Genomic DNA, 51,621 nt, shown 5'->3' with positions numbered 1-51,621 from the left:
TCGGTGATTGGTAGGCCCAACAGCACCGAGTTCGCAAACAGACAGCAAAACCCGATGGCGACGCAATCCTCCCACTTGCGGCCAAAGATCAGACGTGCGCCAAAAAGTCCGGCCGTAAAGCACAAAGCGGCGGCGGTATAGAAACTGACCAACAACCGGGGATCAAAGCTGGCGCTCAGGTCAAGGTGGGCAATTGCCAGAAACAGCAGGCAGGGGATGGCAAACCCTTGGGTGAACTTCATCAACCCGTCGATGTGGATTTCCTTGAAGTAACCCAATCGGGTCGACGCATAGCCTGCACCAATCACCAGAAAGACCGGCAGAATGACGTTGATCAGGCTTTGCAGCATTCTAGCGTCCCGCCTGCGAGATCGGGGATGGCCCGAAGGGCGATATCGCAGGCGCCGGTAACAGGGTTAGAGCGCCTGCCGGATCACCATGCCGTCAAAAGCAGGCGTAATGTGATCGGGGGTTTCCGTATCAACCGTTTCATAATCCAGATCGATATGCATGTTGGTCAGAATGGCGCGCTGTGGTTGCAGCTTTTTGATCCAGCCCAGGGTCTTTTCCAGGTGGGCATGTGTCGGATGCGGCGACCGGCGCAAGGCGTCGATAACAAGGCAATCCAGACCCAGCATGTCGGTCCATGCATCGTCGTAAATCTCTGCAACATCAGGTAGATAGGCCAGTTTTCCCAATCGAAACCCCAGCGAGTCGATCGAGCCGTGATTGACCTTGAACGGATGAAACGGGATCGGGCCGCCGGGGCCGTCCACCTCGAACGGGCCATCTATTGATTTGAGGTCCAGAATAGGCGGGTAAGGAGAGCCTTCGGGCTGAATGAACGCATACCCGAACCGGCCCAGCAGGGCGTTCTGCGTGTCGCCATCCGCCCATACCGGAACCCGGGTGCGCATGTTGAACACGATCATCCGCAAATCATCGATGCCGTGCACATGATCGGCGTGTGAATGGGTATAGACCACGCCATCCAGCCGCCCGGTTCCCGAATCTAGCAGTTGGCTGCGCATATCCGGCGAAGTATCGATAAGGACCGAAGTCGTACCCTCGGGGCCGTCCCGTTCGACCAGCATGGAACAGCGGCGGCGAACATTCTTGGGGTTTTCAGGGTCGCAATCACCCCAATGCCCGCCCAGCCGGGGCACACCACCCGACGATCCGCAGCCCAGGATGGTGCAGCGCAGTTCGGTCATGCAGCCGCCTGTGATGTCGCCGCCTTGGTGAACAGACGGTCAAAATTGGCCTGTGTGCGCGCCGCGAACTCGGTGTAGCCCATGCCGAAAACCTCGGCACCTTTGCGGGCGGTGTGGGCGGTATAGGCCGGTTCATTGCGCCTGCCCCTGTACGGCGGCGGAGCGAGATAGGGCGCATCGGTTTCGACCATAATACGGTCGACCGGAGCGCTGGCGAAAATGTCACGCAACTCCTGGCTTTTGGGAAATGCCGCGATGCCGGACATCGACAGATAGAACCCCAAATCCAGCGCCGCCTTGGCCAGTTCAGCGGACGAAGAAAAGCAATGCATCACGCAGGAATAGGGCGCATTGCGGTATTCCTCGGACAAGATCCGAGCCATGTCGTCATCTGCGGCGCGCGCGTGGATGATCAGGGGCAGATTGGTGCGCTGCGCGGCTTCGATATGAATACGCAGTGACTTCTTCTGAATCTCGGCGCTTTCGGCGGTGTAATGATAATCGAGCCCGGTTTCGCCGATGCCAACGAATTTCGGATGGCGCGAGAGGGCGACAAGTTGGTCGACACTTGCCAGGGGTTCGTCCGCCGCACTCATGGGGTGCGTTCCCGCAGCGTAAAACACCGGTGCGTGTGCTTCAGCAATCGCGCGCACGATGTGCTCGTTACGCAGCCGGGTACAGATCGTAACCATGCGGGTCACGCCTGCTTCGGCAGCGCGTGAAATGATTTCGTCAAGTTGCCCGTCGAAATCGGGGAAATCCAGATGGCAATGGCTGTCGGTGATCGTAGGGTGGGTGCTCATCTGCTCTGACCGGCGGTTTCCTGTATCTTGAACACCGTATCTAGGACCAGAGCGGCAGGGTCAAGGTTCACCGCCTGTCCATGACGTGCACGTGCCGTGATCACTGCCGCGGCTTCGGACCATTGCCGCGCCTGATGCGGTGATCCTGACAATCGCGACAGTGTTTGCGCCTCATTCGGGGCAGCTTCGGGACTTGGCGGTTCGCCTTTTGCGCCGGTCAGCGCCAGTCGGGACAGGGCCAAATCAATCAGGGTCAGCAACAGATCGAACCGGTCTGCCGCACCCCGTTGTGCGGCGGCTTCGGCCAAAGCAAGGGTGCGCTGCCGGTCAAGCCGGGGCAGTGTGCCCAGAATGCCGATCAGTTCGGCATAGATCTCCAGCCCGCCCAGATTGATCAGGCGGACCGCATCCCCGACCGACCCTGCGGACAGCGCCGCCAGATGGTCGGGTTGTGCCGGCAGTTCAGCCCCGGTCTGCGTCAGCGCCGCCTGCATGTCTTCGGGTCCCAACGGAGAAAGGCGCAATGTTCGGCATCGGGACCGGATCGTCGGCAGCAGCCGCGATGGCTGATGGGAAACCAGAAGCAACGTTGTCTGCGCCGGAGGCTCTTCCAGCATTTTCAGCAACGCGTTTGCCGCGCTGACATTCATTTCATCCGCCGAATCCACAATCACCACGCGCCGACCGCCATCCGCAGAGGACAGGCCAAAGAACCGACCGAGTTTGCGGATGTCGTCGACCACGATCTCATTGCGCAGCCGACCCTGATCGTTCAGCGACCGGGTGATTGTCGCAAGGCCGGGTTCCGCTCCGGCCAGCATGCGATGCGCGACAGGATGTTCGGGGTCGATATCCAGCGTTTCCGGGGCAGGGGGGGCGCCAAACAACCCGCCATCATCTGCTGGCGGTGATGCAAGCAAAAACCGGGCGATACGCCACGCCAGTGTTGCCTTACCAACCCCATGTGGACCAGTCAGCAACCAGCCATGGTGCAAACGATCAGAAGTATAGGCAGACAGAAAGGCCTGTTCAGCCTCGTCCTGACCAAAAAGGCGGGCTGTTTCACGCGGGTGCGGTGCACCGTGCGCCTGATCCGGTAAAGTGATGTCGTCGCTCATCGTTCGTCTATGGCAAGGCTTGCATGACGATTTCTGTCACATCCTGCGCGACACTGTCCATGTTTCGGTTACCATCCACGACGCGAAAACGGGTAGCATATTCATCCGCCAGCGCAAGAAAGCCCGCGCGCATCTGTTGTTGCAGGGCAGGGCCAAAATCTTCGAACCGCTCTTCGGTGCCCTGCCGCCCTTTGGCGCGAGACAGGCCGGTGTTGGGGTCCATGTCGATCAGCAGTGTCAGATCCGGCTCGCGCCCGATCATCAAGCTGTGCAATTGGTCTACCAGGCCCCGCAGATCGCCACGGGACAGGCCCTGATACATGCGCGTGCTGTCGGCAAAACGGTCGCAGATCACCACCTTTCCCGCAGCCAAGGCGGGTTCGATGGTGCGCTCAAGATGATCGCGCCGGGCTGCTGTGAACAGCAGGATTTCAGTTTCGGCCGACCATCGGTCGGGGTCCCCTTCAAGCACCAGTTTCCGGATTTCTTCCGCCCCGGCTGAGCCGCCGGGTTCGCGGGTCAGGACAACCTCATGACCAGCTTCGCGCAGGCGTTCTGCAAGCTTGCGCGCCTGAGTCGATTTGCCTGATCCGTCAATCCCTTCAAAAGTGACAAACAATCCGCGCCGCGTCACATTGCACCCAGCGGGCCGTTGATCACGTCCTTCAGAACAATTCCGCCCACTGTCATCATGCGAACCACAAAGCCACCGAGCGGCACGTTTTCGGATGCAACCAGCGGGCGGCGGATTTCCGGCAGACCTTCAGGTTTGATCACCAGTTCCGCCAGTTGCTGCCCCTTTGCGACGGGCGCATTGATCGGGCCGTCATAAACCACTTCGGCCTGCACGTCCTGATCGCCCAGAACCGGGAACAGCAGGGTCAGATCGCCCTCGGGGACCAATCCCACCGTCTTCTGTGCGCCCATCCACAATTTGGCTTCGGCTATCGGCGTTTCCGGGTTGGCAACCGTCCTCTCGACAAAACTTCGAAACGACCAGTTAACCACGGCCTCAGCCTCCTCTGCGCGGCGGGCCGTGCTGTCGAGGCCGGACAGAACAAAGATCACACGCCGATCACCCTGCTTGGCCGAACCGACCAGACCATAGCCCGCCTCCTGGGTGTGCCCGGTTTTCAACCCGTCCGCGCCAATATCCAGTTTCAGAAGCGGGTTGCGGTTGCGTGCATTCGAAGGTGCGCGGCCGTCGAATTCAAATTCCTCTTCGGCGAACAAAGGATAGTATTCCGGAAAATCGGCAATGAGGCGGTCCGCAAGAACGGCAAGGTCATGTACGGACATCATATGCCCGGCAGCGGGCCAGCCGTTGGAATTGGCGAAGTTCGACGTGTTCATGCCCATCTGCTTGGCGCGTTGGGTCATGTAGCGGGCAAATCCGGCTTCGGTTCCATCCGGGCTGAGCGCTTCGGCGATGACGACGCAAGCATCGTTGCCAGAAAGAACGATGATACCGCGCAGCAGATCTTCGACCCGCACGCGGTCCTGCGTATTCAGGAACATGGTCGAGCCGCCATAGCTCATCGCGTGTTCCGACACCGGCAGTTTTTCATCCAGTGTCAGGCGCCCGTCCCGCAGCGCCTCAAACGCAACATAGAGCGTCATCAGCTTGGACATCGATGCCGGTGGCAGCGGCAGGTCGGCTTCCTTGGAAAGCAAAACCGTGCCTGTCGTCTGGTCGATGACATAAGCGGCACGCGCGGTCGTATCATAGGCGCTTGCAGGCAGGGCCAGCACGGCAAGCCCAAGCGTTAAGACAGATGTTCGCAGAGAGGATAGCACGTAGGGGCCCTCCTTGATTCTAGTTGCTTGTGGTGAACGCGTCGGTGAACCCCAAGTCCCGGACATCGCCAAGCAGGGCTTTGCGTTCCGACCGGGTCATGGCAGGGCCAACCAGGACGCGCCAAACCGTGTTTTCAGCGGTTTTCAGTTCCCGAACTTCGGCTGCCATTCCGTTCCGCCGGATTTTTTCTGCCGCACTGTTGGCGTTCTTTTCAACGCTGTACGTGCCGATCTGGATGTAGGGTTTGGTCAAGGACGAAACCTTCGCAGTGCCGGTTGTCGCGGCCACCGGAGTAGGTTCCGCCGCATCAATCGCTGCTTCTGCACCGGCAATCGGATCCAGAGGCGTCTGTGTTATTTCGTCAGGATCTTTCTTTTGCCACCATTTTCGTTTGGCGGGCTTTTCAGTGGGTGCCTGCACCGGAGCGTCGGACAGTCCGGGGGTCGAAGCCGCCTGAACCGCTGCATCCGCAGTGCTTTCGGTGGCTTCGGCGGTAACGTCAGACCCGGTTTCGGCTGTTGCGACAGCCGCGGCTGCTCCGGCAGTGGCGGCTGCGGCAGGGGCCTTCTTTTGCCACCACTTCCGTTTTGCCGGTTTTTCGGATTGCGTTTCCGCGGTTTCCGAAACTTCCTTGGTTTCTTCCGAAGCCTCGGTCGCATCAGCGACAGCCTGATCCTCCGAAGCGGCCTCTGCCGGTGCCTCGTCCGTTTCCGCGGGCGCTTCTTCAACTGTTTCGCGCCGTAGCGCCACTACGTAGATGCTGGTAGGCGCGCCAGCCAGAAGGCCAAGTTTTTCAGCGGCCGCCGATGAAACCTGCAGGGCTGGGCCCGGCAAATCGCGCTCGCGGCGAAACAGGGCGCCTGTCACTGACCTATTATTGGATTTGTTCTTGATTACAACGCGTTCAGGTTGTGCAGCGTCTGGATGTGCGACCCATATTCCGCCCAGTGACGGACGACCATCCCAAAGACCCGCTTCGGTCACTTCAAAGACATCCGGGGCTTCGACATCGCGTTGCGAGCCGCTTGCAACCTGCGGTAGCAATTCGACTTTCCCATCGTTATCCGATGCGCTTGTGTCCCCATCCGGCGAAGCGCCGGAATTTAACAACGCCTCGTCACAGCCGGACAGTAACCCCAAAGTCACAGCCAGAACCGCAAATCCCAGCGGTTTTGCGCGTGTCCCAGTCGCTCGATTCATCGCGTATTCCCTTGCCTGAAGGGGCTTGGTTCGCCGTGCCCCGACGCCGATCTGCCAGTTCTGTTTTGCTGGCATTATTTGGTCTTTCCAGCAGATCATAACCCGCGCGTGATGCCATGGAAAGACCACTGCTTGGGCTTCGGCAAGATTTCCCTCTTTTGACTTGCCACCGTTTCAACTTGGCCTTAGACCCTGCTTTCGACGGGGAGGTGGCAGAGTGGTCGAATGCGGCGGTCTTGAAAACCGTTGGGCGTGAGAGCGTCCCCAGGGTTCGAATCCCTGTCTCCCCGCCACTCATACCTGTCTCACTTCAGTTGTGTTTTCTGACCCGGAATTGTGCCGCAATTCCCGCGCGTTGGCGCATGCGCTTTCAATCAGAGACGGAGCAGATCGTACCCTCAGAGCGCAATTTCGACCGCAGTCTCAGTGCCGCATTTTGGCGGGATCGCTTTGGGCCAGATTTCCCTGATAAACGGCAATTTACAGGGAATTTGTGCAAACCGGGACTGATTTCCGTCATTTCAGATGTCACAACTCTATTTTTTCCAATGGCTTATGATGCAAATTCCCTAAAAGGTGGAACAGGGAATTTTTTTTGTGGGAACAGGGAATTGTTCCGCTGGATCAGGGAGGGCGAACCCTGCATCAGGGAAGCATGACTGGAGATATCAGAAGCCGAACAGGAGTTCCTGTTCGGACCAATCAAGTGGGTGGGTCACGCTGACCAGACGCTTGAGTGTGAGTTCGGGCGGCTGTGTGCCGTCGAGAATCGCAGCCTGAATCTTCGGGGAGAGAAAGGCGAGTTGGGCGCGGGTGCGGATGAAGGCGCCGGGGAGGTTTTCGCGGCGTGCGATCTCCATCAGTTGAACTCCGGCTTTCAGATCACGGGCCCAGCCATGGGCGCGGATTAACATGGACCGGAGATGCGGATCGGGTTGGGGTGCCATGTCTCCGGCAATGACCCTGGCCTCGACGCCGCGGCGGCGCAGTTCGAAGGGGGCGGTGATGTGTGTGAGATCCGGGTGCAGTTGGTCGGCAGCGATGCCAAGCGCGCTTGCCAGGGTTTTGCGGTTCAATTCGAGGTTAATTTGTCCTCGCGCAATGCTGCCGCTAGCCAGAATGTCAGCACCGACCTGACCGCCTTGGCCTTGAAGCCGGGTTACAAGATCCGCAACTGAAGTCTGAACTGCCTCGGCTGACCGGGCCTCCGGCTGCGCCAGTACCTGGTGCGCTGCGGCGGCGTCTTGCAGATGTCTGGCGATGACATCAATGACCGCGTTTTCCAGCGCAGGGCCGGGCAGTCGCCAGCCCGAGATATCCTTGCCGCCAGAGATCAGTCTGTTGGAGATATAGTAGCGCAACCGTCGGCCTGTGCGCGTGGTGTGGGTTGGCGTCAACCGATCACCTGTTTCGTCCTGCAGCAGACCAGTGAGCCAGGCGCCGGGGTCATTGGAGTGTTGGCGCGTATCGGGCGTAAGGTTTGCACGGGATCGCTGTGACGCTTCGCGCATTTTCTCCTGTACCCGGTCCCAGATGTCTTTGTCGATGATCGCCGTATGTTGTCCGTCCCAGATCTTATCTTTGTGGCGGATTTTGCCGAGATAGACCGGGTTGCGAAGCAGGTAATAGATTTGGCCGCGTGACAGCGGACAATCCCCTTTTATGCTGCCATCCGCCCGAACAGCCCGTTTTGATCGCAGGTCTTCTGCTTTTGCTCGTTCTTCTGCTTTGCGCAAGCAACCCAGCTCGTCATAAAGCCCAAAGAGATGCCGGACCGTTCTGGCTTCATCTTCATTCACCACCAGCGTTCTTGCTTTTGGATCGGGGTGGCGGTCATAGCCCAGAGGCAGGTTGCCACCCATCCAAAGCCCCTTCTTCTTCGACGCCGCGATTTTGTCGCGAATACGTTCAGCGGTGACTTCCCGTTCAAACTGAGCAAAAGACAACAGCACATTGAGAGTCAGTCGCCCCATGGAAGATGAGGTATTGAAGGCCTGCGTGACGGACACAAAGGAACAGTTTGCCTGTTCCAGCCGTTCGACCAGCTTGGAGAAGTCGGCAAGCGACCGGGTCAGCCGGTCAATCTTGTAAACCACCACCATGTCAATACGCCCGGCATCGATCTCTTCAAGAAGGCGCTGCAGGGCAGGGCGTTCGAGTGTGCCGCCGGACAGCCCGCCATCATCGTAGCGCCCGGGTAGTAGGGTCCAGCCTTCGTGTCGCTGGCTGGCGACATAGGCTGCGCAGGCCTCATATTGCGCGTCCAGCGAATTAAAGTCCTGATCCAGACCATCTTCTGAGGACTTGCGCGTGTAGATCGCGCACCGGATTCTGCTTCGCGGGCTCATATTGCCACCTTTACGTTGAGTCCGAAGAAGCGCGGTCCCGACCAATGCGCGCCGGTAATCTCCCGAGCGATGGCTGAGAGCGAACGGTAAGATCGTCCCTTCCACACAAATCCGTCCCCTGTCACATCGACCACATGGGTTACGCCATTCCACTCGCGCAGCAGGCGCCCGCCGGGTTTTAGGGCAGGGCATGTAGGCCGGGGCTTCTTCTCAGGGCCCTTTTCCAGCGTGGCTTTAACCTGCCGGGGTAGCCCGCCATGACGGCGGGACTGCATCTCAAAGGCGACTAGACGGCGCAAGAAGGGTTGGCTGAGCATGGCGGGGGCGGGCTGATCAAACAGCTGCTGCCAAAGCGTGACCAGATCCGATCGACCCATGGCGGCGAGATCGGCGACATCGCTCGTCTTGGTCATGACGCTTCTCCAGTTCCCGCCGCCAGATGATATGTGGATGCTCCATTTGGTTTGTCGGATGTCCGCCGTTCAATCGTCGCGCCTTTCTTCCGTAACCCACTCAATGCCGCTCGGACCGAATGAGGCTGCCATCCCGTTGCTTTGCAGAGCGCCTCAAGGCTGGCGCCACTCGGGCGACGCAACAAGGCTTGCACTTTGTCAATTTTGGTTTGTTTGGATTTGGACATGTATCGTCTCCTCTGATCCGGGGCTGGCGGAATGCCGAGCCCTGGTACTGAGGAGCGCCCGAATGGCTCGGGCGTGGGTTCAGTGATGCGTGGTTCACAGCAACAGTCCAGCTCTTTCTTGGGCAATCCGAAGAGGGGCGTGTTATGCCGGGCGTTGCTGCTGTACCCCCGATTATTCGTCAACAATCTTAATTGGTTACTTTTTGCTTGGGGGTTGCAATTGCAAAAGCCCGCGCATAGATTCTAGCCAGCCCTGCAAGGGACAAGGTCCCACGGGGAGGTGAATACATCTCCCAGGCAGCATTCGGCGCCGCATTTTTTGAAGCGGATAAGACCGAGAGCATTCGAAGGGGCAACGAACCGGATCGATTGGTCCGGAGAGTTGCTATTCGTGCTCTCTCCGAATTCCCAACACGATCCTTTCTTGTCGACGCTAACGAGCGTCAAACGAAAGGAGGCGGCTATGTCTGCCAAAAAAACGCACAGCGACGCCAAGGCGTCCAACACGCCGATCTGGATGGCGAACAAAGTCGTCCAATCTCAAATCAGCCAGATCAAGCCCTACGCCAACAACAACCGCGTGCACGCGGCCAAGAATATCGACAAGCTCAAAGCGTCGGTGGCCCAGTTTGGCTTTGTCACCCCGATCCTTGTGGATGCCGCGGGCTCCATCATCGCGGGTCATGGCCGCTATGAGGCCGCCAAGGCCCTGGGGTTGATGTCCGTTCCGACGGTTGTCGCGGGTCACCTGTCAGATGCAGAAGTTCGAGCTCTGCGCATTGCGGATAACAAGCTGGCGGAATTGTCCGACTGGAACGAAGCGGCGCTGCAGATCGAGTTTGCCGAGCTGATGGATCTCAGCCTTGATGGCGAGCTGGATTTTGATCTGGGTATCACCGGGTTCGAAACAGCGGAAATCGACATCATCATCGATGGCGCGGATGAGGTCGCAAAGACTGAAGCAGAATCTGTTGAGACGCCGAACCCTGCGGCACCTGTAGTCACGGAGCCGGGCGACCTTTGGGTTCTTGGAGATCACCGCATCTTCTGTGGGGATGCCCTGCAAACCCAGAGCTACGACACCTTGCTGAAAGGCGAGACCCCACAGATGGTCTTCACCGATCCGCCTTACAACGTGCCGGTCAATGGGCATGTCCGTTGCGGCACCGGCGGCGATCATCGCGAATTTGCCATGGCGTCGGGAGAAATGTCGGACAGCGAGTTCCGTGGCTTTCTTTCAGAGGTGATCAGTCGGTTGTTTGACTGTCTGCCGGATGGGGGCATCGCAATGATCTGCATGGACTGGCGTCACATTGAAGAACTGATTGCGTCCGGCAAGGCAGGTGGCTTTGATCTCATCAATCTCTGCGTCTGGAACAAGACCAATGGTGGGATGGGCAGCCTTTATCGGTCCAAGCAAGAGCTGGTTTGCATCTTCAAGAAGCCCGGTGCGCCGCACATCAACAACGTCGAGCTGGGCAAACACGGGCGCAACCGGACCAATGTCTGGGATTATGCCGGTGTGAACAGCTTTGGGGCAGGGCGTGAAGCGGATCTCGCTGATCATCCCACGGTGAAGCCAACGGCCCTGGTCGCGGATGCTATCATGGATGTGAGCCACCGCGGCGAAGTCGTGCTGGACTCCTTTGGCGGGTCCGGCGCGACCTTGCTGGCCGCTGAGAAAACCGGACGCCGGGCGCGGCTTATTGAGTTCGACCCTGTTTACGTCGACGTCGCCATCCGTCGTTGGCAGGAGATGACCGGTGAGAGCGCCGTGCATTCGGTGACAGGCCAGACGTTCGATGCGCATTCTGCGGCAACCGATGCCACCTCAGAGCTGGAGGCGGGTCATGTCTGACGATACGAAAGACTACGAAGTGGGCTACGGCAAACCGCCTAAAGCAACCCAATTCAAGAAAGGCCGATCCGGCAATCCGAAAGGGCGGCCGAAAGGTGCCAAAGGGGTGAATGCCAGCTTGAAACGTGAATTGGAAACCAAGGTTACGGTTCGCGAAGGCAGCCACGAAATCCGGATTTCCAAGGCGGAGGCAATTGCCAAGCGGCTCACGGCAGGCGCGTTGAAGGGCGACACGAAATTGTTGATGGCGCTGCTGAAGCTGGACGCAGATCTGTTCAATACAAGTGACATGGACGCGCAAGAAAGCATCCGTGCGGCTGAGCCGGACGCTGTCGACTACGACATCCTCCGGGATTTCTTTTCCAGTCACCCGGATGGTGACGGCGGTCCTGAAGATGAGGAGGCCAATGATGTCAGCTCCTGATCCCAAAATGGTCCGGCAGGTCGCTCGCGAGGTTTGCCGGGACAATTTCTTTCCCTTCGTGTGGCGCGTGTTTGACACGCTGCACCAGGGAACTGACCGCAGCTTTGATCCGGCCTGGCATGTGCGGGCCATGTGCCATGAGTTGGACAACGTTCGCGTCGGCGAGAACAAGCGATTGATCATCAACATTCCGCCCCGGTGCCTGAAATCGGTCACCGTGGCCGTTGCATATGTCGCCTATCTTCTGGGGCATAACCCCAGTGCCAAGATCATCGTTGCCAGCTATGGGCTGGATCTGGCGCGCAAGCATTCCGAAGATTGTCGTCGGATCATGTCTGCGCGCTGGTACCGGGAAATGTTCCCTGAAACGGTCTTGGCTAAAAAGGGCAACACCTCAGAAGAAATCCGCACCACAAAGGGAGGCAGCCGTAAGGCTGTCTCCATCGGAAGTTCTGTGACTGGACATGGCGCTGACTACATCATCATCGATGACCTGCTGAAAGCTGGAGATGCGGGCTCCGAAGCTGAACTGGTCAAGGCACAGGAGTTCATTGAGGGGACCTTGCTGTCGCGTTTTGACAACCCGTCCGAAGGGTGTGTGGTTATGGTTGCACAACGGTTGCACGAGATGGATCCGCCGGGTTATCTGCTTGAACGTGGGACCTATCGGCACCTGAATCTGCCTGCCATCGCCGAAGAACATGAGAAGGTGCCTCTCGGGCGTGGAAGGGTCATGTGCCGCAAACCGGGTGATCTCCTGTGCCCGTCCCGTTTGGATCAGGACACGCTGGATACCAAGCGTCGTGAAATGGGCGCAGCTGTGTTCAATTGCCAGTATCAGCAGAACCCGATTGCGCCGGACGGATCGCCGCTGCGCTGGGAGTGGTTCGGCACCTATGAGATCGTCGAAGATCGTCGCTGGTTCCAACTGGTTGTTCAAAGCTGGGATACGGGGATGTCTGCGGACCCCCGGTCCGACTTCTCGGTCTGTACGACCTGGGGGTTCCGAGAAAATGCGTGGTACCTTATCGACGTCTGGCGTGGGCAGGTGGACTACCCAGACCTGAAAGCCAAAGCACTGCAGCTTGTCGGTCGCTGGGATCCGGATCGTGTTCTGATCGAAGATGCCGCTTCTGGCAAACCGCTTCTGGACGAACTGTTTCGTGATGACCGTCGGCGCTATGAACGCATCAGACCTGACAAGGACAAGGAAACCCGGTTCCAGTCCGCGTGCGGTCCGGTCGAAGAGGGCAAGGTGCATCTGCCTGCAGATGCGCCTTGGCTGGCAGCGTTCAAACGGGAGCTTCAGTCCTTTCCACGCGGGCGCAACGACGATCAGGTCGACAGCTTTGCCCATTTTCTGAACTGGTCCAAGGGACCGGGCTTCTACCGGGCATTGGGCCGGGACCACCGGATCAACATCGAACGTCGGGAGCGCAATCGAGAGAGGGTCAGACGGCGGTAGAACCTCAGCGTCAAGCTTGAAAACTCGTTGAATATTGCTGGGAGGGCCGATGTCGGACCAATCCTGAGAGCGGCCCCAATGACCGCTCGCAACCACAAACCAGTCTCATCGCCAATGCCGTCGGATGACTGCTTCGAGCCCAAAGTTACCAGGTGCTGCAGTCCGCGCTAAGGACGGCAATGCGCAGAAAGCAGACTTTGCAAAGTCTCGCCACAGCATCAAAACGGACGCTTATCGCTGTCTCGGATGTTGCGGGATAGAGTCCCAAAAGCGGTTATTGATCTTTTGTACCGCCTACCCAAGCCGCCTTCGCGTTTGGATCGCAGAGCAACAGCGTCATCTCAACTTGTCGGATTCTAAGCTAGACAGGCTCGATTTCTCTGTTGCCCTCCACCGCATCAAGACTTGTATCGTGGGTACTCGAAGTCCATATACACAAGGCTTACGTTTTTCTTTTTCGACCTGCTGTCTCCTCAATTCGGCGTTCAGTCTTTCGATTCAGACCGACCACGCCGAGTCGCCGCAATAATGCGGGCGGCAAGTATTAGGAGACTTCCACCATGGCAAATGGCACAGTAAAATGGTTCAACTCGACCAAAGGTTTTGGCTTTATCGAACCTGAAGATGGCAAGCGCGATGTGTTCGTGCATATCTCAGCACTTGAGCGTTCCGGCATCAGCGAATTGAAGGACGGCCAGAAGGTCACTTTTGACGTCGAAGCTGGCCGTGACGGGCGCGACAGCGCCGCCAATCTGGCACTGGCCTGACCTTTTACGGGCACCCTTATGGGGTGCCCGTTTGCACAATGGGCTGCTAAAAGCCCTTGGAGAACAAGTCAGTTGCAACAGCAGGAATTGACCCGGGCGCTCGCGCAATACCGTGTGCCCGATACGAAGCGTAGCGTTATTGAACTGACAATCACTGTCATCCCCTTTTTCGCGCTATGGGGCGCAGCGTGGTTTGCGCTATCCCTTAGTATCTGGGTCACTGTTCTATTGGCCATCCTGAACGCCGCATTTCTGGTGCGTATCTTCATCATCATGCATGATTGTGGTCACGGATCCTTCTTTAGAAACCGTACCGTTTGCAATTGGACAGGCCGGGTTTTGGGTGTCCTTGCGCTGACACCTTATGACGTTTGGCGGCAAAGCCATGCGATCCACCACGCCTCAACCGGTAACCTTGATCGGCGTGGTATGGGTGACATCCCTACATTGACCACTGAAGAATACCTGAAGCGGAAGTGGTTCGGGCGTGCCGCTTATCGTCTGACCCGGAATCCCATCTTCCTGTTCGGTGTTGCGCCGGTCTATACGTTCTTCCTTCAAAACCGCTTACCTCTTGGTTTCATGCGGTCGGGCTGGCTGTATTGGGCAAGTGCGATGGGAACAAACGTCGCGATTGCAGGGTTATTGGCTCTGGTTTTTTGGGCCGGAGGCATTGAGGTTTTGGCGTATGTTTTCCTGCCAACCATGATTGTCGCATCATCGATTGGAATTTGGCTTTTCTACATTCAACACCAGTTTGAACACACGACCTGGGAGCGGGAAGAAGGGTGGAATCTTCAGAACGCCGCATTCTATGGAAGTTCTCACTATGCCCTGCCTGGCATCCTGCGTTGGTTTTCTGCCAATATCGGCGTACACCATGTTCACCACCTTGCCAGCCGCATACCTTTTTATCGGCTAGACGAAGTTTTGCGTGACCATTCTGAGTTGGAAAATTGCCAGCGTATTACTTTATTTGAGAGCCTTCATTGCGCACGATTGCATCTTTGGGACGAAAAAAGTCAGCGCCTGCTGACATTTTCCGAGGCTTTGTCAAACGCCAATCCCAACAAGAGTTTAGTGTAATCTGGCGCGCACCAAAAAGGCGTCGACAGTATCACCGCCGAGGGCGCGAATGGCCTCTAGTCGGTGAAGGCCTTCAATCAGCACGAACCTCTTGTTGTCCGAGCGTATCTGGATCGGGGTCTTCTGGCCGTTCTTCAGAATATCTTCGGCCAGCGTCAGAACTTTTTGTTGATCAAGCGTTTTCGCCCGTTTCGCAGGAACATAGATCAGGTCGAGCGGATATGGTCTTTTTTCCAACATTAGCTACGTGGGCAACCTTTCGTGCATTTGTTCCGGTTCAGAGCTCGCTTCCAAAGCGGGGGCTGGAACGTACGTCATAGAACCGAGCGAACAGCGTCGCGCAGTTCCTGATGCATAATCCAAGTTGCTGGCTCATCGTCACTTTCGATGTGAGAAAATGCCAGGACCTGAGCGGCGCCATCATTCTGTACCGATCCGGCTTCGGGTAGGTCCAGTTCCAGATATTCTGCGATCAATAGTCCGATTTTCTTGAAAACCTTGATGGAGGCCTCGCGTGATTTGTAACCGGCTGCCTGAGACAAGTGACCAATGGTCAGACCTTCCCTACCTGCGATAGTAAGTGCTTTGAGCATTGTGACCTGCGCAGGGGTGAGCCTGATCTGGCGCAATGCCTCTGCATATTCTCTTGCACTGGGAACGAGCGTGCCGGAGTTTCCTTCCAAACGTCGTTGACCGCTACGTTTCCTGTCTCGTTCTTCGAGAATTTCTTTTAAGGCTTCAATGGCCAATGCTGGTGTTTCGCCAACTGCATCGGCAATCATTGCCTGCGTTTTAGCCGGTGGCTTGGGAAATGCGCGCGCAACGCAGTTACCACTCAGAATGCCGGCCTTAATCAAGTACTTGCCAAACTGTTCCTCAATCACACCGGCTACGTCAGCGTTCCGCGACTTACGAACACTGCGTTCCTGAAATGCTCTTTGTTCTAGGTCGCGAATTGCCGATTTTGGGTGTCGGAGGCTAACCTGAGGGGTGCTTTTACGCATCAGAGAAACACCACCACAATTATGGCCGCAACAATCACCGCCGATGCGACAAACATCTTTATGCTGTAGGACCAGCGTTGCGCCTTTTCGGCTTTGAGTATTTTACCCAGGTTTTCGTCAATCGAGTTATGGTTCACGGATTCGTCCTTCCGGATATGTCAGGAGGTATTGGTTCCCACCAACCTATTGTCGCGGCACATTTTCGGTGCACTTATCGTTCTGTCGTGTAAACGGCCGATTGCATTCCCAACCGTCACCTCTCCGATTCAAGTGAGCATTTGAAGGGACAAGGATCGCAATGCATCTGTCCCGGTTTGCGCGATAACCTCGTTTGCATTTCCATCCAGAAAAGGTTTCAGGCGCAAGATATGCATGCTGTGGAATTGCCACAGGTTCACAGCTACTCTCCGCTGCCCTGTAACCTCTGAGGCACACCCAACCATCCGCGCTGTTTTTGTCAGTCAGGCGGCCGTTGCTCGGGACATTAATCGCAACACAATCCTGATCCTCCTTACGAAATCCCCAGTTGCAGTGTATTTCTTGTACGCCAAACCTAGTTTCGACGTACCCATTTTGAGGTGAAATCACCTCTTCACACTCGTCCCCGATACGCTGGAACAACCGGTTGCACTCCCACCGATCTCCGGTTGATGCAAGATAGGCATTTTCTGGAACTCTTATTTCCTCACAAAATTCTCCTACACTCTGGAAACCATGAGTGCATTCCCAGCCACTGCCGTAGGAGCTGCCCGTCAAATATGCGTTTTTTGGTACGTCTGTTATTTGGCAGGATCCGTTCTTGTTTTCGAAACCTTCGTCACAAATCGATCCGTCGGCATTGCCTGCGACTTGGGCAGGAAGCTGCGTTCCTGAGAGCAACACCAAGAGTGTCGGGATCAGGCAAAGAACGCGGTGCGAAAACACGATGAATGACTGATTGAAACGGAGCCTGAGACCTGATCTATCGGGCATCGAGCACGCAATTTATGTGCCATGTGCTGTTCATACGGCGCCTTCTTTCATGGGTCACCCGATGACCGGTGCTTGTCAGGTGACAGTTGCGAATGCTAGCGAGGAACGAGCTCATAGCGAAGACCCCAGCGAAACCCGTTCCAATGCTGGGGCACATGCTACAGTTAGTCTGAAGGCCATTGGATCATCGAAGCCGGCAGCATCGCGGCGACGAATATATCTTTCCAATACACTCTTGTGGTTCCTAGCCTGTGAAGAGTCAAGGACGCACCCTCGTCACAAAGCGTGTGCTACGGAGATGTTAATTTTTGAGAGCAGTGAATGACTAGGTGGCTTAGAGAATAACTGAGAGGAAAAATTCAGCGTGATACCACCTTTGAAACGGAGCTATTGACGAACTGGCAGAAACTGAGTTCTGTGATGCTCAGTGCAGCTGCACGCACGCATTGCGCTGAAAGTCTGCTTCAAAGGCCAATTTCGGGCACTAGGGCACAATGGTGAGACAGGAATTCTGGGCACATTGATACCGCAGTGTGATCGGCCCATTGCCAAAGTAAATTTGAGTTCTGTTCCTAGCCTGACAACGAGACCAATCGTGTCCACGGCTGGCAAGCAAAACGAAGCGAACCGCACGGGTATCGTTCAAATCTGTTGTCGAAGTCGAGTAACTGTTTCTTTCGGATGGGCATCCAGTAGCGCGAGGAGCTTAAACGCAGGTCCTCCGGGGCGGCGGGCTCCGTTCTCCCACAGTTTGTAACCGAGCTCGCTCATCCCGATAAGTTCGGCCATTTCCGCCACGGTCAATCCGGCCTTTTCGCGGACTTCAAGCGGTGTAGCCACGGGCTCGGAATTGGTGTCCGAACGGGCGCCTTGCGCCGGATCAACGGACACAAGGCTGGGATCCGGTCCTGTCATCATCTGCTCCCTGTTATTGTCGTTTGAGGCATGGCCATAGGTCATGCCTGAAGTTCGCATTTGCGCAGATGTCAAAGTCTGGCGCGCAGGCGTTTTTCAACAGTGCTCAGCCTGCGGGTGGTCTGAGTCATATCCGTCCGGAGGCTCCGAATTTCATCAAGGATGCCTTGAATATCCTCCGATCCGGAAGTGGTATCGGTTGGTTCAAGCACACCTTCCCCCTCACCGCTCAGAAGCCAAACCAGAGAGACCCCAAGAATGCCGGACATCATCTGCGCCTTGTTTGCACGTGGCTCGGCACGGTCTTCTTCCCATCCCTGTACGGTCTTCAGTTTGACGCCCAGGCGACTGGCAAGCTTCTTTTGCGAGTATCCAACGGCTTCGCGCGCGGCGACGATCCGGTCGCCCAGAGTTGCCGCTTCATCACCGTAGTATGAGGTGTCGTTTGATATAGTCGTGGCTACGTTCATTCTGCTCTCTCACTTTGGTTGAAAATGTTGTGGCGCGGTCAGGCCGCGAGTTCGCTACGATCCGCAAGACGGATCGTCACAAGATTGCTGTTTTCATGACGGCGATATGGGGTCAGCGCCTGCGTGATGAAGGGTTGGATATCCATCCGGGACCGCTGCCACCGCGCAAACCTGCGGAACAAAGCCCAGGTGCACTCGTCGCTGGACGTAATCACAGTCTGAACACGGGTGACATCGGTGCAGACGTCCCGACGCATCACCTGCCCCAGCATCAGCGACGCAAGACCCTTGTCCGCCTCACCCTCTGAAACGCCGACCCGCCAGATAAACAGGGTTTCCGGGTCATATGGCAGAACATAAGCCAGTATCGCGCCGACCAGGTCTCCATCCAGTTCTGCAATAACCGAGAATTCTTTGTAGTCATCAAACGCCGCCAGTTCACCAAGCAGATCACCAATAGCTTGCTGATCCCCGGTACTGGCCAGCAAAGACACAGCTGCACCGTCTTCCGGCAAAGGGGGACGCAAAACCGGAATAGGTTGTTCGAACAACTCCAAAGAATGCTGCATGTACTGCTCCATCAATAAACTTTGATTAGCTAAGTAACACAGCGGCATCAAAACTTCAAAAGGCGAAGCAAAATTCTACCGAAACGTCATAAATATAGCTATTTTTGCGATATTTTAATTTGCAAGGCTAATTATATTGCGCTCCGTTAACGCTTGAGCAATCAATACAATTTTGACAATCTCACTCCATTCGAATGCGGAGTAGATACATGGATCGTATCGACAGCAGCCTTGTCGCCCTGCGCCGAATCCTGCGCGCCACCGAGATGTCCGGCCGGGAACTGGCGCAATCCGCCGGGCTGACCGCGGTCCAGCTTCGTGTGCTGCAAGTGATTGGCGAGACCGGGCAAACCACGGCCAAAGCAATTTCAATGCGTATGCATGTCAGCCAGGCCACTGTCACAGCGCTGGTGGACAAGCTGGCTTCGGGCGGCATGGTTGTGCGCGAGAAATCCATGACCGACCGACGGCAGACCAATATCCTGATCACGGATCAAGGGCGGCAAACTCTTGAGGACGCCCCTGATCCCCTGCAACAGCTCTATGTGCAACGGTTCAAGCAGATGGAGGACTGGGAGCAGGCAATGCTTGTTGCCGCGCTCGAAAGGGTTGCAACGATGCTGGACGCCGAAGATCTTCAGGCCGGCGCGATCCTGACAACTGGCGATTTGAACAAGACGGAATAATGGGCCGGATTTACCGACCCCTTCGCGTACCTTTTTGTTGAGGCTTTTATCAAGAAAGGATTTGGCGGCCCGAACGGACCCGTCGTCTACTTGGTCGATCTTTCATTGCCACATATTCATTGCGCGCTAGCGGCCAATCCCTACTTTTAGAACGACAGCTCCGCTTTGGGCTGCCTCCAGTCGTAGATGTAATGGCGCGAACGGCGACACTAAGACCGATTGGCTCATGAGACAGAGCGAGGAAAAGATTGGCTTCTTAAATTCTGGACAAAAATGCGGCTCGGATAGTTTGCTTCATAGCGTCTAGGGGCAAATCCGAATTATGCATGACCGTACAAGAGCGGCGTGGGAGGATGGATATGATGACAAACAATTGACCTCGTTGGTCGAGCATATGATGGATGCCTGATGCCATCGGGCGCTTATGTCAAAATTTGTTGTTCGACTTGGACATGCAATACACAGCAAAGTTGCTTAAATGGTATTGCTAAGTTTCGTCGCCAATGTCCGCTTCGGGCTGGGACTTGCCGAATACCAGTGCAGCATGCCTTTAATTTTGAGTGGTAGGTCTGGGTCAGAGTTGCCGTTCACTGCGATAACCATGATCGGCCGTTGGTGGCTCTTAGAAGCCGTAAACCTCAATGCAGAAAAACAAATGCCAGCAAAAAGAAGATGCTATGGTGATCATTGAGATGATGGGCCCAGCAATAGAGGGTGTGAAGTTTTAAGGGAGGCGAACCGCAGCGATGAGGAAGCTATTTCTTACAGCTATTGTAGCCATCGGGTTCGGAGTTGGAATTTACTCAGCGCTGCCTACCCAGCAGCCAGAGGGTTCCTTTCCAAGTGACGTTAGGGGGCCTGATTTCGCATCACTGTTGGCAAACATCTCTGATGATGAAGGCTTCGAACGGCCATCCTCAAATTGGAAACTGGAGCTGCCCGAGGATCATGGTGCCCATGTTAAGTCACGCACTGAGACTTGGCAGCTACTTACTCATTTAAGCGATGAAGATGGCAACGAACTTGGTTTCCAGTTCTTGTTCTTACGCATTGGCATTGTACCTCCAACGTCACCGCCGCAGGATTCAATTTGGGACGTCAGACAGCTTGAACGGGTGCACATCGCACTTCTCGACGCAAACTCGGCGAAAGTCGCGAGCGAGGAACGGTTCGGACGGGGAATACCCAGGATCTCGGGTTTCGATTGGAATGCTGCGGAGCTTCGAATGGATAATTGGTTCCTCAGTTTCGCAGATGACGGATCACCGGCGACGCTTAAGCTCTATGCGACAATTAGCGACAAGGCTGTCGTGGAGTTTGATATGCGACCGGTGAAGCAGGCTGTTGCCTTGGAACCGGATGGCGCAGACGCACCTTTTGTGGGTTATTCAATCACGCGTCTGACCGTTGATGGAACCGTTGATCAAGGACAGGGAAAGAAAAGGGTCACAGGAACCGCATGGTACGATCATTTATGGGGTGAGCTTCCGGTGCCAGGTGCAGGACCGGTCGCATGGGATCGTTTGCAGCTTCAACTTGAGGATGGAGCCGAGATCTCGGCAGTGCGCTCACGGAGGATCGATGGAAGAGGCGCAGCGTCCGTTAACGGCGCTATATTTGAACCCAATGGTGAAGTCATTTCCTTGGACGAGGGGACCATTAAAATGACGGCTTTTCGAACTTGGCAATCTCCCTATACCGGGGTCGAATATCCAATCGAATGGCAACTTGAAGGCCCCGATCTGGACATAACGATTGAGCCCTTGTTTGACGCCCAGGTGCTTGATTTTTCCGTCCCGTTCTGGAGCGGTATCGTGCGGGTCAGGGGAAATCGCGCCCAGGAAGCGGTCTCCGGATTTGGGACGCTGCAACTGACAGGATATGAACAGTGATTAGAGGAGGAGTAGCAATCGGCGGCGTCGCCGTACTGTTGGGCGCTTTCGCCGCCGGAGCGTTCTGGCTCTACGCAGCTTTTGACGACCGGGAAACAGCCTCTGACACGAGCCAGTTCCGCTCTCCGACAGGACCAGTTCCGCCTTCGGTGCAGCGCCCTGGTGACGTCGATGCAGGCCGTCACGCTCTTCTAAACGCTCCCTACGTCAGCTGTGGTATTCCGTATAACGCTTATCGCCGCCTGAATCCCGAAACCGCCGAAAACGAACGTCTTCCGGGGCGTGAGGGTCGGAACGCTGAACTGTCTTATGCACTCACCTCGCATGTGAACGAAGATGGGGTCGAGGTAATCTCCAATAATTGCCTGACGTGCCATGCCGGACGCCTCAACGATGAGATCATCATCGGTCTGGGAAACGAATTTGGGGACTTCACGCGCGATCCGAGCAGGCTGGTTCTCCAAACAGGAAATTACGTTCGTGGAGCTGCCGAAACGAAAGCCTGGGAGCACTGGGCTGACCGCATCGACGGTATTGCGCCTTACGTCCAAACAAAAACGATTGGTGTAAACCCGGCGACCAACCTGACCTGGGCACTCATGTCCAGGCTCAATCCTGAAACGCTGAAGTGGTCAGAGACACCGCTTATTGACCCGCCACCGCAAGACCCGCTGCCAATCAGTGTTCCGCCTTGGTGGGGAATGAGCAAGAAGAACGCGATGTTCTATACGACAATCGGTCGGGGCGACCACGCGCGCTTCATGCTCCTGGCGTCAATGCTGTGCATTGATGGCACTGAAGATGTTGCAGACATCGTCGCCTATGCGCCTGACATTCGTGCCTTCATTGCCTCATTGGCGGCTCCAGCCTTCCCGTATCCTGTCGATGCAGAGCTGGCAGCTGACGGAGAGGGTATTTTTCTTCGTGAGTGCAGCGCTTGCCACGGTACATACGGGGCAAATGAGACCTTTCCAAATCGCGTCTATCCGGTTTCCGAAATTGGAACTGACCCCGCATATGCAACTGAGGCGACGGATGGATCGCGAGACCGGTTCTACGCCTGGGTGGCACGTTCTCCTTTCGGAGATACTGAAAGTGCCAACCCTGCACCTGGCTATATAGCACCTCCACTCGATGGGATCTGGGCCACGGCACCCTATCTACACAACGGTTCAGTGCCAAATATGGAGGCTTTACTCCTTAGCGACTTGAGGCCGAAATACTGGCGGCACCTGTTCGATCCACGAAATTACGATCCCCAAACGATGGGCTGGCGCTTTGAAGTCCTTTCAGCCGGGCAAGAAAGTGAATCAGACCCAGATAGGCGAAGGCTGATCTATGACACCACGTTGAGAGGCTACGGTAATCAGGGCCACACCTACAGTGACGAATTAAGCGATAAAGAACGGTCTGCCCTACTTGAATACCTAAAGACCATTTAGTGTAACTCATTTGTTTTTGGTGCAGCAGCTCGGAAGGTCCAAGCTGCGCGGAGTGGAAGACGGGACTTGCTCGGCTGTCCGCTTCGTCCGCGAAGCTGGTATCGCAAAGCCTTGTTTTGAATGTCTGCTTCGGGCTGACGGCAGTCATTCCGAAGCATATTCCAAATGGCAGCTTCGTCCGCAAAGCAGTCACACGAGCAAGTAGCGGCGAACGACCGCTTCGAGCCCAGAGCGGCAGTTTCGGCGAACCACGCTTTTCCGTCAAATTTGCTGACAAAAACTCAATCTCTCAGACACAATTTCTGTATGATATGTTGGATCGACCTTTTCTTACTGGAGGGCACTAGTCTGAGATGAACCCAGTCGAAACCAAATACGCCAAAAGCGGGGACACTCACATCGCTTACCAAGTGGTCGGTGAAGGCGACTTAGATGTGGTTTATGTGCCCGGTTGGGTTTCTCATGTGGAGCTTTGCTGGGAAGAACCATCACTTAACCGTTTCTTGTCCAGAATTGCGTCCTTTGCGAGATTGATCATTTTTGACAAGCGAGGAACCGGTCTTTCAGACAGGGTTTCAAACGATCAACTGCCTACTCTTGAAGAGCGCGCTGATGATCTTCTTGCGGTTATGGATGCAGCCAATTCCTCGCGCGCGGCGCTGATCGGGTTTTCAGAAGGTGGCAACTTGGCCGCATTCTTTGCCGCATCACACCCTGAACGAACAGCTGGGCTCATTATGTTTGGCGCATTCGGCAAGCGCATATGGAGCCCGGACTATCCTTGGGCACCCACTCCGGAAGAACGTCAAAAGGACTATGAGTTCGTCGAACGTGAGTGGGGTAACCTGATGGACATTGAGCACTATGCGCCCAGCAAGGCCAATGATGAGGCTTTCTTGCGACGGACATGCGCATACCTCAGGAGAAGCGCCAGTCCTGGTGCGGCTGTTACGCTGCTCAAGATGAATACCGAGATAGATTTGACCAATGTTCTCCCCGCCGTCCACGTGCCAACTCTCGTATTGCACCGCACTGGTGATCGAGACGCGAAAGTAGAAGAAGGGCGTTGGATTGCAGATCGGATTTCAGGCGCCCAGTTCAAGGAGCTGCCCGGTGAAGATCATTTTCCCTGGGTTGGAGATACCGAACCGATCATTGAAGCAATTCAGGCTTTTGTCACCGGTGAGAAACCCCTTCTTCCGAGTGAACGAGTTTTGGCGACTATTTTGTTTACCGATATTGTTGGATCTACGGATCTAGCCCATCAGATTGGCGATGCAGCATGGAAAGACCTGCTCAACCAACATGACCAACTGTGCGCTCAAGCCATTACTGAACACAACGGGCGACTGGTAAAAGGAACTGGCGACGGACTACTGGCAACCTTTGACGGCCCTGGAAGGGGCATATCATGCGGAAAAAAAATCGTTACCATCGCTCGTGGGGTGGGGCTTTCCGTCCGCTGTGGCTTGCATACGGGAGAATGTGAACTTCGCGGCGACGAAATCGCAGGTGTGGCTGTCCATCTAGCCGCCCGCGTATCAGCACTGGCTGAAGCAGATCAGTTACTCGTCTCCAGAACGGTACGGGACTTGGTTGCCGGTTCAGGCCATACTCTGAGGGATGAGGGAGAGCATCAGCTCAAGGGGTTTTCCGAGAAATGGTCGATCTATTCCGTCCATCTCTAGACACTCTTTCTTGCGAACCTTCGAAGATTTTAGTGTCGCAACGAACAGCGGCTTCGTCCGCAACGCGGTCAGTCGTCCAATTTCGATAAACGTCCGTTGTTCATGAGAGCTGCCGTCGGAGCCTAGCATCGTCAAAAGGTATAAAACCTGGGTCGGTTTGCCCGTTTAAGTTGGGACATTTTCACAGCCCTAACTCTAAAAAATACCAACATTTACTATCATCAATCTTATTAGAAGAATGCGTATCAAGGGAATCGATGGCGAGAAAATCTGGGCTCATATCCATCAACAGAAAAACAGGGGATAAATCAGGGGATACACAAGATCCCGCCATGAAAATCATTATATTACAGCATCTTATCATGTAAAGTGGTGCCCCCACACGGACTCGAACCGCGGACCTACTGATTACAAATCTTATCACCATATTTTCGATAGCATTATATCCAATTCGATTGGGCAGTATATTCTATTAAATAACAGAAGCTTTAGCGTGCAGAGGTTTCTTAAAGACCCTTCCTAATTCTCCGCACTTTGCTTACCTTGTGCTTACCCAATCCGTCCGAGACCAATATGCCCAACGTCAGATTAACAAAATCAAGTGTCGATCGCCTTTCAGCAACAAACCGGGACACGATCTATTGGGACGACGGTCTACCTGGTTTTGGACTTCGCGTGAAAACGACCGGCGTCAAAAGCTTCTTAGTTCAATATCGCAACAAACAAACCGGTCGGTCGAAACGCAAGACACTTGGGCGATATGGGCCGACCTTGTCTTTGGGCGCCGCCCGCGAAATAGCACGCGCGCTTCTTGCTGACGTGGTACGTGGCGCAGATCCTGTCGCAGATGCGCAAAGCATAAGGCATTCACCAACGGTGAGCTCACTTGCCGAGCAATACATGACCGAACATGCGGAACCGAAGAAACGTCCCGGTAGCGTTCGGAATGATCGGTCAATGCTGGACAGATACATTCTCCCCAAGCTTGGGGATCTTAAAGTCATTGAAGTGACGCATCAGCATGTTCAGAAGCTTCACAATCAAATGCGTGATACGCCCTACCAAGCCAATCGCACTCTGGCGCTCATGTCGAAAATGTTTGGACTGTCTGTGCGCTGGGGTCAGCGTTCTGACAATCCGGCGCGCGGCATAGAAAAGTTCCCCGAGGAAAAGCGGGACCGCTGGTTGTCAGATGGTGAGCTGCAAAGACTTTTGGTGGCTCTGTCAGAGCATCCAAATCAGGTTGCAGCGAACGCTATTCGCCTGCAGCTCCTGACAGGCGCACGGATCGGCGAAGTGCTGAAGGCAAAATGGGAAGACTTCGATTTGGACCGCGCGGTCTGGACAAAGCCGTCGCACCACACAAAGCAAAAGCGACGAGAGCACCTGCCGATTTCGTCAGCAACCTGTGATTTGCTTGCGGCAATGAAAGCAGGGGCATCTCCTGAAAGTCGTTGGTTGTTTCCGGGACGCTCTCCGGACCAACCGTACAAAGATCTGAAGAAATTTTGGAGCTCGGTCACCACATCAGCAGGCCTTCAAGACTACCGTATCCACGACAATCGGCATACGCATGCGTCGCATCTCGTTTCCAGCGGTCTGAGTTTGCCTATAGTTGGTCGATTGCTTGGACACACGAACCCGTCTACCACGCAACGCTACGCGCATCTCGCAGATGACCCGTTGCGGCAGGCAGCGGATGTGATGGGTAAGAAGATCAGCGGTGGCAGTTCCTGAAACCTGAGAATTTCCTGTGCTGAAGACACGCGAGTGGCAATTAGACTGCAGCTGTCGGCACAGTGTCGATGTTTGGGACGGAAGGGAATGGACGGAGATATAAGATGTCCAAATCTCTACTTCCCGTTGTCACAACGCGTCGTCCGCCTTGGAACAAAGGCAGACTAGTCGGACAGAAGCGGCCATTGCAGGCAAAGCAAGTCTGGGCCATTCGCGCTCGGCTCGAACTTGCAAACAAGCTGAGAGACCTAGCCTTGTTCAATCTTGCCATCGATAGCAAGTTGCGCGGGTGCGATCTCGTCCGCCTGAGGGTTAACGATCTCGCCGTCGGCAATTCTGTTCGCGATCGGGTATCCGTTGTTCAACGTAAAACTGCGAAGCCAGTGCAATTTGAAGTGACGGAGAATACACGTGAAGTCGTGTCGCAATGGGTCTCTTCTCAATATATGCATGGACAACGGTATCTGTTTCCAAGTCGTATGCATGCTTTGCCGCATCTTTCGACCCGGCAATACGCTAGGCTTGTCCGGGAATGGGTGTCAGCGATTGGTCTCGATCCGTCCAGCTACGGCACGCATTCGCTTAGGCGCACCAAAGCGGCTTTGATATACAGAAAGACCGGAAACCTACGTGCCATTCAACTTCTGCTCGGTCACAGCAAAGTGGACAGTACGGTGCGTTACCTTGGCGTCGAGCTTGAAGACGCGCTTAGTATTGCCGAACGCATCGATCTTTAACCTTTTAGGCGGGCGGGATCGTCCGCTCGCCGCTCCCAAGCAGACTTTCGGAATCTCCCGTTAATCTTCCGCTTCGAGCCCAATGCAGACACGTTTCTATCAAACATCATCTGTCACGAAGGGCGGAAAGCCGACATTCCCCCGGCTCTGAGTAAACGCCCTGTTTTGTCTAGTGCAGCCATATTCGGGCGGATGAAGTGACGGCTAGCATTGGGAAAACGGGGGTGGCCCACTCACCTGCCACCCCCTTCGTTCGGAACGAAAATGCACCCCGAACAGAAAAAACAGAAGTCCTTCGCTAAAGATTGACCCTTAGCCGCAATCCAAAGACCAGCGGGTCGTTCGGATTCGATCCAGGGTTGTTGAGATATTGCACGTCTGCTGTCAGAGCCAGATTGTCGGCCAGATCCAGACGATAAAACGCTTCAATGGTCGTTTGGTTGGGCAAGCCCGGAGTCGTGAGGTCGGCAACTGTGGCGGCTAAGCCGAAGAGGTCGTCATAGGTGCCCGGTCGCCACATCAGACCTGCATTGACCGCACGCTCTGCCAGCGCGCCGCCGCCATTGGACCATCCCAGTCGCCCAAAGATCATCAGCTGATTTTCGAAAGTATGGTTAGCGGAAACCGTCCCGCCATATGTCTCGGGTACGCCGGCCTTTTGGCGCTCATCCGTGTGAAACATCCCAAGATGCACGTTGGTTAGGAACCGCTTCGACCGCTGCGGTGTCCAGCCGATCTCGGCATACTTGTAGAACTCAGACCCTCCGGGGAACCATTCTACATCGGTGAGAGACCCATTGGCATCACTGACCAAACCCAGCGCATAGAACTGGTCGGTCAGATAACCCCCTGCCGCGATGCCAAAACCCGGGTCAGGGATTGGCAGAACCGGGCTGAACAAGATCGAGTAATTCGAGAACGTCGTTCTCGGGTTAACGTAGCCGAGAATGTCGGAGTAATCGCCCGGGTCGATCCGTCCCACGGCAACCCCTCCACGTCCGCCTGCGAAGGCTTGCTGCCAGTAGGCAACCGACAAGGTCGTGTCCGTGTCGCTGAATGTGACGGCAGTGGCTCCTTGATATCCAATTTGCGCAGCCATGGCGGAGGGTGCAATCGGCTGACCCAGCCGGTGTCGGTTCTCAAGGATAAAGACCAGACTACCGGGGTTTTCACCGCCCCGGTCTGCCAGTTCCCACGTCCCAATCATCCTGAGCTGACCCGACGCGGCCGCGTCCTGCCCGGTCAGGCTGTGCGAGCTGCGTTGGTAGAGGGCCTGGTAGTCAAAGCTAAGCGCCAGTCCGGTGTTCTCCCGAAAACGCCCCAATGCTGTTTCGGTTGGATCAAGACTGCGATCCAGCCCGGGCCAGCGCGAGTCCTCCAGCCTGCGCAGCCTGTCCTGCTCCTGTTGGGCACTGGCCGAGCCCGGTCCGCCCAGCGAGGTCTGAGCGGCAGCTTCAAGACCGGACTGTGCGACTGGTTCTTCGGCCACCGCGATGTTGCCTGAGATTGTGAAGACCGCTGCCACCACGATCATTAAAACCGGTGACAGGTTATTGCTCGGACCCTGAGGAAATGACATTCTCACTGACAGGTCACTTCATATCATCCTGCGCTTTGATCTCCGGCACACGGGCGAGGGCCTCGGCCATGTCGGCGCTGTTCATCAACTCGATCATCTGATAGTCGTCCAGCAGCCCGTCGCCGAGACGGCTGACATGGAAGGCCTGGATAAAGGTGGGATCGTCCGGCAGGGAAACCGTGATGTAGTTCTTCCCGTTTCCAAGCCCCCAGTAGTAGCTCAGAAGTTCGCCCCCGAGCGCCTCGATCCCGCCTTTGACCGTGGCAGCGCGGTCCCCCGGATTGGCGATCTGCATCTCCCAGGCCGCACTGTTGGACGTGCCGATGAACAAAAAGGTGCGCATGTCTTTCGTGTCTTCGGCCGCCTCCGCTGCTGCGGAATGGCAGAAGGCCACAGAGAGTAGGAACTTGTTCATTTTGCTACCTGAATTTCTTGCATATCTTTTGAAAGAGGCAGCTTCGCCGCCCCTGACCGTTCCATGGTGTTACTGCTCGGGGGCTCCGGGGATGGTCTCCTCCAATGCGGCAGGGCGATTTGGGAATTCGGAATGCTCGTCCTCGGGGGTCTCGATGTCGGCATGCCAGGAGAATTCCTTGTCTCCAAGGTCCAATTTGACGTCGTCTCCTGCGATGACAGGGTAGCGGATCGGCTGTCCGGGCCTCAGGTCGGTATTGGCGACGCCGTCATCAATGATGATCTGCCCGCTGACCAGCACGTAGGGGATGCCCTTTGTGAAGGATCCGTTCATGCCCTTCTTCATCGAAGACGTCTCGGTGATCGTATCGGGGTTGAAGATCGTGATGTCCGCGATCATGCCCTCCTGCATACGGCCGCGTTCCTGCATCGCCCCAAGGCCCACTTTGGAGAAGTATTTGGCCGGGATGTAGGAAGCGTTGTTGACCAACTCCATCAGCGGAATGCCCTGCTCGCGCGCTTCGCGGAACACGATGCCATAGGTGCCCGCGTTGCGCGGGTGACCGCCATATTCTTTGAAGTCTGCTTCGATTGGCAACGGCTCCCCGTCAACGGTAAACCCGACAATGTCGTTGGCGATGGCAATATCCTTCATGTGGATCCAACGCTTGAGGTCCGCTTCGGGACGGACCGTGATGAAGATCGGCTTGCTTGGATCCTCTTTCTGCTGGCGAAAGAATTCTTCATCCGTCTCGTAAAGCTCACCGGTGCTGGTATCGAAGATGTCGCGTGTCGGCACAATATTGTTAGCCTCGATTTTGTCCGGCAGCAGTTGCGGGGTCGCGATATTCGGGTTTCCGGTGATGGCCGGATAGTACTCGGCAAAGATGTTCATTCCCTGCTGCTGAAGGCGGCGCGCCAGCTCATAGATCTCTTCCCAGCCCTGGTTCTGGATATGAGACAGGATCAGCGCCCCGTCCAAAGCAACCGCATTGGCAATCACTTCGTTTGCGCCCAGCGAGTAATAAAGCGGCAGGCTTTCGGTTGGGCCAAACCGCGTATGAGCCCCAAAGTAACGATTGTACTTCTTCGCCAGCTTCTGAAGCGCGAAAATCTCCTTCGGGTAGGTGTTATAGCCCATATAGCCGACCGTGGTGTTCACGGTGATCGCTCCGGCGCGAAGGCCCTTGTCATACATGGCCATGACCTGAGCCAGCTGGTTCTTTGAAGGGACATCCAGCGCCCAGCTGGCATGCCCGTCCTCTTCCTCGGCTGCGCCGCGGGATTTGAGGATGTAGGTCGGGTCGGATGCCAGTTCGACAGGAACCATGTCCATGATCACACGGCGGATTTCCTCGTGCCCCATGCCGGAGCCGTAGTTCAGAAAGGAGTTCCCCTCATACTTGTCGTAGAACAGGTCGGCGTCAGCCACGCCGCTTTCGGTGTCGAGAATCGTGGTGGTCCCATCATGGGCCATCATCTTCTGGTCGAACCCACCGAATGAATGCGAGTGTGTGTTGATGAAACCCGGCGCGACGACGTGGTCTGACACGTCGATCTCTCTTTTGCCGGAGATTGCATCCTCGGTGATCGCCGTGATCCTGTCGCCTGTCACGCAGACATTGCGCACCGCATCGAAATTGGTTTCCGGGTCCATGACCCGCCCATTCAGGATGGCAACGTCGCAGTCCTGGGCGAACGCCGCAGAGCCGCAGAGCGCCAAAAGTGAAGCAAGGGTCAGATGTTTCATCTGTGGTCCTTTCAAGGTTGTGTTCTTCGAAAGAAAACGCGGGTCGGGCGAGGGAGACCGCCCCGCGCTCTCCTCAGTCGAGCGTGTTCTTGTAGATCGCGCCGTCTTTCATGATGACGCGAATGCTCGGGACATCCTGTCCGCGCGGTTCGGCATCGAACCAGGAATCGACAGCGCCGATGGCCGAGATGTCTTCGAGTGGGTTCCCGTCGACGATGAGAATATCGGCATAAGCGCCTTCCTCAATCACGCCGAGCTTGCCTTCGGGATACGGATTGCCCCGCCCGGTCAGCGCCGCCAGTTCGCCGCCGTTCGAAGTCATCATCTGCAATGCCCAGAGGTTGCCGAACTCCCGCGCGACAAAGGCCTTCGTGAAGTCCATCGACTGCCGGTAGGGAACGCCGGTTAACAAAACATAATCGGAATCAAACACCATCTTCGGCTTGTATTTTCTTACAAGATCCATCAACTGCTTGCTGTTTTCCCGCAACCAAAGGAACTTCGCCGTTGGCGGAAAGGTCGGGTCCTGGTGCATCGGATGTTCCAGCGCCTCGGGAGCCAGTGCCGTCAGGTTGGGCGAAAAGAACGCCTCTTTCTCGACCAGTTTCTGCATCGTCGGTTCGGTAATGGTCAGGCCGTGATCCACCACTTTGACGCCAAGATCGAGCGCACGCGACAGATCGCTGTCCATGAAGACATGCATGGCGACATATGAGTCCATATCCCCAGCAACCTCGACCGCAGCGGAAATCTCGTCGTTTGTGAAAGCAGACTGATAGATCGGGTCCTTAATCGATGTCACGCCACCGCTGACCATGATCTTGAGATAGTTCGCCCCTAGAGCGAAATTCCTGCGCGCGCCCTGAAGCACCTCCGCCGGCCCGTCCACCAGTCTGGTGATCTCCAGACGTTCAAGATTGCTTTCGTTCTTGCGTTGACCCGCGATACCCCAGTCGCCATGTCCGCCTGTCTGGCTAAGGCATGCGCCGGAGGAATAAATTCGTGGGCCAGGTAGTGATCCTTCATCGATTACCGCCCGCAGTCCACCATGAGCGCCGCACATATCGCGGACGGTCGTGAAGCCCATCGCCAACATTTCCTGCGCGAACGCAGCGGCGCGTGCGCCGATCTCTTCCCATGTGGTGTCCTGAAGTCCGGGGATGGTGCCGTTCTTGTACATGTTCACATGCACATGGCTGTCGATCAGACCGGGCATGAGTGTACGACCATCACCGTCAATGACGGTAACGTTCACTTCTTTGGTCTCGATGCCGCGTTCTGTCTGGACGGTGAAGGAGTAGCCATCGATTCCACCGACTGGATCGGGCAACCGCTTGGATCCCCCAGTGCGCACATCGACTTCCCACTTCCCGCCTTCAGGGATGTCAGCGTCAATCTTGTGAATTTTGTTCTTGACGACGAGCACGTCGACGTCCTTCAGCCCGTCATTCACACCATCAAACACCATGACGTTTTTGAAGAGTGTAACTGGGGGGATATCAACTGCGGCCTCCTGTGCAAAAGCCGCGCTCGTTGCGAGAGCGACTGCGCCGGCCATCATTGTGGATTTGCCAAGGTATTTCATTTGCTTCCGTTCCATCGAGAGTCAGGGATGCGCGGGATGCCGAGGTAGGAACATCCCGCGCGACACTCAGTCGAGAGTGTTCTTGTAGATCACGCCGTCTTTCATGATGACCTTCAGGTTGGTGTCTGGCTCGGCCAGCAGCAGGATGTCCTCCAGCGGGTTGCCATCGACCAGCAGGAGATCTGCATAGGCACCTTCCTCGACCACGCCGAGCGGGCCATCCTGATACGGATTGTTCAGGCCGGTCAGACGGTTCATCCGCGCGCCGTTCGATGTAGCCATGCGAAGGATGTCGAACGGCTTGAAGTTGGCCTCGTGCAGGTACTTGAACTCGTCGCTCATCTTCTTGTCCTGCTCGAGCGTCTGGTCCCAGTTGTTGATGAGATCCGTGCCCAGTGTGTAGAGATCGATCATGCCCGGAGTGGTCTGGATCACCTCGATCATATTCGCGGCGGCGTCGCGTACGCTCTTCCACTTCTTGAAGGATGCCGGCGTGTAAAAGGCTTCCGCCTGTTCGGTCGTCACTGAGTAGACCGGTGCCACCGCTGTCGCGAACATGATCTGCTTATCGACCATGATCTCGGCGGCTTCCCTAGTCAGGAACGGGATGTGCTCAACGGTCTTGGCGCCATTGTCGATGCAATTGCGGATCGCCTGTTCTGTGAACACATGACAGGTAACGTACGTTCCCCATTGCTCAGCGGTCTTGACCGCCATCTGGATTTCGTCGGCCTGGTACTGAAGCGAGTGCAGCGGGTCGAATTCGGAGGTGACCCCGCCGCTGACCATGATCTTGATCTGCGTTGCCCCCCGGCGCAGGTTCTCGCGCACGGCCATGCGGATCTGCTCCGGGCCGTCCGCGATGAAGCTCATGTCTGTGTCGACCCAATGCGATGGCCCCTGACCCGACAGGGTTGGATGACGGTCGTTCAGCTTGCGGAAATCGGCGTGGCCCGAAGTTTGGGTGATGAAGGCTTCCGAGGAATAGATCCGCGGGCCGGGCGCCATGCCGCTGTCGATGATCCGGGCGATGGACTTGGCCGGGCCACCGAGGTCTCGAACAGTGGTGAACCCATTCATCAGGATGCGCTCGGACCGGATCGCGGCAACTCCGCCAAGATGGAAGGGCGTGATGTTTTGGCGCAACCCGTCGCTGAGCGGGTTGAATACCAACAGATGCACATGCTGGTCGTGCATCCCGGGCATCAGCGTGCGTCCGCCGCCGTCGATGATCTGGGCATTGGCCACGGCCAAAGGTTCGGTCGAGACCTCGGCGATCAGGTTGTCGATCACCAGCACATTGGCGTTCTCGATCCGCGCCTCGTTCACGCCATCAAAGACATGCACGTTGGTGAAGAGGATCGGAAAACTCTCCTCCTGTGCGACGGCGTGCGTGGGTGACAGAAGACCAGCGGCAAGGATTGCAGCCGTCAGAACGTGAGCCAGTTTTGGGACCATGAAGGCGTTCCTTTTGACGAATCACAGATGTCGCTTTTTCAGCGTGATTTTAGGGAACGCTCGGATTATTGCCTGACACCTTGTCAGGCGCTGGAAATTAGTTTTGGCAAACTGCAAGGTTTGAAAAGTTTTCGGTAGGACTCTCTGGCGCCTCCGCACTAGTTTTGAGGAACAGGAGGCGCGATGACGGGCGGACGTACCAAGAAATCGGACAAAGCATTGCCGCTTGTCAGAGCGTCGGTTGCGGGTCCGGTTGTCGCCGCCCTTCGCAAGGCGAGCATCGAACCGGCGTTTGTGCTCGATCCACTGGGGCTGTACGAAGCGCAGGTGATGGACCGTCAGAATTTCGTGCCACACGACACGGTCTACCGGATTTTTCAGGCGGTGGCCGACGCCACATCTCCGGAGTTTTGCGCCCAGGTCGGCCAGTCCGTCGATCTTGTTCGGTTTCTTCCGCTTGGCGACATGCTGGCGGAGGCGCTTACACTCGGGGATTTCTTCACAAGGTTCACGCAAGCCGTTTCTAAGGAATCCAATGCGGTCACGCAGTCACTCTTCGTTGAAGAAGAGCATGCGTATTTCAGTGCCAAACGGAACTTTTCTGTCTCGGCTTCACCGGGTCAGGCCGATGCGTTTCTGGCCAGCATCTGGATATCCCTGTTGCACCGGGTTCTGGACTTCAGATGGGACCCCCACCAGATCGTTCTGCGGGTCTGCGAACCGGACGCCCTTCCCAAGCAGTTTCATGGCGTCCGGGCAATCGAGTGCGGACCACAGGGGTTTTCGATCAGGTTTCCCTCAAGCTGGCTAAGCTTTCGGCTGACACAGGAAGCTTTGGAAAACCCACCAGACTTCAGGATTAAAGACAATGACCTGGCAGCCCCGCTGGACTTTCTCGCGGGACTGGAAGGCCTGATAAAGGTTCATCTGGCTGAACCGGGATTTGGTGTCGACGAGTTGGCCGACCTCTGCGGCTTTCATCGCGAAACGCTCAACAACCGGCTTAAGCCCTATGGCCTGACGGCCTCCCGGGTGATCGCCCGTATCAAGCAGGAAGAAGCTGAAAGCCTACTTGCGGAGGACAACTCGTCCGTTGGCGATACAGCGCTGAGGCTTGGGTACGTCGACCCCACTGCTTTCTCACGGGCGTTTCGGAAATGGACCGGCATGTCCCCGGCAGCCTTCAGACGATCAAACAGGGACGCTTAGCTATGGTCCTGAACATCGTCATCGGTCTGCTATCGGCGTTCTTTCTGTTCGCGTCATCGATCAAGATTTTCGGCTGGCAACAGAAGATTTTCCAAATCCAATTGGAAATGTTCGAAAGCTACGGGCTCAACCGGCAGATCATGTTTCTGGTCGGCTGTGCTGAGCTGTTCGGGGCCATAGCCATCTGGTTTCAATCGTCCTGGGTCGGCCCGCTTGGTGCGCTCGCCCTGCTGGGCACGTCTGTCGGCGCGATCTTCTGCCATCTCGTGTTCGACACGTGGAAACAAGGAGTTCCCGCGATGATAACAGCATCGCTATCAGCCATAGTTCTGAGCAATGGGTACGCTGGACTTCTAGACGTTCTTTGAGCTCAAAGGCCCTCCCATTCGTGATGACTTGACGTACAATGAAGTCCGGAAACGGCTGGTTGCCGTCGTTGCGTTCTACCGCGTCAGTGACCGGAAAGTCCGCAAAGCAGCCTTTCAACTGACTCAAGTTAAGGTCTGCTTTGTCGTCTTGCCCCGTTTCAGTGGACGGTTTGAAAGGACACGGTTGACCGATCTTCGAAATCAGCTGGACTTACGTTGCCAAGATATCCATGGCGACGCTTTCGATTGTAGAACACTTCAATATACTCGAACAGGTCGGCACGTGCTTCATCTCTGGTGCGGTAACGTACGCGGTTTACACGTTCGCGTTTGAGAGCGCCGAAGAAGCTTTCGAGGACGGCGTTGTCAAGAGCTTTAGTCTCAGATCGAAAAACCTTTTTCGGTCCTTGGCCGTTAGATCCGGGAACAGCTCCCTCTCACTGACTTGGCAGGCGACAAACAGACGTGTTTGCCTTTCAGTGAAATCTAAATCATTGATTTTGAGACAATTGAGTTATCTCGGTCATAGCAAAGTTGCCATTGACGAAACAAAGAACTTCCTTAGCGTAGTCGCTGACCTGACCGGCGGTGACGAACAGGTTGAGCGGTCGGCCTTGGCTGTCGCAGATGGCGTGCAGCTTGGTGTTCATGCCGCCTTTGGTGCGACCAATCAGGCGTCCACGCCCCCCCTCTTTCACGCCCAAGCTGGTCGCGGTTCTGTGCGCCTTGAGGTAAGTCGCGCCAATCATCACGGTCGTCTTTTCGCCGTGCTCAGCAGCAAGACTCACCATCATCCAGGCGAAGACGCCTTTGTCGCTCCATCGCTTCCAGCGGTTGTATAGCGTCTTGTGCGGGCCGTAGGCGGAGGGGGCGTCGCGCCACCGCAACCCATTGCGATTGATGAAGATAATGCCGATCAACACGTGCCATCTGCGCATCCGTCAGCCAGAAATGATCAGGCACATTCACAGCTCGGTTTTCGAACCGTGAACCACGCCGTTCCGAGGAAATCAATGGGTCCTGACCATAACATGACATTTGTCTTGCTATAAGAATTTTAAGCAAGAAATGCGTCCCAATTGGTACCGACGGCGTTTTGTATTTGATCTATCATTTTGGGTGCTCACAAGATGATGCTCTTGGTTGAAAGACCTCAACGCCCTTCAAATTCCCTTTGAGCTTCCGATAGAAACGATCAGAGTTCTTTTGCTTGATGGATTAACTACTTTTTTGGCAACGTGATGAACTCTTGGTCATCACCAGGCGGCAAGTGGAACCGTTGGTTGCTATCCCACGCCTCGGCCCTCCAAGCCTCCTTTGCTTCTTCGATACGCTCCTTGGAGGAAGCCACGAAGTTCCACCAGATATGACGGGGCCCCTCAAGAGTCTCACCGCCCAGCAACATCACTCGTGCGCCTCTTTCACCAGCTTTCATCGAAATGGGATCACCAGGGCGGAAAACCATCATCTGACTTGCCTCGAAGGTATCCCCGGCGACCGTAACCGAACCCTCGACGACGTACACGCCGCGATCCTCGTGATCATCAGGTAGTGGAATGCTGGCACCCGGTTGCAATATCGCATCGGCGTAAAACATCTCTGAGGCCGTCTCAACGGGCGCTCGTTCTCCGTATGCATTTCCAAGTATCAGGCGTACCTCTTTGCCTTCGCCTTCCATGAACGGCAGAGCATCTGCGGGTGCATGTTGGAACATTGGATCACGGTCTTCATGATCCTTTGGGAGGGCAACCCAAGTCTGAATACCGAAGAACGGCATTGGGTCTACTTGGGTTTCGTCGTCGGTTCTTTCTGAGTGCGTGATGCCATGTCCTGCGACCATCCAGTTGACTGCGCCCGGTTCGATCCAAGAGTCCGTCCCAAGGCTATCCCGGTGGTGCATACGACCACGATAGAGGTAGCTTATTGTAGCTAAGCCGATATGAGGGTGAGGGCGTACGTCCATGCCTTTTGTCGGCAAGAACTCCGCGGGTCCCATTTGATCGAAAAAGATAAAGCTTCCAACCATTTGGCGCTTTGGAGCGGGCAGGGCGCGGCGTACCTCGAAACCTCCCAGATCGCGGGCACGTGGGATGATGATGGTATCTATGGCATCCACGGCGTCACCTGCGGGGCAATGGGGATCTAGGGCAGGGTTCCAAGACATGGCGGTGTTTTCTCCTTTGGCTCTGCCGATAATATGGCGCATGGGAGTTTGAAGTGAACCCCAAGGGGCGCTCAGGGTTCGTGCGGGGTTACACACCTTTTCACTTAAACCAAACGATTTGCATTTAGGGGTAAAAATCTGAGCGGGATATGAATACGTGATCCTTCTCACTATCCCCCGTTACCCTCTTGGATCACTCGGGAAAAACCTGCAAGGTACCCACGGGATACTCGGGAAGGCCGTGCGTCGCCTTGGCAACCGCTGATCTGAGGGCATTTGATTGGCCCTAAATAACCTTCCGAATAAAACTCTTAGTGTATCGTCGACCTGTTCAGGCGACAGTAGAGTCTCGGAGTAAAGCTTGAAGACGCATCGATCTGTACTGCAAAGGTGGTGACCTTTATTTTTCCCGGGAGAGGTCCAAATGACTGTTCGCATCCGCAAACCAGTCTATTGACTAGAGCTGTCGGATGACTGCGTCGATCCCCTTCTCACGGACGCTGCGTGGTGCACGAATGTCTGCTCTAGAGGTGGTGCATAGGTAGCCGTATTGCACCCAGTTAGATCAAAAATCCCACTGGAATCCTGCCTCTTGGTCCGTCACGTCCCAAATCTTCTGACAACGGACACATTGAATGTGACTTCAACTGGAAACACAAAAAACGCCATATTGTTAAGATCATCACACTATCCATATCCAGTTAGCCTGAAAATTAGACGCTCCTTCCAAAGGCAGCTTCCAACCAAGCCTGAATGACTTGAAAAATCTGATCTATGCGTAAAACTTAAAGCATGAGTGAGTATTTTGATGAAATGTTCAACGGCGATGGATCACTCAGAGGTCCATACCAAGAGATCGGCCGCTGGTTCAATGCTGAAGACGTATCGCGACTGAGGGCGAAACAGCGCGAAGCCGAAGAAGTCTTTAGGCTAACGGGCATCACTTTTAACGTTTATGGAAAAGCCGAGGCTGAGGAACGCCTAATCCCATTTGATATCGTACCGCGTGTAATTTCAGCACGAGAATGGCAGCGGCTGGAACGCGGTATTGAACAACGGGTTCGGGCAATCAACGCATTTCTCCACGATATCTATCACCGCCAAGAAATCGTGCGTGCCGGACGCGTGCCCGCTGTGATGATTGCCGGGAACGAAGCGTTCCTGCCGCAGATGCTTGGCGTCTCGCCCCCTGGTCAGGTCTATACACACATTGTTGGAGTCGATCTGGTGCGAACCGGACCGGACGAGTTTTTCGTTCTGGAGGACAACGCCCGTACGCCATCCGGGGTTAGCTATATGCTGGAGAACCGGGAAACGATGCTAAAGATGTTCCCCGAGCTCTTCAGCGCGACTAATGTTCGGAATGTTTCGGATTACCCTCGCAATCTGAGACGATCTCTTGCTGCCTGCGCGCCGGCTTGCGCCGACGGGGAACCAAGCGTCGCGGTATTAACCCCGGGCATCTATAATTCAGCCTATTACGAACATGCGTTTCTTGCTGATCAGATGGCTGTGGAATTGGTCGAAGGCCACGACCTACGCGTTGTCGATGGGCGCGTCTGCATGCGCACCACCAGGGGCTATAAGCCCATCGACGTACTTTACCGCCGGGTAGATGACGAATTTCTGGACCCCCTGAATTTCAACCCCGATAGCGCCTTGGGCGTTCCGGGCATCCTGGACGTTTACCGCGCAGGAGGCATCACGATCGCCAACGCGCCAGGGACCGGTATTGCCGACGATAAGGCGATCTATTCCTACATGCCTGAAATCGTTGAATTCTACACGGGTGAGAAGCCCTTGCTGCAAAACGTCCCGACCTGGCGCTGCAGTGATCCCGTCTCTCTCTCCTACGTGCTGGACAACTTGTCCGATCTTGTCGTGAAAGAAGTACACGGGTCTGGCGGCTACGGAATGTTGATCGGACCGACCGCCAGCAAGAAAGAGATTTCGGTGTTCCGCGACAAGCTCAAATCGCGGCCCGGGAACTACATTGCTCAGCCGACTCTTTCGCTTTCGACGGTTCCGATCTTTGCTCGCTCGGGACTTGCGCCCAGACATGTTGACCTAAGGCCGTTCGTCTTGGTATCGCCCGAAGGGATCAAGATCACACCCGGCGGTTTGACCCGTGTGGCGCTTAAGAAGGGATCTCTCGTCGTGAACTCAAGCCAAGGTGGCGGGACCAAAGACACCTGGGTTCTGGAGGACTGACCATGCTGGGAAAAACTGCTGGCGGGTTGTTCTGGATGTCCCGGTATCTTGAGCGAGCGGAAAATACGGCGAGGCTGCTTGAAACAGGTCAGAGAATGGCGTTGACCCGTACAAAGAATTCTGCCGAGGAATGGGGTTCGGTTCTGAAAACGGCCGGGGTTCTGGATGGATACCACGCCAAATACGATGAGATTTCAAAAGACAATGCGGTCGATTGGGTGCTACGCGACGCTGATAACCCATCCTCGATCAAGTCGGTCATCAAGCAAGCCCGAGACAACGCGCGCCTTGTTCGGACCGCGCTGACCCACGATGTTTGGAGTGCGGTGAACTCCACCTGGATGCAGATCGATGAGGCGATGAAGCGGCGCGTGAATGAGAGGGATTTGCCAGCGACGTTGGAACTCATTCGCCAACAGGCGGCTCTGGTCCGTGGTGCCACATTGGGGACTATGCTGCGCAACGACATTTTCGATTTCACCCGCATCGGGACGTTTGTCGAAAGGGCCGACAATACCGGGCGCATTTTGGACGTGAAGTACTACGTTCTTCTGCCCACAGCCTTCTCGGTCGGCTCGTCGCTAGACAACATCCAATGGGAAAGCATCCTGCGTTCTGTCGGCGCTGGTGGTGGGTATCGAATGACCCATGGTGAGAAAACCCGGCCGTCTGATATTGCCCAATTTTTGATCCTGGATCAGCGAATGCCGCGCAGCCTTCACTTTTGCTGCAGAAAAATTCAAGAGAACCTGTCTTACCTACAGAAAGACTACGGCTTTGCCGGGCCTTCGTGCGAGGCATCAAATGCTCTCTACGAGAAATACCTGAATCAGAAAATTTCCGATATCTTTGAATTCGGTCTGCATGAGTACATTCAGGATTTTCTGACCGATCTCGGCAACTTAAGCCGTCAGATCGAGATTGATTATAGGTTCTACGAGTAGCCAATGAAACTGCACATTCGGCACGAGACACGATACGATTTCGACGCGCCGGTTCCTTTCGGACTGCAACAGCTGCGAAAAACACCAAAGTCATTTCGAAATCAGAGCATTGTAAGTTGGAGTACCCAGATCACCGGCGGGCGCAAAGAGCTTACATTTGAAGACTATCACCGCAACACGGTGGAATTGATCAGTTTCGAAGCAAACACTCAAAGCATCTCGTTGATCTCCGAAGGCGTTGTTGAAGTGAAAGACACGCACGGTGTTCTGGGGCGTCACGAAGGGTCGACGCCCTTGTGGCTGTTCAAAAGAAGCACTCCGCAGACATCGCCAGGGAAAGGAGTTGCAGAGCTGATAATCGCGTTGCCCAACAGCGATCCGCTGAAGCAGATGCATGCTCTGTCCGAAAAAATTCGAGCTCAGGTCTCGTACGAAATTGGAAGTTCGCACCCGGGCTGGAGCGCAGAAGATGCCCTCAAGGCCGAGCGCGGTGTGTGTCAGGACCACGCGCACATCTTCATTACCTGCGCGCGACAGCTCGGAGTGCCAGCACGCTACGTTTCGGGCTACTTGATGATGAACGAAACAGAGCTGCAGGACGCGACCCATGCCTGGGCCGAAGTGCATTTGGACGGGCTTGGCTGGGTGGGGTTTGACGTTTCAAATGGGATTTCACCCGACGATCGATACGTACGCGTCGCAACCGGGCTGGACTATGCCCAAGCCGCACCGGTAATAGGGAATAGAATTGGGACAGCGGGCGAGCAATTGACAGTGCAGTTGCAAGTCGCACAGCAGTAACGGAGAATTTGATGACCTATGCTGTGGGCATGCGGCTGAATCGCGGGCTGGTGTTCATGTCTGATACGCGCACGAATGCAGGCGTGGACAATGTTTCGATCTTCAACAAGATGTTCAACTGGACAGTCGAAGGGGACCGGTCGATCACTATCCTAACGGCCGGAAACTTGGCCACTACGCAGGCCACGATAAGCCTTCTGGAAGAACGAACAAAAGCGCCGGCAGATCGTTCACCATCGATCTTAGAAGTACCGACAATGTTTCAAGTTGCGCAACTGGTCGCGTCTACGCTGAACGACGTCATCGAAGAGCATGCCCGGTCTGGTCAGCAAGCTGACAGCGCTTTTCACGCGACACTCATTGTTGGAGGCCAGATCAAGGGCGGCCCGTCTCGTCTGTTTTTGATCTACCCTGAAGGAAATTTTATCGAGGCCGGCGACGACACCCCGTTCTTTCAGATCGGTGAGACAAAGTATGGTCGCCCTATTCTTGTGCGAGCCTATGATCCGGTAATGAGTTTTCCGGAAACCGTAAAACTCTTGCTGGTCAGTTTTGACTCCACGATTAAGGCCAATCTGTCTGTCGGGGCTCCGCTTGACCTGCTTCTCTACGATGAAGACAGCCTTGATGGCGGTACGCGGTCAAGATTCGAATCCGACGACCAGTACTTTCGCATTGTTTCCGATGGATGGGGTGACGCGTTGAAATCGGCCTTGGCCAAACTTCCAGAATACAGATCCGGGCGAAAATCAAACGAGTGAGCGACCGCTTTGTCCGCATAGCAGTCATTCATGACAAGTGCAGCGTATGACCGCTTTGAGCCCAAAGCAGACTTTAACGCAGTTACAGCAGTTGGCATTACGGCCGTCGGACCTTCACTACGTGGGAGGAATAATCACATCGCTCACTGCCTCGACATTCACCTTGGAAAAGCACTAAATTTAGAGAGAAGTGAATGCGCATCCCACATCAGAATTTGCCGTGTCGACGATTTCCGCTTTGCTTCAACGTAATTGGCGTTTTGAATCATTGCCCGCGTCTAGAAGCGAAGTACTTAAGCGCCTTGGTTGGCGTTTCGATCTGGGCATAGTCGGTCTCAGGTATCGACACGCCTAAGCGCGCGTGCAGGGCTGTCACAAGGTTCAGAATATCCATCGAGTCGAGCTCCAGATCATCTTGCAGATGGTCATCATCAGACACATCCGCCGGTTTTATGTCCGGCGCGATTTTGTGGATTTCCTCCAGAAAGGCCTGTCTAATCTCACTGTCGTTCATAGTTCCTCCGGTCTCGAAAGCTTTTCGGCCAACACTGTAAGGAATTTTGAGGCCTGCCTGCCGTCGCAGACGCGGTGGTCTGCAGAGAGCACAAAGTTCGTGACCTCACGGGGGGCAACTTTCTCCCCATCCACCCAAGGGCGGATTTGTGGGGCGCCGACCGCCAAGAGGACAACCTGAGGAGGGAAGATCACTCCCGTCATACTGTCGGCACCACTCTCACCAAGGCTGGAAATTGTGAACGTTCCGCTGGTCAGTTCTGAACTACGCAATCGTCCAGATCGAGCACGGGTCACCAGATCACGCATCCCTTCCATGACCTCCTCAAGGGACATACGGTCTGCGTTGAAGAGCGCTGGGGCGACCAGTCCGCCGCCACGGAGGGCGATGGCGACTCCTGTATTGATCTTGTTACAGGGGACAAATGCTCCATTCACAACATGACCGTTCAGCGATTTGACGGTCTGCGCTGCGAGGGCGGCGGCCTTCACGATGGCCGCGCCGAGCAATATCCGTTCTGCCGGGGGCCGGTCCTTGTTGCGTGCGGCCAGCCATTCAGACAGGCCCTGAGTTTCAATCGTGTGTGAGACGTAGAAATGTGGAATTTCCTGCTTTGCGCGCGTCATCGCTGCGGCAACCGCCTTGCGCATTTCGGATAGGCCGTCTGTGGCTTGTTTGGAACTGGCCGCGTTTTTCGCGAAGATCTCAACATCGGCCAAAACAACTGCCCCATCCGGGCCGCTGCCTCGGAGTTCAGACAGCTTGAGGCCAGCATGCCGTGCTGCAACGCGGGCCGCCGGGCTGGCTGCCATAACCGCCGCCGGTCTGGGTGGCGTGGCCGAGACCTTTTGTGCATCAGGGCCATGAGATGGGATGCCTGGAAGCGCAGTGTCGGACGGGTCTGGCAAAACCGCTGGCGCTTCCGGCGCGTCCTCTCCTATACGGGCTAGCGGTTCTCCCACGGGAACGGTTTGACCGACTTGCGCCAGTAATTCTGAGACGCCCCCGGCTTCAAAGCTCTCGATTTCTATGGCGCCTTTCTGTGTCTCTACCACGGCGACGACATCCCCCCGGTGCACCTCGTCCCCTGGCTGAATCAGCCACTCGACCAACGTACCGGCCTCCATATCTGCACCTAGCGAGGGCATCCGAAAAATACTCATGTCAGCTTTGCCCCATCACACTCTTGGCCGCCGCGACAATCGCAGGAACCTGTGGTATCGAGGCGTCTTCCATATGTTTCGGGTAAGGGATCGGAACTTCTTCCGAACACACCCTTTCAACTGGGGCATCGAGCGTCCAAAAGACCTGTTCGGTGATCCGGGCCGAGATTTCAGCTGCCAGCGAGCCGCTGCGCCATCCTTCGTCAACAATGACGGCGCGGCGCGTCCGGGCAACCGATCCCATGATTGTTTCGTCGTCAAGCGGACGTAGCGAGCGCAGGTCGATGACTTCAGCGCCAATCCCTTCTAAGGCTAGCGAATTTGCCGCCTCTAATGTCTTGTGGAGCGACCCGCCATAGGTAATCAGCGTTAGGTCTTTGCCCGGCCTGCGAATAGCCGCGCGGGAAATGTCGACAGGGCCTGCGCCCGAGTCAATTTGACCGCTCAGATTGTAGAGCACAACATTTTCGAAGATAAGGACTGGATCGGGATCCTGCAGAGCGGTCCAAAGCATGCCGCGCGCATCTCCCAGCGTCGCAGGCGCGAGGACCTTAAGTCCCGGAATATGGGCGTACCATCCTTCAAGGCTATGGGAATGCTGGGCCGCGAGTTGCTTGCCCGCCCCGGTTGCCATACGGATGACCATCGGTACGCCGAACTGCCCTCCGGACATGTGCCGGAGGGTGGCTGCGGTGTTCAAAATCTGGTCGAGGGCCAAAAGGCTGAAGTTGACGGTCATCAGTTCAACTACGGGGCGCATCCCGGCACATGCAGCCCCGATCCCAGCCCCGGTGAAGCCTGACTCGGAGAGCGGCGTGTCACGCACCCTGTCCGCGCCGAATTTGTCCATCAGACCTTTGGAGACGGCATAGCATCCGCCATATGCACCGACGTCCTCGCCCATGAGGAAGACACGGGGGTCGCGAGCCATGGCGTCGGAAATCGCGGCCCTAATGGCTTCACGATAGGTGGTCTCGACCAGCTCACCGGTAGGGGAAGAGGCCTCAACAGTTGTCGCGGATGGCGCCATTACGTCCTTAGTTAACGACGACACAGGCTCCCAGGTGCCGGCCTCGGAAAAAGCGACGGCTTCGTCGATTTCAGCATCAGCTTGCTTTTCGAACTCCCGGATTTCTTCTTCGTGGATCAGCCCATTTTCTAAGAGCCATGACTGGAAGCGCAGAATTGGCCCCTTATTACGCCATTCCTCAACTTCGTCCTTTGGTCGGTAAAGTTGGGCATCAAACATCGAATGCGCCCGGAAACGGTAAGTTCTACATTCAAGAAATACTGGCTTTCCCGTTTCGCGGATTTCCTGCAGCGCCTGTGTTGCGGCCACTTCGACCGCGACAATGTCCATACCATCGACCACACGCGCCTCGAGCCCATAAGCGGCGGCCTTGCGGCTGACATCGGTCTCAGACTCGGAGCGCGCCAGAGCCGTCCCCATTGCGTAGCCATTGTTTTCGCAAACAAAAAGAACAGGTAGCCGCCACAGTGCCGCGAGGTTAAGAGTCTCGTGAAACTCGCCCTCGGCCACGGCGCCTTCGCCAAAGAAGCAGGCCGTCACGCCTGTGTCGCCGCGCATCCGTTCGGCTAGAGCCAGCCCCGCAGCCAAAGGGAGACCGCCACCGACAATGGCATTGCCGCCATAGAAGTTCGTGGCGGCGTCAAACAGGTGCATCGAACCTCCGCGTCCGCCCGAGCAGCCTTGGGTCTTGCCATACATCTCGGCCATGACCGAGGACATTGAGACGCCGCGCATCAGCGCATGTCCGTGCTCTCGGTACGTGGCGACGACGCGATCTTTGTCCGACAAGAGCGGGATAATCCCAGCGGCAATCGCTTCCTCTCCATCATAGAGGTGCAGGAAGCCGCGAATTTTTTCCTGAGTGTATAGCTCCGCACATTTGTCTTCGAAACGTCGGATACGGATCATGTCACTCAGCAAGCGTTTCACATGGTCGCGGTCCAGTCTTGGTTTGCTTGTGGTCATTTCTCGTCCGTCTCCAATGTAGAGATGTCACCTTCTGGCAGACCAAGTTCGCGCGCCTTCAAAAGGCGGCGCATGATCTTGCCAGAGCGGGTCTTGGGCAGGGCATTTCGGAAAACGATCTCGCGGGGGGCCACAGCCGCTCCAAGCCGTTTGCGGGCAAGGCCGCGAATGTCGCGCTCTAGCTCCTCATCCTCGGTTTGGCCGGGATTCAGGGTCACGAAGGCTTTGACGATTTCGCCCGCAGTCTCGTCTGGAATACCAATCACAGCGGCCTCGGCGATGGCTTCATGCTCAATCAGCGCACTTTCAACCTCGAAGGGGCCGACCAGATGGCCCGACGTTTTGATTAGGTCATCGGCTCGACCGACGAACCAGAAATACCCATCACTGTCCCGCATCGCGAGATCGCCTGACAAGTACCAGCCATCATTAAAGCATTTTTCGTACCGCGCCTGTTCGTGAAGATAGTCCCGCATCATCGAGGGCCAACCCGGTCGCAGAGCAAGCTCTCCGATCTCGCCATCCGGTAATTCTCGCAAGCCCCCGTTGTCTGGTTCCACAATGCCGACAACAACGCCAGGCAGGGGTCTGCCCATCGATCCAGGCTTGATGTCATGCGCTCTAGTATTGGCAATCATGATGCCGCCGGTTTCTGTCTGCCACCAATTGTCGTGGAACGGTCGACCGAATACCTCGTTGGACCAGACCACGGCTTCGGCGTTCAGAGGCTCACCGACGCTTGCAAGAAACTGCAGAGCGCTGAAGTCGTACCCGCGTGCGACCTCACTGCCAGCGCGCATCATCATGCGGATGGCTGTTGGGGCTGAATACCAGACCTCAACGCGTTCCCTTTCAACGATCCCATACCAGCGTTCGAGATTGAACTCTGCCTCGTCCACAATCATCGTCACGCGGTTCACCAGTGGTGAGATAATTCCGTAGGTCGTTCCGGTGACCCAGCCCGGGTCAGCGGTGCACCAGTAGGTCACGCCGGGCTGCAGTTCGAGTGCGTAACGACCGGAGAGCGCGTGGTGCTGAACTGCGCCATGCACGTGAACCGCACCTTTTGGCCTCCCGGTGGTACCCGAGGTAAAATGAATCAATGCCGGGTCTTCCGTCTGTGTATGGACCGCCAGAAATTCTGTCGAGGCCTCTTGCAATGCCGGGGCCAGAGCGACGCAATCATCAGGAGCTTCGTCGCCAACGATGAGGACCAGACGCAGCGACGTCATTTCCTGACGCCACGATGCGATTTTGCGTTTGTAGAGTGACTTAGTCGTGACCAGAACATTGGCATCGCCGATTTCCATCCTGGTTCTCAGGGGTTCCGGCCCAAAGGCGGCAAAGAGTGGCGTAAAGACCATCCCGGCCTTTAAAGTGCCAAGGGCTGCAGCATAAAGCTCAGGCCGGCGCCCCATCGCGACAAAGACGCGGTCTCCTTTTTGTTGTCCGTGGTCATAGAGCAGATTTGCAAATCGCGACGACATGGCTGCGAGATCGCTATAGCTGAGCGTTTGCTGCGCTCCGTCCTTGGATAGCCATATCAGGGCAGTATAGTCTCCATGCCCCTGAGCTACGTGGCGATCGACAGCTTCAAACCCGATGTTGATCGAGCCATCTGGCAAACCTGTGAGAAGTTCGCGGCCAAGGTCGTGTGTCGGCTGCTCTAGGGCATCCGAGGTTGGTTGCCAACACGCAGCGGCGCGCTCTTCGGGTGATTTCCGGATGGTGCTCATTGCTACATCCTCCCACAGAAAGTCTGGCGGGGAGATCTGGGGGAAGACAATGACTCAAATCAAAGCGCGCAATATGGACTCATCTAAACCGATCTTTAACGTTTCGGGCAAGGTCAGTGCGCGCGCGATTATGTACGTACCATGGTTTGTTAGGACTACATCAGGTCCTTATGGCCTTTTACATCTTCAATGATAGACTTGTGCATCGTTTCGACCGACTGGAAGCACATTTTGAAGGCCTCCCCGAATATCCGATTGTCACCTAATGCACGGACCTGCATATCTAACCGCGTGCAAGATCGCATAAAGAACCGCGGCAAGGCCGGTCTTTCCAGTGGGCAGCATGATTAGTGATTTTGCCCCGGATGCGTCTTTCTTGACCATTGTGCTGGCCGGAGTTGTTATCTTCGCAGCCTCTTTTGCTCGGGGTTATTCGGGGTTTGGGTTCTCGACTATTCTGATGGTGGGCTTGCTCCCGGTCATTCCCGCTTCACAACTCGTGCCATTGTCCATTGCGCTTGAAATTCTCGCGTCCAGTAGTCAGGCGCCGCGTATCCTGCCTGATATCAACCGCCGTTATCTCGGCATTCTTCTTGGCGCCAGCCTGATTGGTGCGCCAGCCGGTATTTTTCTACTGTCCTATGTCGCGGAAAGTACACTGCGGATGATTGTCTACGGTGTGGTGTTTGCCTCAACGGGGTTGCTGCTCTTGTCTGCTTCCCGGCCTGTATCCATTACGATGCCGAGGTTGGTTCTGGCTGGCCTTATCGCCGGGGCGGCAAATGGGGCGACCGCGCTGAGCGGTCTTGTATTGGCTTTGTTCTTCACCTCCTCGACTATTGAGTCAACAGCGATGCGGGCAACGCTTATCGCCTATCTCTTCTTCGTAGATCTGATTACAGGAGGGTTGCTTTTCGCCGCCGGCCACTTTGAAACAATTACGTTCTGGCTAATTCTGGCGGCAATACCCGTGATGCTGGCGGGCATTTGGCTGGGCTCGCGCCATTTCTTCGCCACGCCATCGGACTCGTTCAAGACAAGGGTCCTCTGGCTTCTGCTCGCCTTTTGTATCGCGGGTGTAGGCCAGATGCTAGTTTACGGCTTTCGATAAATTTCCATTTCGTCGGGTATCGACAAATTCGGGGAACGGCGAAAGGGAGATTTGGCCAAATGATTGGCGTAGCAGTATAAAGAACTGTCATCGCTTTAAGCTCACGGCCGAATGTGCCGGTATACGCGCGTCGAAAAAAACAACTGATTGGTGCTTGAAACAAGCGCCAATTCAGTAAACGCCATAGGCGAACTGCTTTTTCTACTCTTTCAGTTCTCAACATGTTTGGTCCATCGGTGTCATGTAGCAAGTCAGTCCAAACATTTGAGCAAGTAGAGTTCCTACGCCATGATTTGAATCAATGAGACATGTACGTTGCGGTAGTAGAAATATCGAGATCAGAAAGCGCCCGGGTTTGGGATGTGGTATCTGCTGAGAATCTTGGCGCTGCACGAACGTTGGTTGAGGTTAGTGTGCGGTCTTCCTGGAGGTCGAAATTCGCGCCATGCGGTGTTTTTGCGATCCAAAAATTTGGATTGATTGAATGATCAAGTACTACCTACCGGTCGCAATTGGCGCGCTACTAATTGCCTTTTGGGTAAGTCCTGACGCGCAGGTGGTTGCAGCTGGGATCGCTATCTTTTTGTTTGGCATGCTTATGCTTGAAGACGGTTTCAAGCTACTTGGAGGCGGAACACTAGAACGAATGCTTCAGCGGGCGACAAAATCCGTTTCGCGATCTCTCTTATTCGGTTTCGTCTCTACTGCGTTGTTGCAGTCCAGTTCACTGGTTTCGGTCATAACGATTTCATTTTTAAGTGCTGACCTGATTTCTCTGGTCGGTGGGGTGGGCATAATCTTTGGGGCCAATATCGGAACGACGACGGGTGCGTGGTTGGTTGCCGGGCTAGGATTGAAGGTGAATATCGCAACCTATGCCATGCCAATTATCGGCCTTAGCATAATCCTTGTGTTTCAGAAGCCGAAGGTGCTCCGTGGGATTGGTTACGCTCTTGGCGGACTGGGTTTTCTGTTCCTAGGCATTCATTACATGAAAGAGGGTTTCGACGCGTTCAAGGACCAGGTCGATCTAATGCGATTTGCTTTGTCGGGATTTTGGGGGCTGGTGGTCTATTGTTTGTTGGGGACTGCCGCAACCGTGATTATGCAGTCGAGCCACGCGACGATGGTGCTTACTCTCACTGCGCTTGCCGCTTCACAAATTAGCTATGAAAACGCGCTGGCTCTCGCGATCGGGGCTAATATTGGAACCACGATTACGGCGATTATTGGCTCGATCAGCGCCAATTTTCAGGGCAAGCGACTGGCATTGGCGCACCTGATCTTCAATACAATAACTGCGGCGGTAGCTTTGGTTTTCATAGTCCCGCTACGTGAGATGGTTGACATGATCAGTGGTGCCGTGGGTATCGGTGCGGAAGATTTTGCTCTGAAGTTGGCAGTGTTCCATACTATCTTTAACGTGCTCGGCGTCTTGCTCATGTTACCATTGATGCGGGGGCTGATCTCCTTTCTAGAACGCAGTATTATCGAACCAATCCCGGATGTTAGTCAACCGCGTTACCTGAACGATGCGGCCGATGATTTCCCACAAACTCTTGAGATTGCACTTCGAAAGGAGGTCATGCACCTATACGAAAACGCGATGACGTTGATCTTGCATGGCCTGAATCTGCATAGGAAGGATGTGCTTAGCGCGAACAGCGTTGCAGAGGTGGTTCGAAGCAGTCGAACACCTACCGACATGGATATTGAGGAAAGCTACCGGCGCAAGATCAAGACACTCTATTCCGCCATTGTCGAATTCTCGACGCGCGTCGGGGAAAAACGTGTCGAACCAGATGTAGCGGAACGAGTTTATGCCCTGAGAGATGTCGCTGGCGACATCGTTCAAGCGGTTAAGTCGGTCAAACACCTGCGAAAGAATATCTTGCGTCACACTGTACGGTTTTCCGGGAGTGCAACCGAACTGTATGATGACCTCCGTACTGAAATTGCCAGAATACTCATTGAAATTAAAAAACTTGAAGAAGCAGAACCGGGTGAGCGTAGTGCGCTCTGGCTTGATCAGGAACGTGCGCAAATAGAAGAAGATGCTCGGACCGCTGCGCGCCGTGTAGAACAGCTCATTCGAAAAAACCAACTCACTCCCGATGCCGCAACTTCATTTCTCAACGACTCGGATTATGCCTATAGCGCGATGCGTAAGCTGATCGAAGCAGCGAGAACCTTTTACATCGAACGAGACAGCGCCATGGCCGAAGTCGAACGTTTGTTGGCTTTAGAAGAAGAAGAACTCGGTGAGTATAAGATTGAAACCGATGCGCTCTCTAAGGAAGAAGAATCCGAAAAACATCACAGTAAAGTCGTAGAAAGCAAATAGCATGCTGAAATTGTGCGACGATCTGCGGGGGGTATTAAGATGGGATTGAAAAAACTTGCTGAAAAAATGGTCGAGTACAACTCGCGTCTTGAGGCAGGCAAAGCGGAGAAAATTAAATCCAGCCATGTTCAAAAGGTACTCAAAAAGCTGCGCAAGAAGGTGGCAGATCTTGAAGCCGAAATTAATTTGGAGAAGAATTCTGACAGGAAAGCCAGACTGGTTCGAAAACTCGGAACAGCGCACGAGAGTGTCAAACGGGCTGAGTGGCTGTTGAGCAAAATTGACTAATACTCTGGTTCAGGCTTTAAAAATTTGAGGACTCGCGACGAGTGCCTTGGTGGCCATTTTGAACCTGATGCCAACACACCTAAGCAACTGGAGTGCCACATTTTATTTGGACCACCGTTACGTCTGAGAAACGGAGGGCCGAGAATGGCGAACAAGAGACATAAGCCGGAAGAAATAGTTAAGAAGCTGCGGCAAGTTGATGTGCTTGTCGGCCAGGGAATGATGCGTGTAGATGCGATCCGCGAGGTTTGCATATGGTGGCGAAATGCCAATCTTTGGCGCGGTGTTTGAGACAGACCAACAAATCGCGGTGGCTTTGCCCAATGGGCAATCTATGATGGTTGGCCTGCCGTTGGCGAATTTGCTCGCTTTTCTTGAATCGATCCAGTCTG

At 55.3% G+C, this 51,621-nt stretch carries 47 protein-coding genes, 2 tRNA genes and 2 pseudogenes; 22 read left to right on the top strand and 29 right to left on the bottom strand.

Features of this window, described 5'->3' with window-relative positions:
* The 7 genes from ACR0MI_RS22645 to ACR0MI_RS22615 all read right to left on the bottom strand — a co-directional run.
* Positions 1-350 (bottom strand): AEC family transporter (locus tag ACR0MI_RS22645; protein WP_480855651.1); only part of this gene is annotated, 350 nt, incomplete at its 3' end.
* 66 nt (positions 351-416) lie between these two features.
* Positions 417-1,214: an MBL fold metallo-hydrolase gene (locus ACR0MI_RS22640; protein WP_170615417.1), complete on the bottom strand. Its 798-nt coding sequence runs from the start codon at positions 1,212-1,214 to the stop codon at positions 417-419.
* Positions 1,211-2,017, bottom strand: coding sequence for a TatD family hydrolase (locus ACR0MI_RS22635; RefSeq protein ID WP_170615419.1), 807 nt, complete (start codon positions 2,015-2,017; stop codon positions 1,211-1,213). The genes ACR0MI_RS22640 and ACR0MI_RS22635 overlap by 4 nt, the downstream gene beginning before the upstream one ends.
* The gene (locus ACR0MI_RS22630) at positions 2,014-3,135 is read right to left on the bottom strand and encodes a DNA polymerase III subunit delta' (protein ID WP_170615421.1); all 1,122 of its coding nucleotides are present in this window, start codon (positions 3,133-3,135) and stop codon (positions 2,014-2,016) included. The genes ACR0MI_RS22635 and ACR0MI_RS22630 overlap by 4 nt, the downstream gene beginning before the upstream one ends.
* Positions 3,136-3,142: 7 nt before the next feature.
* Positions 3,143-3,769: a dTMP kinase gene (gene tmk, locus ACR0MI_RS22625; protein ID WP_170615423.1), complete on the bottom strand. Its 627-nt coding sequence runs from the start codon at positions 3,767-3,769 to the stop codon at positions 3,143-3,145.
* Positions 3,766-4,932, bottom strand: coding sequence for a D-alanyl-D-alanine carboxypeptidase family protein (locus ACR0MI_RS22620; RefSeq protein ID WP_480855648.1), 1,167 nt, complete (start codon positions 4,930-4,932; stop codon positions 3,766-3,768). The genes tmk and ACR0MI_RS22620 overlap by 4 nt, the downstream gene beginning before the upstream one ends.
* 19 nt (positions 4,933-4,951) lie before the next feature.
* Positions 4,952-6,208: an SPOR domain-containing protein gene (locus ACR0MI_RS22615; protein ID WP_480855646.1), complete on the bottom strand. Its 1,257-nt coding sequence runs from the start codon at positions 6,206-6,208 to the stop codon at positions 4,952-4,954.
* Positions 6,209-6,336: 128 nt separating this feature from the next.
* On the opposite strand from ACR0MI_RS22615, the gene ACR0MI_RS22610 reads away from it, so the two are divergent.
* Positions 6,337-6,426 (top strand) — tRNA-Ser (locus ACR0MI_RS22610).
* A gap of 375 nt (positions 6,427-6,801) precedes the next feature.
* On the opposite strand, the gene ACR0MI_RS22605 is transcribed toward ACR0MI_RS22610, so the two are convergent.
* Genes ACR0MI_RS22605 through ACR0MI_RS22595 form a run of 3 tightly spaced genes read right to left on the bottom strand, consistent with a single transcriptional unit; the run spans position 6,802 to position 9,121 of the window.
* The gene (locus tag ACR0MI_RS22605; RefSeq protein ID WP_480855644.1) at positions 6,802-8,481 is read right to left on the bottom strand and encodes a recombinase family protein; all 1,680 of its coding nucleotides are present in this window, start codon (positions 8,479-8,481) and stop codon (positions 6,802-6,804) included.
* Positions 8,478-8,894 carry a DUF2924 domain-containing protein gene (locus ACR0MI_RS22600; protein ID WP_170817054.1) on the bottom strand — a complete coding sequence of 139 codons (417 nt, stop codon included), beginning with the start codon at positions 8,892-8,894 and terminating at the stop codon, positions 8,478-8,480. Before ACR0MI_RS22600 ends, ACR0MI_RS22605 begins: the two co-directional genes overlap by 4 nt.
* Entirely contained in the window at positions 8,891-9,121 is a 231-nt protein-coding gene (locus tag ACR0MI_RS22595; RefSeq protein WP_170817053.1) for a DUF3489 domain-containing protein, read from the bottom strand. The genes ACR0MI_RS22600 and ACR0MI_RS22595 overlap by 4 nt, the downstream gene beginning before the upstream one ends.
* 463 nt (positions 9,122-9,584) lie before the next feature.
* On the opposite strand from ACR0MI_RS22595, the gene ACR0MI_RS22590 reads away from it, so the two are divergent.
* The 5 genes from ACR0MI_RS22590 to ACR0MI_RS22570 all read left to right on the top strand — a co-directional run bounded on the left by ACR0MI_RS22590 (position 9,585) and on the right by ACR0MI_RS22570 (position 14,721).
* Positions 9,585-10,979: a site-specific DNA-methyltransferase gene (locus ACR0MI_RS22590; protein ID WP_480441336.1), complete on the top strand. Its 1,395-nt coding sequence runs from the start codon at positions 9,585-9,587 to the stop codon at positions 10,977-10,979.
* Positions 10,972-11,403, top strand: a complete 432-nt coding sequence (locus ACR0MI_RS22585; RefSeq protein ID WP_170817052.1) for a DUF5681 domain-containing protein — start codon at positions 10,972-10,974, stop codon at positions 11,401-11,403. The genes ACR0MI_RS22590 and ACR0MI_RS22585 overlap by 8 nt, the downstream gene beginning before the upstream one ends.
* Positions 11,390-12,868, top strand: coding sequence for a phage terminase large subunit (gene terL / locus ACR0MI_RS22580; RefSeq protein WP_170817051.1), 1,479 nt, complete (start codon positions 11,390-11,392; stop codon positions 12,866-12,868). The genes ACR0MI_RS22585 and terL overlap by 14 nt, the downstream gene beginning before the upstream one ends.
* A gap of 560 nt (positions 12,869-13,428) precedes the next feature.
* Complete coding sequence (locus ACR0MI_RS22575) at positions 13,429-13,635, top strand: cold-shock protein (RefSeq protein ID WP_170430361.1); 207 nt, start codon at positions 13,429-13,431, stop codon at positions 13,633-13,635.
* Between the two features lie 72 nt (positions 13,636-13,707).
* Complete coding sequence (locus tag ACR0MI_RS22570) at positions 13,708-14,721, top strand: fatty acid desaturase (protein WP_480855641.1); 1,014 nt, start codon at positions 13,708-13,710, stop codon at positions 14,719-14,721.
* Here the strand turns inward: ACR0MI_RS22570 and ACR0MI_RS22565 are convergent.
* The 6 genes from ACR0MI_RS22565 to ACR0MI_RS22540 form a co-directional block, all read right to left on the bottom strand.
* Positions 14,713-14,961, bottom strand: a complete 249-nt coding sequence (locus tag ACR0MI_RS22565; protein ID WP_170613977.1) for a ParB N-terminal domain-containing protein — start codon at positions 14,959-14,961, stop codon at positions 14,713-14,715. The two genes, ACR0MI_RS22570 and ACR0MI_RS22565, sit on opposite strands and share 9 nt — an antisense overlap.
* A 74-nt stretch (positions 14,962-15,035) precedes the next feature.
* Positions 15,036-15,725, bottom strand: coding sequence for a hypothetical protein (locus tag ACR0MI_RS22560; protein ID WP_170613978.1), 690 nt, complete (start codon positions 15,723-15,725; stop codon positions 15,036-15,038).
* On the bottom strand, positions 15,725-15,862 hold the full coding sequence (locus ACR0MI_RS22555) for a hypothetical protein (RefSeq protein WP_170613979.1): 138 nt from the start codon (positions 15,860-15,862) through the stop codon (positions 15,725-15,727). Before ACR0MI_RS22555 ends, ACR0MI_RS22560 begins: the two co-directional genes overlap by 1 nt.
* Before the next feature lie 1,477 nt (positions 15,863-17,339).
* Entirely contained in the window at positions 17,340-17,612 is a 273-nt protein-coding gene (locus ACR0MI_RS22550) for a helix-turn-helix domain-containing protein (RefSeq protein WP_170613980.1), read from the bottom strand.
* 71 nt (positions 17,613-17,683) lie between these two features.
* Positions 17,684-18,082 (bottom strand): helix-turn-helix domain-containing protein, encoded by a 399-nt coding sequence (locus tag ACR0MI_RS22545; RefSeq protein WP_170613981.1) that lies wholly within the window; start codon positions 18,080-18,082, stop codon positions 17,684-17,686.
* Positions 18,083-18,120: 38 nt separating this feature from the next.
* Positions 18,121-18,651, bottom strand: a complete 531-nt coding sequence (locus tag ACR0MI_RS22540) for a GNAT family N-acetyltransferase (protein ID WP_170613982.1) — start codon at positions 18,649-18,651, stop codon at positions 18,121-18,123.
* 209 nt (positions 18,652-18,860) lie between these two features.
* Here ACR0MI_RS22540 and ACR0MI_RS22535 point away from each other — a divergent pair, with 209 nt between their 5' ends.
* The 4 genes from ACR0MI_RS22535 (at position 18,861) to ACR0MI_RS22520 (ending at position 24,359) form a co-directional block, all read left to right on the top strand.
* Positions 18,861-19,337 carry a MarR family transcriptional regulator gene (locus tag ACR0MI_RS22535; RefSeq protein WP_170613983.1) on the top strand — a complete coding sequence of 159 codons (477 nt, stop codon included), beginning with the start codon at positions 18,861-18,863 and terminating at the stop codon, positions 19,335-19,337.
* Between the two features lie 746 nt (positions 19,338-20,083).
* Positions 20,084-21,229, top strand: coding sequence for a lipocalin family protein (locus ACR0MI_RS22530; RefSeq protein ID WP_170555184.1), 1,146 nt, complete (start codon positions 20,084-20,086; stop codon positions 21,227-21,229).
* Positions 21,230-21,267: 38 nt separating this feature from the next.
* Complete coding sequence (locus ACR0MI_RS22525; RefSeq protein ID WP_480855637.1) at positions 21,268-22,671, top strand: c-type cytochrome; 1,404 nt, start codon at positions 21,268-21,270, stop codon at positions 22,669-22,671.
* Between the two features lie 353 nt (positions 22,672-23,024).
* Positions 23,025-24,359 (top strand): adenylate/guanylate cyclase domain-containing protein, encoded by a 1,335-nt coding sequence (locus ACR0MI_RS22520; protein ID WP_170619543.1) that lies wholly within the window; start codon positions 23,025-23,027, stop codon positions 24,357-24,359.
* A 370-nt stretch (positions 24,360-24,729) separates the two neighbouring features.
* Here the strand turns inward: ACR0MI_RS22520 and ACR0MI_RS22515 are convergent.
* A tRNA-Thr gene (locus tag ACR0MI_RS22515) sits at positions 24,730-24,846 on the bottom strand.
* An 86-nt stretch (positions 24,847-24,932) separates the two neighbouring features.
* Between ACR0MI_RS22515 and ACR0MI_RS22510 the strand changes: the two genes are divergently transcribed.
* Together ACR0MI_RS22510 and ACR0MI_RS22505 are read left to right on the top strand one after the other, a co-directional pair.
* Entirely contained in the window at positions 24,933-26,096 is a 1,164-nt protein-coding gene (locus ACR0MI_RS22510; RefSeq protein ID WP_170678358.1) for a site-specific integrase, read from the top strand.
* Positions 26,097-26,200: 104 nt separating this feature from the next.
* A complete protein-coding gene (locus ACR0MI_RS22505; RefSeq protein ID WP_170678361.1) occupies positions 26,201-26,833 on the top strand; it encodes a tyrosine-type recombinase/integrase in 633 nt (210 codons plus the stop codon).
* Between the two features lie 298 nt (positions 26,834-27,131).
* Here the strand turns inward: ACR0MI_RS22505 and ACR0MI_RS22500 are convergent, their stop codons facing one another.
* The 5 genes from ACR0MI_RS22500 to ACR0MI_RS22480 form a co-directional block, all read right to left on the bottom strand.
* On the bottom strand, positions 27,132-28,412 hold the full coding sequence (locus ACR0MI_RS22500; protein ID WP_170612077.1) for a carbohydrate porin: 1,281 nt from the start codon (positions 28,410-28,412) through the stop codon (positions 27,132-27,134).
* Positions 28,413-28,425: 13 nt separating this feature from the next.
* On the bottom strand, positions 28,426-28,827 hold the full coding sequence (locus ACR0MI_RS22495) for a hypothetical protein (protein ID WP_170817047.1): 402 nt from the start codon (positions 28,825-28,827) through the stop codon (positions 28,426-28,428).
* Between the two features lie 69 nt (positions 28,828-28,896).
* Positions 28,897-30,576 carry an amidohydrolase family protein gene (locus ACR0MI_RS22490; protein WP_170817046.1) on the bottom strand — a complete coding sequence of 560 codons (1,680 nt, stop codon included), beginning with the start codon at positions 30,574-30,576 and terminating at the stop codon, positions 28,897-28,899.
* A gap of 73 nt (positions 30,577-30,649) precedes the next feature.
* Positions 30,650-32,161 carry a metal-dependent hydrolase family protein gene (locus ACR0MI_RS22485; protein ID WP_170817045.1) on the bottom strand — a complete coding sequence of 504 codons (1,512 nt, stop codon included), beginning with the start codon at positions 32,159-32,161 and terminating at the stop codon, positions 30,650-30,652.
* Positions 32,162-32,227: 66 nt separating this feature from the next.
* Positions 32,228-33,619, bottom strand: a complete 1,392-nt coding sequence (locus ACR0MI_RS22480) for a metal-dependent hydrolase family protein (RefSeq protein WP_170612071.1) — start codon at positions 33,617-33,619, stop codon at positions 32,228-32,230.
* Between the two features lie 183 nt (positions 33,620-33,802).
* Between ACR0MI_RS22480 and ACR0MI_RS22475 the strand changes: the two genes are divergently transcribed.
* Together ACR0MI_RS22475 and ACR0MI_RS22470 are read left to right on the top strand one after the other, a co-directional pair.
* A complete protein-coding gene (locus ACR0MI_RS22475; RefSeq protein ID WP_170817044.1) occupies positions 33,803-34,828 on the top strand; it encodes a helix-turn-helix domain-containing protein in 1,026 nt (341 codons plus the stop codon).
* A gap of 2 nt (positions 34,829-34,830) precedes the next feature.
* Positions 34,831-35,196 carry a DoxX family protein gene (locus ACR0MI_RS22470; RefSeq protein ID WP_170612068.1) on the top strand — a complete coding sequence of 122 codons (366 nt, stop codon included), beginning with the start codon at positions 34,831-34,833 and terminating at the stop codon, positions 35,194-35,196.
* A 158-nt stretch (positions 35,197-35,354) separates the two neighbouring features.
* On the opposite strand, the pseudogene ACR0MI_RS22465 reads toward ACR0MI_RS22470, so the two are convergent.
* From ACR0MI_RS22465 to ACR0MI_RS22455, 3 genes and pseudogenes are all read right to left on the bottom strand, one after another.
* Positions 35,355-35,567 (bottom strand): annotated as a pseudogene (locus ACR0MI_RS22465) (IS3 family transposase); the annotation flags it as partial.
* Between the two features lie 195 nt (positions 35,568-35,762).
* Positions 35,763-36,119, bottom strand: a pseudogene (locus ACR0MI_RS22460) (IS5 family transposase); the annotation flags it as partial.
* A gap of 299 nt (positions 36,120-36,418) precedes the next feature.
* Complete coding sequence (locus ACR0MI_RS22455; RefSeq protein WP_170613859.1) at positions 36,419-37,360, bottom strand: pirin family protein; 942 nt, start codon at positions 37,358-37,360, stop codon at positions 36,419-36,421.
* A 792-nt stretch (positions 37,361-38,152) separates the two neighbouring features.
* Between ACR0MI_RS22455 and ACR0MI_RS22450 the strand changes: the two genes are divergently transcribed.
* Genes ACR0MI_RS22450 through ACR0MI_RS22435 form a run of 4 tightly spaced genes read left to right on the top strand, consistent with a single transcriptional unit; the run spans position 38,153 to position 42,077 of the window.
* On the top strand, positions 38,153-39,571 hold the full coding sequence (locus ACR0MI_RS22450; RefSeq protein ID WP_170613860.1) for a circularly permuted type 2 ATP-grasp protein: 1,419 nt from the start codon (positions 38,153-38,155) through the stop codon (positions 39,569-39,571).
* A gap of 2 nt (positions 39,572-39,573) precedes the next feature.
* A complete protein-coding gene (locus ACR0MI_RS22445; protein WP_170613861.1) occupies positions 39,574-40,515 on the top strand; it encodes an alpha-E domain-containing protein in 942 nt (313 codons plus the stop codon).
* A gap of 3 nt (positions 40,516-40,518) precedes the next feature.
* Entirely contained in the window at positions 40,519-41,316 is a 798-nt protein-coding gene (locus ACR0MI_RS22440; RefSeq protein WP_170613862.1) for a transglutaminase-like domain-containing protein, read from the top strand.
* A gap of 11 nt (positions 41,317-41,327) precedes the next feature.
* A complete protein-coding gene (locus ACR0MI_RS22435; protein WP_170613863.1) occupies positions 41,328-42,077 on the top strand; it encodes an Ntn hydrolase family protein in 750 nt (249 codons plus the stop codon).
* Positions 42,078-42,342: 265 nt separating this feature from the next.
* Here the strand turns inward: ACR0MI_RS22435 and ACR0MI_RS22430 are convergent, their stop codons facing one another.
* From ACR0MI_RS22430 to acsA, 4 genes are read right to left on the bottom strand one after another with little or no spacing between them, the layout of a single operon-like run.
* On the bottom strand, positions 42,343-42,591 hold the full coding sequence (locus ACR0MI_RS22430; protein ID WP_170485688.1) for an acyl carrier protein: 249 nt from the start codon (positions 42,589-42,591) through the stop codon (positions 42,343-42,345).
* Positions 42,588-43,754, bottom strand: coding sequence for a dihydrolipoamide acetyltransferase family protein (locus tag ACR0MI_RS22425; protein WP_170619902.1), 1,167 nt, complete (start codon positions 43,752-43,754; stop codon positions 42,588-42,590). Before ACR0MI_RS22425 ends, ACR0MI_RS22430 begins: the two co-directional genes overlap by 4 nt.
* Position 43,755: 1 nt before the next feature.
* Positions 43,756-45,750: a pyruvate dehydrogenase (acetyl-transferring) E1 component subunit alpha gene (gene pdhA / locus ACR0MI_RS22420; RefSeq protein ID WP_170617459.1), complete on the bottom strand. Its 1,995-nt coding sequence runs from the start codon at positions 45,748-45,750 to the stop codon at positions 43,756-43,758.
* Positions 45,747-47,486, bottom strand: a complete 1,740-nt coding sequence (acsA, locus tag ACR0MI_RS22415) for an acetate--CoA ligase (protein ID WP_170617457.1) — start codon at positions 47,484-47,486, stop codon at positions 45,747-45,749. The genes pdhA and acsA overlap by 4 nt, the downstream gene beginning before the upstream one ends.
* Positions 47,487-47,829: 343 nt before the next feature.
* Here acsA and ACR0MI_RS22410 point away from each other — a divergent pair, with 343 nt between their 5' ends.
* From ACR0MI_RS22410 to ACR0MI_RS22395, 4 genes are all read left to right on the top strand, one after another.
* Positions 47,830-48,597, top strand: coding sequence for a sulfite exporter TauE/SafE family protein (locus ACR0MI_RS22410; RefSeq protein WP_170617455.1), 768 nt, complete (start codon positions 47,830-47,832; stop codon positions 48,595-48,597).
* Positions 48,598-49,081: 484 nt separating this feature from the next.
* Positions 49,082-50,941, top strand: a complete 1,860-nt coding sequence (locus ACR0MI_RS22405) for a Na/Pi symporter (RefSeq protein WP_170619904.1) — start codon at positions 49,082-49,084, stop codon at positions 50,939-50,941.
* A gap of 39 nt (positions 50,942-50,980) precedes the next feature.
* Complete coding sequence (locus ACR0MI_RS22400; protein ID WP_480855630.1) at positions 50,981-51,229, top strand: hypothetical protein; 249 nt, start codon at positions 50,981-50,983, stop codon at positions 51,227-51,229.
* 144 nt (positions 51,230-51,373) lie between these two features.
* The gene (locus ACR0MI_RS22395) at positions 51,374-51,520 is read left to right on the top strand and encodes a hypothetical protein (RefSeq protein WP_170617449.1); all 147 of its coding nucleotides are present in this window, start codon (positions 51,374-51,376) and stop codon (positions 51,518-51,520) included.
* Positions 51,521-51,621 lie beyond the last annotated feature (101 nt).

Source organism: Ruegeria sp. D4 (assembly GCF_056534475.1).
The sequence above is the reverse complement of the archived record's forward strand: the minus strand, read 5'-3'. Positions and strand labels throughout refer to the sequence as shown.

Excerpts from the sequence above, each read along its gene's own strand:
- ACR0MI_RS22595 (WP_170817053.1), bottom strand. The coding sequence starts at position 9,121 with ATGTCCAAATCCAAACAAACCAAAATTGACAAAGTGCAAGCCTTGTTG.
- ACR0MI_RS22485 (WP_170817045.1), bottom strand. The coding sequence starts at position 32,161 with ATGAAATACCTTGGCAAATCCACAATGATGGCCGGCGCAGTCGCTCTC.
- ACR0MI_RS22575 (WP_170430361.1), top strand. The coding sequence starts at position 13,429 with ATGGCAAATGGCACAGTAAAATGGTTCAACTCGACCAAAGGTTTTGGC.
- ACR0MI_RS22490 (WP_170817046.1), bottom strand. The coding sequence starts at position 30,576 with ATGAAACATCTGACCCTTGCTTCACTTTTGGCGCTCTGCGGCTCTGCG.
- ACR0MI_RS22405 (WP_170619904.1), top strand. The coding sequence starts at position 49,082 with ATGATCAAGTACTACCTACCGGTCGCAATTGGCGCGCTACTAATTGCC.
- ACR0MI_RS22635 (WP_170615419.1), bottom strand. The coding sequence starts at position 2,017 with ATGAGCACCCACCCTACGATCACCGACAGCCATTGCCATCTGGATTTC.
- ACR0MI_RS22495 (WP_170817047.1), bottom strand. The coding sequence starts at position 28,827 with ATGAACAAGTTCCTACTCTCTGTGGCCTTCTGCCATTCCGCAGCAGCG.
- ACR0MI_RS22565 (WP_170613977.1), bottom strand. The coding sequence starts at position 14,961 with ATGTTGGAAAAAAGACCATATCCGCTCGACCTGATCTATGTTCCTGCG.
- ACR0MI_RS22540 (WP_170613982.1), bottom strand. The coding sequence starts at position 18,651 with ATGCAGCATTCTTTGGAGTTGTTCGAACAACCTATTCCGGTTTTGCGT.
- ACR0MI_RS22535 (WP_170613983.1), top strand. The coding sequence starts at position 18,861 with ATGGATCGTATCGACAGCAGCCTTGTCGCCCTGCGCCGAATCCTGCGC.
- ACR0MI_RS22510 (WP_170678358.1), top strand. The coding sequence starts at position 24,933 with ATGCCCAACGTCAGATTAACAAAATCAAGTGTCGATCGCCTTTCAGCA.
- ACR0MI_RS22435 (WP_170613863.1), top strand. The coding sequence starts at position 41,328 with ATGACCTATGCTGTGGGCATGCGGCTGAATCGCGGGCTGGTGTTCATG.
- ACR0MI_RS22630 (WP_170615421.1), bottom strand. The coding sequence starts at position 3,135 with ATGAGCGACGACATCACTTTACCGGATCAGGCGCACGGTGCACCGCAC.
- ACR0MI_RS22395 (WP_170617449.1), top strand. The coding sequence starts at position 51,374 with ATGGCGAACAAGAGACATAAGCCGGAAGAAATAGTTAAGAAGCTGCGG.
- ACR0MI_RS22440 (WP_170613862.1), top strand. The coding sequence starts at position 40,519 with ATGAAACTGCACATTCGGCACGAGACACGATACGATTTCGACGCGCCG.
- ACR0MI_RS22400 (WP_480855630.1), top strand. The coding sequence starts at position 50,981 with ATGGGATTGAAAAAACTTGCTGAAAAAATGGTCGAGTACAACTCGCGT.
- ACR0MI_RS22445 (WP_170613861.1), top strand. The coding sequence starts at position 39,574 with ATGCTGGGAAAAACTGCTGGCGGGTTGTTCTGGATGTCCCGGTATCTT.
- ACR0MI_RS22500 (WP_170612077.1), bottom strand. The coding sequence starts at position 28,412 with ATGTCATTTCCTCAGGGTCCGAGCAATAACCTGTCACCGGTTTTAATG.
- ACR0MI_RS22520 (WP_170619543.1), top strand. The coding sequence starts at position 23,025 with ATGAACCCAGTCGAAACCAAATACGCCAAAAGCGGGGACACTCACATC.
- ACR0MI_RS22475 (WP_170817044.1), top strand. The coding sequence starts at position 33,803 with ATGACGGGCGGACGTACCAAGAAATCGGACAAAGCATTGCCGCTTGTC.
- terL (WP_170817051.1), top strand. The coding sequence starts at position 11,390 with ATGTCAGCTCCTGATCCCAAAATGGTCCGGCAGGTCGCTCGCGAGGTT.
- ACR0MI_RS22545 (WP_170613981.1), bottom strand. The coding sequence starts at position 18,082 with ATGAACGTAGCCACGACTATATCAAACGACACCTCATACTACGGTGAT.
- ACR0MI_RS22605 (WP_480855644.1), bottom strand. The coding sequence starts at position 8,481 with ATGAGCCCGCGAAGCAGAATCCGGTGCGCGATCTACACGCGCAAGTCC.
- ACR0MI_RS22600 (WP_170817054.1), bottom strand. The coding sequence starts at position 8,894 with ATGACCAAGACGAGCGATGTCGCCGATCTCGCCGCCATGGGTCGATCG.
- ACR0MI_RS22410 (WP_170617455.1), top strand. The coding sequence starts at position 47,830 with ATGATTAGTGATTTTGCCCCGGATGCGTCTTTCTTGACCATTGTGCTG.
- ACR0MI_RS22530 (WP_170555184.1), top strand. The coding sequence starts at position 20,084 with ATGAGGAAGCTATTTCTTACAGCTATTGTAGCCATCGGGTTCGGAGTT.
- ACR0MI_RS22430 (WP_170485688.1), bottom strand. The coding sequence starts at position 42,591 with ATGAACGACAGTGAGATTAGACAGGCCTTTCTGGAGGAAATCCACAAA.
- ACR0MI_RS22550 (WP_170613980.1), bottom strand. The coding sequence starts at position 17,612 with ATGACAGGACCGGATCCCAGCCTTGTGTCCGTTGATCCGGCGCAAGGC.
- acsA (WP_170617457.1), bottom strand. The coding sequence starts at position 47,486 with ATGAGCACCATCCGGAAATCACCCGAAGAGCGCGCCGCTGCGTGTTGG.
- ACR0MI_RS22470 (WP_170612068.1), top strand. The coding sequence starts at position 34,831 with ATGGTCCTGAACATCGTCATCGGTCTGCTATCGGCGTTCTTTCTGTTC.
- pdhA (WP_170617459.1), bottom strand. The coding sequence starts at position 45,750 with ATGACCACAAGCAAACCAAGACTGGACCGCGACCATGTGAAACGCTTG.
- ACR0MI_RS22425 (WP_170619902.1), bottom strand. The coding sequence starts at position 43,754 with ATGAGTATTTTTCGGATGCCCTCGCTAGGTGCAGATATGGAGGCCGGT.
- ACR0MI_RS22590 (WP_480441336.1), top strand. The coding sequence starts at position 9,585 with ATGTCTGCCAAAAAAACGCACAGCGACGCCAAGGCGTCCAACACGCCG.
- ACR0MI_RS22615 (WP_480855646.1), bottom strand. The coding sequence starts at position 6,208 with ATGCCAGCAAAACAGAACTGGCAGATCGGCGTCGGGGCACGGCGAACC.
- ACR0MI_RS22640 (WP_170615417.1), bottom strand. The coding sequence starts at position 1,214 with ATGACCGAACTGCGCTGCACCATCCTGGGCTGCGGATCGTCGGGTGGT.
- ACR0MI_RS22480 (WP_170612071.1), bottom strand. The coding sequence starts at position 33,619 with ATGGTCCCAAAACTGGCTCACGTTCTGACGGCTGCAATCCTTGCCGCT.
- ACR0MI_RS22505 (WP_170678361.1), top strand. The coding sequence starts at position 26,201 with ATGTCCAAATCTCTACTTCCCGTTGTCACAACGCGTCGTCCGCCTTGG.
- ACR0MI_RS22560 (WP_170613978.1), bottom strand. The coding sequence starts at position 15,725 with ATGCGTAAAAGCACCCCTCAGGTTAGCCTCCGACACCCAAAATCGGCA.
- ACR0MI_RS22450 (WP_170613860.1), top strand. The coding sequence starts at position 38,153 with ATGAGTGAGTATTTTGATGAAATGTTCAACGGCGATGGATCACTCAGA.
- ACR0MI_RS22455 (WP_170613859.1), bottom strand. The coding sequence starts at position 37,360 with ATGTCTTGGAACCCTGCCCTAGATCCCCATTGCCCCGCAGGTGACGCC.
- ACR0MI_RS22585 (WP_170817052.1), top strand. The coding sequence starts at position 10,972 with ATGTCTGACGATACGAAAGACTACGAAGTGGGCTACGGCAAACCGCCT.